Origin of the sequence: Pectobacterium artocarpous (genome assembly GCF_046159765.1) — a bacterium.
Lineage (GTDB): Bacteria > Pseudomonadota > Gammaproteobacteria > Enterobacterales > Enterobacteriaceae > Pectobacterium.
This window is the reverse complement of the sequence record NZ_JBJXVK010000008.1, coordinates 115,344-166,904: the sequence shown is the minus strand read 5'-3', so window position 1 is coordinate 166,904 and position 51,561 is coordinate 115,344. Positions and strand designations below refer to the sequence as shown.

Genomic DNA, 51,561 nt, shown 5'->3' with positions numbered 1-51,561 from the left:
GCCTGAGCGACCACCTTTAATCGGATGGCAATTACACAGAATTATTTACAGGGTCCCGAAATGGGTTTACCCTCATAGCAACTATTTTATCCCTTATTCGCGATCGCCCTCAGGCATTTCAAGCACCATCAGCAGAAAAGCATATTCCAACGCGATGTCATCATAACGCTTGAAACGACCGGATTTTCCGCCGTGCCCGGCATCCATGTCGGTGTACAACAGCACCAGACGATCGTCCGTTTTGACTTCCCGCAATTTCGCCACCCATTTCGCAGGTTCCCAATACTGCACCTGAGAATCGTGTAACCCAGTCGTCACCAGCAAATGTGGATAACACTGTGCGATAACGCCGTCATAGGGGCTGTATTGTTTGATGTAGTCATAGTAGGTTTGCTCATTCGGATCGCCCCACTCGTCATATTCGCCAGTCGTTAATGGGATAGACTCATCCAGCATCGTCGTCAATACATCAACAAAAGGTACCTGAGCGACAACGCCTTTAAACAGTTCAGGCGCCATATTCACTACCGCGCCCATCAATAATCCTCCCGCACTGCCCCCCATTGCGAACATGTTTTTCCTGTCGCCATAACCTTTTTCTATCAATGCCTGCGACACATCGATGAAATCCGTGAAGGAGTGCATTTTATTGAGCAACCGACCATCGTCGTACCACTGTTGCCCCAGTTCACCTCCGCCACGAATGTGCGTTAAGGCGAAGACGAACCCTCTGTCCAGCAGGCTCAAACGGCTAACGCTAAAATCCGGATCCATGCTATGGCTATAAGCGCCGTAGCCGTAAACCAGTATCGGGTTCTTACCTGGGCTGAAATGATCGCGATGGTAAACAAGAGAAACGGGAACCTCGACGCCATCTCGAACCGTGATCCACAAACGTTCACTCCGGTAATTGTCCGAAGAGAAATCTTTCACTTCAGCTTGTTTAAGTAACCGCTGTTCGCCCGAATCCAGATTCAATTCATACTGCGTACCAGGGGTTGTCATTGATGAATAGCCATACCGCATCAATGCCGTGTCTGGCGTCGGGTTGTAAGACAGCCATGTCACATAGCTCGCGTCATTAAAGGCAATCGTTTTTTCTTCTTGAGTATGCCAGTGAATCTGGCGCAGGCTGGTCAAACCGCGTTCCCGTTCTTCGACCACCAGCCAGTCTCGAAACAGTTCAAACCCTTCCAGCACGCGATTTTCACGTGGTGCAATCAGCGTTTCCAGCGTTTGCTCATCAGGTTTGTCCGAACGGTAGAGGCCAAAATTTTTGCCTTCCCGATTAGAACGCAGATAAAACTGGCCCTGATAGTGATCGATACCATATTCATGATCTTTCCGGCGTGGAATGCATACCTGCGGAACGGCATCCGGTCGTGTCGCATCAAGCAATAACACTTCCGTCGTCGTCGTGCTACTGAGATAAATGATGATGTAGTGCTCTGATGTCGTTTTACTCAGGTTGACATAATAGGTGTCGTCTTTCTCTTCATACACCAGTTCATCCTGCGCCGGATCGCTCCCCAAACGATGACGATAGACCTGATATGGCAATAACGTTTGCTCATGCTTGCGCACGTAATACAGAACTGTCGAATCCGCAGACCATTCCGCCCCCACCGTAACATTTTCGATCACATCTGGTAGCCACTCACTGCTGCTCAGATCGCGAAAACGAAGTGTGTACTGCCGACGGGATAAAAAATCCTCCGACAATGCCAGCAGTGCATTATTCGGGCTAACTTCAAGCGCGCCGAGGCTATAAAATTCGTGCCCTTCCGCTCGTTGATTCCCGTCCAGAAGCGTTTCCCACACGTCTGTTGCCTGCTCGGGCTGGCGCAGATAGATAGCGTACTCTTTACCCGGCTCATAGCGACTTTGATAACGATAACCCTTTCTGACATACGGCACAGACATATCCGTTGACGGGATGCGCTTAGCCATTTCGTCATACAGCGACCGTTTGCGCGCCTCATGAGGCGCCATGATCGCTTCGCTATAGGCGTTTTCCTGCTCCAGATAGGCCAGTACTTGCGGATCGGCACGCTGGTCATCACGCAGCCAGTAATAATTGTCGATACGCGTATCACCATGGGTGCTCATCACATGGGGGCGTTTTTCAGCTTGCGGTGTCTTCATCGCGTCGGATCTCGTTGTCTTAACATAAAATTTTCACTCTGCACGAAGAGTGGCACGATTGCCCAGCAATGCCAAGTCATCGCCTTATCTCTTGGTGCGCTTTTGCGCACCGCCTTCCAATGCACGCCCTCTTTAATGCGCACGCAAACGTTTTCGTTTATACTGCGGCCATTTTTCACAACCCGATCAGGTATAAGGTTATGTTAACGATTGGAACCGCCTTGCGTGCGGATGCCACACGAGTGATGCTACTTGGCTCCGGTGAATTAGGCAAAGAAGTGGCGATTGAGTGTCAGCGCTTGGGAATCGAAGTGATTGCTGTTGATCGCTATGCCGATGCTCCCGCCATGCAGGTTGCGCACCGCAGCCACGTCATCAATATGTTGGATGGCGATGCATTAAAAGCGTTGGTTGAAGCCGAACGCCCTGATTATATCGTGCCGGAAATTGAAGCCATCGCAACCGACATGTTGGTAACGCTGGAAAAGCAGGGTCACCATGTTGTTCCTTGTGCCGAAGCGACGCGCCTGACGATGAATCGTGAAGGCATCCGTCGTCTGGCGGCTGAAACTCTCGGCGTTCCCACTTCCACCTACCGTTTTGCCGACAGCGAAGAGAACTTTCGTCAGGCAGTAGATGCGATTGGCTATCCTTGTATTGTTAAGCCGGTCATGAGTTCCTCTGGCAAAGGGCAAAGCCTGATTCGCTCCGCGGAGCAGTTAGATCAGGCGTGGAGCTACGCCCAACAGGGGGGACGTGCAGGCGGCGGACGTGTCATCGTGGAAGAACTGGTTAATTTTGATTTTGAGATCACCTTACTGACCATCCATGCGGTTGACGGTATTCATTTCTGTGCGCCAATCGGCCACAGACAGGAAGACGGCGACTATCGCGAATCCTGGCAGCCACAGCAGATGAGTGCGCTGGCGCAGGAACGCGCACAGAAGATGGCCAGCGATGTCGTGAAAGCGCTCGGCGGCTATGGCCTGTTCGGCGTTGAACTGTTCGTCTGCGGCGATGAGGTGATTTTCAGCGAAGTCTCCCCTCGCCCGCACGATACCGGCATGGTGACGATGATTTCTCAGGATCTGTCCGAGTTTGCACTGCACGTTCGCGCGTTTCTGGGGTTACCGATTGGCGCAGTTCGTCAATATGGCGCATCGGCTTCCGCTGTAATTTTACCGGAACTCGATAGCAATAATGTGCGCTATCAGGGGCTGGAAAGCGCGCTACTCCCTCATACGCAAATTCGCCTGTTTGGTAAGCCGGATATCGGCGGTAAACGTCGCATGGGCGTCGCATTAGCCAGCGCAGAAACCACGGACGATGCCGTGACAATCGCCAAGCGCGTCGCGGCAGGTGTAAAAGTTAGCGGCTGATACGTTCTGCTACTGACTGGGTCAAGTTAAACGCCACTGACGGGGTTCTGTCCCCCTGCACAAAAAACGCAAGAGCGTTTTTCAACGCCGCTTGCGACGGCCCACAGGGTGAAGGACAAGGATGCCCGTCGTAAAAAAGGCCACTCACTACGAGTGGCCTGTATCATTCAGTCACGAGCACACTTAGGCTTTTGCACCTGCAACGGCTTCACGCGCCAATTCGGTAATACGCGCGTAATCACCGCTTTCCAGCGCATCGTTCGGCACCAGCCATGAACCACCCACGCACAGCACGCTTTTCAGCGCCAGATAGTCGCGGTAGTTATTTGGCGTAATACCACCGGTCGGACAGAAACGGATCTGAGCAAACGGACCCGCGATCGCCTGGAGCGCTTTCACGCCGCCGTTAGCTTCCGCTGGGAAGAATTTGAACTCACGCAGGCCGTAATCCATACCCAACATCAGTTCAGATACCGTGCTGATACCTGGAATCAACGGGATGTTGCCTGCCGTCGCGGCTTTCAGCAACGGTTCGGTCAAGCCGGGGCTGATGGCGAACTGGGCACCCGCTTCCACGACCGCAGCCAGTTGCTCAGGGTTGGTCACCGTACCTGCACCCACGATGGCTTCTGGTACTTCTTTCGCAATCGCGCGGATCGCGTCGATGGCACAGTCGGTACGCAATGTCAGTTCCAGAACGCGAACGCCGCCCGAGACTAACGCTTTTGCCATCGGCACCGCGTGTTCCAGTTTGTTGACTACAATAACAGGAACAACGGGACCCGTTGTCAAAATCTGTTCCGCGCTCGTTTTCCAGTTTTTCATCAAAAGTTATCTCCAGTCATGCCCAAAGGCATCATTAATTATATAGCGCGCCCCTGCCACAGGGATCTGCGTCACCGCAGATGTCCGACCGCACCGTTAGCCATACATTAAAAACTGTAGGATGCCGAACATGCTCGGCATCTCAATTACTGACTTATTATCAAAGAATTACTCAAACTCATTCCAGGAACGGCCATCGCGGGTAATCATCGCCACGGATGCCACTGGCCCCCAGCTTCCAGCCTGATACGGTTTCGGCGCATCATTGTCCATCGCCCACGCCTCCATGATGGAATCCACCCATTTCCAGGCTTCTTCCACCTCATCACGACGGACGAACAGTGCCTGAATACCACGCATGGTTTCCAGCAGCAGACGCTCATAAGCATCGGCCAAATGCTGCTGATTAAAAGTTTCGGAGAAGCTTAGATCCAGTTTCACCGTTTGCAGGCGGTGTTTGTGCTCTAATCCCGGGATTTTATTCAGAATCTGGATTTCTACACCTTCATCAGGCTGCAAACGAATGATCAGCTTGTTCTGCGGCAACTGTTGGTAAGAATCGTGGAACAGATTCAGCGCAGGGTTCTTAAAGTACACGACGACTTCTGAACATTTGGTCGGCAGACGTTTACCGGTACGCAGGTAGAACGGCACGCCGGACCAGCGCCAGTCATCAATATCGACACGAATCGCGACAAAGGTTTCCGTGCTGCTGATTTTATTCGCGCCTTCTTCTTCCAGATAGCCCGGCACTTTATGTCCCTGAACAAAACCAGAAGTATATTGGCCACGTACGGTCGTTTCATGCACGTTGGAACGATCGATACGACGCAGTGAACGGAGCACTTTCACTTTTTCATCACGGATACGGTCGGTCGTCAGGTCAGATGGCGGTGACATCGCAATCATCGTCAGAATCTGCAACAGATGGTTTTGGATCATGTCGCGCATCTGGCCCGCTTTATCAAAATAGCCCCAGCGCCCTTCAATCCCGACTTCTTCAGCTACCGTAATCTGCACATGGTCGATCGTCCGGTTATCCCAGTTTGAGGAGAACAGCGAGTTGGCAAAACGCAGCGCCAGCAGATTCAGTACGGTTTCTTTACCCAGATAGTGGTCGATACGATAAACCTGACACTCGTTGAAGTATTCTGCGACCTGATCGTTAATAACGCGGGAAGACGTCAGATCGGTACCCAGAGGCTTTTCCATCACCACGCGCGCCGGCTCTTTATTCAGCCCTGCGGTTCCAAGCCCTTTGCAGATCGCTCCAAATGTGCTCGGCGGCATCGCAAAATAGTTGATAGTGGTACGGTTTTTCTGGTCAAGCATCTTGCCCAGCTTGTTGAACGCTTTCGTGTCTTCCACGTCAAGATTGCAGAAATCCAGCCGACTGCTTAGCGTTTCCCACAACTTATCGTCGATGGCTTCTTTCATAAAGGTGTCAAGTGCTTCGTGCACGACGCGGGTATACTCCGCTTTATCCCAATCTGCGCGGCCCACCCCGATAATTTTGGTGTCCGCATGGATGTGGCCTGCTTTTTCCAACTGGTACAGGGAAGGCAGCAATTTACGGCGCGCCAGATCGCCCTTGGCACCGAAAATAACCAGATCGCACGCTTGGGCTGTTGAAGTTACCGCCATGTTCATCTCCTCGTTGCAGGATACTGTAATTTTATTACAGCGATAATGTACTCTTTTTGACTACAGCCAGTAAACCCATCATAAAAATGCCAAATAATGGTCGCTACTAGCTGAAAACCACACATAAATCGGTCTGCACAGAGGCTGAAATCACTTAAGTATTCGCCCTAAAGCGAAATTTTTCGTCGTTTCTGACAGTCGATTACTTTTCTGAAAGTTAGACACATGTCATGTTCTGGCAAAAAAAGGATCCAACTTAGCATGTTGCCCTCTGCCAACCACTACAGGGTCGTAGTATATTTTCACGACTTGCATTTTTTCACGTAATACATGCCAGTTGTACCTTTAGTTGAAATTGGAAAAAACTTACATGGCCCTTGTCGTATGAATATGCTGGAAAAAATCCAGAGTCACCTAGAACTCTTGAGCAAATCGGAAAGAAAAGTTGCTGAAGTGATCCTGAGCACTCCGCAAACAGCCATTCACTCCAGCATCGCGACCTTAGCCAAAATGGCCGATGTTAGCGAACCAACGGTCAATCGTTTCTGTCGTCGCCTTGAAACGAAAGGTTTTCCCGATTTTAAACTACATCTGGCGCAAAGTCTGGCAAACGGTACTCCGTATGTGAACCGTAACGTTGAAGAAGATGACAGCGTTGATGCCTACACCAGTAAAATCTTTGAATCCGCAATGGCTGGCCTGGAACAGGTGAAATCCAGCCTGGATGTCACCGCCGTCAACCGCGCCGTGGATTTGCTGACACAGGCGAAAAAAATCTCTTTCTTCGGTCTGGGCGCTTCCGCTGCTGTCGCACACGATGCGATGAACAAATTTTTCCGCTTCAATATTCCCGTCGTTTATTTTGATGACATCGTTATGCAGCGCATGAGTTGCATGAACTCCAGCGACGGCGACGTGGTGGTATTGATCTCCCACACTGGCAGAACCAAAAGTCTGGTCGAAATGGCACAGGTGGCACGCGAGAACGACGCGACCGTTATCGCGATCACCTCTGACGGCACGCCGCTGGCGCGTGAAGCCTCGCTGGCGCTACGGCTTGATGTGCCTGAGGATACCGATGTCTATATGCCGATGGTGTCCCGCATCGCCCAGTTGACGTTGATTGACGTTTTGGCGACAGGGTTCACGCTACGCCGCGGAGAAAAGTTTCGTGATAACCTGAAACGGGTCAAAGAGGCCTTGCGCGAATCTCGCTTTGATAAAGACGAGCGACTGATTAATCCCTTCAGGTGATTGCTAAGTTTTACGTTGTGCGTTGTTTTTTAGTTATATCTATGAAAAATGAGCAGTATCATCTACCCGCTTCATCTTGAATGGCCACGGACGACGGGCATGGAAAGATGGCGGGAATTACCTGTACAGTATGATAATCAGACATCAACACGATGTTCGGATAACGCAGATGAAATAGTTTTGTTGTAAAGTGACATTTTGCACCGTTATTCGACGCTTAATCGCAACACTACAGCTTCACAAGTGAACGGAGTTATACATGTCCAGACGGCTCAGAAGAACCAAGATTGTCACCACCCTAGGGCCCGCTACCGACCGCGAGAATAATCTCGAAAAGATTATCAGTGCGGGTGCTAACGTAGTACGCATGAATTTTTCTCACGGCACACCAGAAGATCATCTATTACGTGCCAACAAAGTTCGTGAAATTGCGGCTAAATTAGGCCGCCATGTTGCCATTCTCGGCGATCTACAGGGTCCAAAGATTCGTGTTTCTACCTTCAAAGAAGGTAAAATTTTCCTGAATGTCGGCGACAAATTCCTGCTGGATGCCAACTTAGCGAAAGGCGAAGGCGATAAAGAAAAAGTGGGGATCGATTACAAAGGCTTGCCGAGCGACGTCGTACCTGGCGATATCCTGTTACTGGATGATGGCCGAGTACAGTTGAAAGTGCTTCAGGTTGAAGGTCTGAAAGTTTATACCGAAGTCACCGTTGGTGGCCCGCTGTCTAACAACAAAGGCATCAACAAACTCGGCGGCGGTCTGTCTGCTGAAGCACTGACGGAAAAAGATAAAGCCGATATTATTACTGCCGCAAAAATTGGCGTCGACTATCTGGCCGTCTCTTTCCCTCGTACCGGTGAAGATCTAAACTATGCACGCCGTCTCGCGCGCGATGCGGGCTGTCACGCCAAAATCGTATCAAAAGTTGAACGTGCTGAAGCCGTCTGCTCAGATGCCGCGATGGATGACATTATTCTGGCTTCCGACGTGGTGATGGTGGCGAGGGGCGATCTGGGCGTTGAAATCGGTGACCCAGAGCTGGTGGGCATTCAGAAAAAATTGATTCGTCGCGCCCGTCAGTTGAACCGTGCAGTCATTACCGCCACGCAGATGATGGAATCGATGATAACCAACCCGATGCCAACGCGTGCAGAGGTTATGGACGTCGCCAACGCCGTGCTAGATGGTACCGATGCGGTCATGCTGTCGGCAGAAACCGCCGCGGGGCAGTATCCGGCTGAAACCGTCGCCGCCATGGCAAGAGTCTGTCTAGGCGCGGAGAAAATCTCAAGCATCAACGTCTCCAAACACCGCCTTGACGTGCAATTTGATAACACGGAAGAATCTGTCGCGATGTCTGCAATGTATGCCGCCAACCACCTGAAAGGGGTGACGGCGTTGATCGCTATGACGGAATCGGGCCGCACCGCGTTGATGATGTCCCGTATCAGTTCTGGATTGCCGATTTTTGCCATGTCTCGCCATGAGCAAACGCTGAACCTGACCGCGTTATACCGTGGCGTTACCCCCGTGCATTTCGATAGCTATACGGACGGGGTGGCGGCCGCTAACGATGCGGTGATTCGTCTACGTGATAAAGGGTTCCTGATGTCTGGGGATCTGGTTATCGTCACACAGGGCGACATCATGGGTACCGTAGGCACCACCAACACGATCCGTATCCTGCGCGTGGAATAATCTTTACCATCACCGTCCGCTAGCAGGCAGACGGTTCTTTCCAGCAAAAAGCCGGACGATTTCTCGTCCGGCTTTTTTATCTCTCTTTGCATCCGTCATTCCACACGTAGTTACGCAACGTCGTAGCGCGATATACCTAATTGCGATATAAATCATCCCGACAATACGGTTCAATCTCGCCCGGTTTGCGGGTTTTCAACAGCTTCAGAATCCAGGTGTATTGCTCAGGATTCGGTCTGACCAAAATTTCCACTTCTTCATTCATGCGTCGTGCAATATAGGCGTCATCCGCCTCTGCCAAATCATCCATCGGCGGGCGAATAAACACATCCAGACAGCCGTCTTTCGCGTTATACACTGGGAATAGCGGTATGATATCAGCGCGGCATACTTTCATCAGTCGCCCGACAGCAGGCAGCGTTGCTTTATAGGTCGCAAAGAAATCAACGAATTCGCTATGCTCAGGGCCGTGATCCTGATCGGGAAGGTAATAGCCCCAGCATCCGGAACGCACTGAGCTGATAAACGGCTTAATACCGTCGTTACGAGCATGGATACGACCGCCAAAGCGACGGCGTAATCGATTCCACCAATAATCCACTAACGCGTTCTTCTGATTGTGGAACATAGCTGCCATACGCTGCCCGCGCGAAGTCAGCAGCATCGCCGGAATATCGACGCCCCAGCCGTGCGGAACCAGAAAGATCACGTTCTTATCTTGTTCTTTAATACGGTCCAGAATGTCTTCACCATGCCAGCGAACATATTTCTCGATTTTCTTCGGGTTGCGGATCCCTACTTCCACCATCATGATCATTGACTGAGGCGCTGTCGCAAACATGTCATCGATGATGGCTTCACGCTGCGCTTCCGTTAAATCCGGCATACAGTACAGCAGGTTAATGCGGGCACGGCGGCGGGCACCTTTTGATATTTTCCCGACAAAACGCCCCACCCCACCCAACACCGGATTTCTTAATCGTGCCGGAACATAGGCGGCGAGCGCCATTACACCAACACCTAACCAAACGCCCCAATAGCGCGGATGAAAAAAGGCGCGTTGAAACTGGGGAATAAATTCAGCGTTCGATTTTTTTTCTTTTTCCATGCCTAAACTCTTCAGATCAATCAGTAAAACATAATCATAATTGGCACTTAGCGTTTAGCAAACTCGCTAACAATGACGTAAAAACACGCCCGCTTAGCAACCAAAAATCAGGAGACCGTGTTCTATAACATGAACATGCTTTATAAATGAAAATGCCGGCAGCAAGCCACCGGCATAAAACACCGTCAGTATCATTAATCAAACTTAAGCTGCGGTACCACTTCTTTCACCTGCGCCAGATAATCACGACGCTCTTTGCCCGTCAGTCCTTCAGAACGTGGCAGTTTAGCCGTGAGCGGGTTGACCGCCTGCTGGTTGATCCAGAATTCATAATGCAGGTGTGGGCCAGTAGAACGCCCTGTGTTGCCAGACAACCCGATACGATCGCCACGTTTCACTTTCTGCCCAGGTTTAACCAGGATGCGATGCATGTGCATGTAACGCGTGGTGTACTGCCGACCATGACGAATAGCCACATAGTTCCCCGCTGCGCCGCTGCGCTTCGCAATCACCACTTCACCATCACCGACAGCCAGAACCGGTGAACCGACGGGCATGGCAAAATCGACACCTTTGTGCGGTGCGACACGCCCTGTCACCGGGTTCAAACGGCGTGGGTTAAAGTTGGAAGAGATACGGAATTGTTTCATGGTTGGGAAACGCATGAAGCCTCGCGTCAAACCTGAACCTTCGCGATCATAAAATTTACCGTCTTCCGCGCGAATAGCGTAATAATCTTTACCACCAGTATTTAAACGAACGCCGACCAGTTCACTCTGCTCACTTTTGCCATCAAGCATTTCACGGGATATTAGGGCAGAGAAGGTATCGTCCTTACGTAATTTACGAAAATCCAACTGCCATTGCAGTGCTTTGATGACTTCACGCACTTCTGTGCTGGTTAAACCGGCATTTTTAGCACTACTGACAAAACTGCCACTTACCCGGCCATTCAAAACACTGTTGCGCCACTCGCCTTTCAGCGTTTCAATACGTTCTTTGAAATCGGCACCAACACGCTCATAAATACGTGTTTCACGACGGGACATCTGCCAGGTCAAACTTTTCAAGTCACCGTTTTCACCCAGAACCCATGAAATTTGCTGACCGATTTTCAGATTACGCAAATCTTTATTCTGCTCTGCAAGCTGAGTGACATCCGCAATATCAATGCCGTACTGCGTCAAAATGCTACTTAAGGTATCGCCAGTTGAAACCACGTACTCGTGTACGCCACCTTCATCGGCGACCTTGTCATCTAGCTCATCTTGTGGAATGTCATCATCTGGCGAGGGTTGGTCTATCGGTTCACTGGCCTCTGGCGTCAGCGTACGCAGTTGGCTGGTTTCCAGCTCGATATCTTTAACGATGACGGGCGCATCATCGACCTGGGGGTAAACAAAAGGCCGCCAAACAGCAACGGTCAATGTCACAACGGTAAGCGACCCCAGCATGACGCGGTGGGGCCGAGGTAAGCTGTTATACGCCAGAGCGATAGTTCGGACTATCTGCTGCACTTATTCGTATCCTCATGATTTTTCCTCCAGACAGCTCACATACTGGTTTGATAGCTGCAACAAGAAATCGGCATAGCTATCTCTACCCAGTGCAATATTGCTTCCCAATGGATCGAGCACACCCGAGCGCACGTCGGTTCCCTTGGCAACAGCATTAATAACGGCTGGCCTGAATTGTGGTTCAGCAAAAACGCATACAGCTTTATGCTCAACCAACTGTGTTCGTATTTGATGTAAACGCTGTGCTCCGGGTTGTATTTCGGGGTTAATCGTGAAGTAACCCAAGGGACTTAATCCGTAGTGTTTCTCAAAATAGCCATAGGCATCATGGAACACGAAATAGCCTTTCCCCTGCACAGGCGCTAGCATCTTAACAATTTTTTCATCTGCTTGCGCGATTTTATCCGTGAAATAAAGCAGATTCGCGTCTAGTTTGTCCTTATTCTGAGGCATAAGTTCCAATAATTTTGCATGAATGGCAATTGCCGCCTGTTTCGTCATCTCCGGCGACAGCCAAATGTGCATATTGAACTCGCTATGATGGTGACCATCGTCTCCATCATCAGGGGCGGCATGGCTGTGACCGTGGCCTTTTTCATGGTCATCATGCACCTGTTCATGCTCATTCTCATGATCGTGCCCGGCCTCTTTTTCCAGCTCGGATTTAATGGCTGGCAACGCGGAAAGTGCAATCTGCTTTGCTGGTGGAATTTTCGCTAACGGCTTTCCGAGGAAGGCTTCCATTTCTGGCCCAACCCAAATCACCAGATCGGCAGACTGTAAACGCTGGACATCAGACGGACGCAAGGCATAATCGTGGGGAGATGCGCCATCAGGCAACAGAACCTCAGTTGGCGTTACGCCATCAGCAATCGCTGACGCAATGAATCCCAACGGACGAATTGAAGTAATGACCGCAGCGGATGCCGCACTGATTGACATCCCGCTGGTGAGTAGCGCGCTGGCAACAAACACTCTTTTTAACCATTTTTTTGCTGAATAGATTGCTGCATGAAAATCGCTCCTATCGATTTTTATCGTGCTTCTTGTTATATTATAACGTTACATGAGTTATGCAAAACCGAATTATATGTCCACATTGGTATCACTTAATAATATTTCCGTTACATTTGGCAGCCGAAAGGTTTTATCAGATATTTCGCTGACCTTGCAGGCAGGCCGAATTCTAACGCTACTGGGGCCGAATGGCGCAGGGAAATCGACGCTGGTACGCGTAGTTCTGGGGCTACTCTCCCCCACCTTCGGCTCACTGGTACGGGATCCCGCACTACGTATCGGCTACGTTCCACAGAAGCTGCATCTGGATACCACGCTGCCGTTGACCGTCAGCCGCTTCATGCAACTGCGCCCCGGCGTGAAAAAGCAGGATATTTTACCTGCCCTTAAGCGCGTTCAGGCAGCACACCTGCTGGAACAACCGATGCAGAAACTTTCCGGCGGCGAAACCCAACGCGTGCTGTTAGCCCGTGCATTGCTCAATCAGCCCCAGCTTCTGGTTCTGGATGAACCAACCCAAGGTGTCGACGTCAATGGGCAACTAGCGCTGTACGATCTCATCAACCAACTACGGCAGGAATTCCACTGCGGTGTGCTGATGGTCTCGCACGATCTGCATTTGGTGATGGCGAAAACCGATGAAGTCTTGTGCCTTAATCAACATGTTTGCTGCTCCGGCACGCCTGAAGTTGTTTCCCTTCATCCTGAATTTTTAGCGATGTTTGGCCACCGCGGCGCAGAACAATTGGCGATTTATCGCCATCACCATAATCATCGTCACGATCTACAGGGACGTATCATTCTGAAAAGACAAGGTGGAAACGACGCATGATCGAACTGCTGTTTCCCGGTTGGCTGGCGGGAATATTGCTGGCTATTGCGGCAGGCCCGCTTGGTTCGTTCGTCGTCTGGCGGCGAATGTCTTACTTCGGCGATACGCTGGCACACGCATCCTTACTCGGCGTTGCTTTCGGCCTGCTGCTGAACATTAACCTGTTTACTGCCGTCATCGCCGTGACACTCATTCTGGCTTTGGGGCTTGTCTGGCTGGAACGACGTCCCTATCTGGCCGTCGATACCTTACTCGGCATCATGGCACACAGTGCCCTGTCCCTGGGATTGGTTGTTGTTAGCCTGATGAATAACGTGCGCGTGGATCTGATGGCTTACCTGTTTGGTGATTTGCTTTCCGTCACGACAGAGGATCTGTGGGTCATCGCTGCGGGTGTGATTATCGTTATTGCCATTATCTGCTGGCAATGGCGCGCACTGCTTTCTATGACGATTAGTCCGGAACTGGCGCACGTCGACGGCGTGAAGCTACAGCGCACCAAGCTGCTCCTGATGCTAACCACTGCATTAACGATTGGTATTGCCATGAAATTTGTTGGGGCACTGATCATTACGTCACTGCTGATTATTCCCGCTGCCAGCGCCAGACGCTTCGCGCGGACACCGGAACAAATGGCAAGTATCGCGATTATTGTTGGCATGATTGCCGTGACGGCTGGCCTGGCCTTCTCAGCCGGTTACAATACGCCGGCCGGGCCATCAGTGGTGCTGTGTGCATCGCTGCTGTTTATTATCAGCCTGCTGAAGCGACAACCCATCTAGCAGCAGTACAAGATTAAAAAAAGCCCTTCTGAATGCCACTTCCAGAAGGGCTTTTCTTTGTTGGGTGCAATGTGGGAAGCCTGATTCTAGCCACATAAACTCAGGGAGACCTCATGGTCTCCCTGAATGTGAAAAATGTGGAAAACGTGCGCGAATGACGCTACTCCTCGCGCGTTAATCCAAAGTGCCGATAGGCATGCTGCGTCGCCATCCGACCACGCGGCGTACGCTGAATAAATCCTTGCTGAATCAGAAAAGGTTCCAGAACGTCTTCAATCGTTTCACGTTCTTCGCCAATCGCTGCCGCTAAGTTATCCAGTCCGACAGGGCCGCCCATGAATTTATCGATGATTGCCAACAGCAGCTTGCGATCCATGTAGTCAAAACCTTCGGTATCCACCGCCAGCATATCCAGCGCCTGCATCGCCACGGCTCCGGTAATTGCTCCTTCCGACTTCACCTCGGAAAAATCGCGTACCCGGCGTAATAAGCGGTTGGCAATACGCGGTGTACCACGCGAACGACGCGCGACCTCAAGCGCCCCGTCCGACGTCAGATCCAGCCCTAAACACTGTGCGCTGCGGCCGACGATATACTGTAGATCGGTGACGTTATAAAACTCCAGACGTTGCACAATACCGAAACGATCACGCAGCGGCGACGTTAACGAGCCAGCACGCGTCGTTGCGCCAATCAGCGTAAAAGGCGGCAAGTCGAGTTTGATCGACCGGGCAGCAGGCCCTTCGCCGATCATGATATCCAACTGGTAATCTTCCATCGCCGGGTACAGCACTTCTTCCACAACGGGCGACAAACGATGGATTTCATCAATGAACAGCACATCATGCGGTTCAAGGTTAGTCAGCAGCGCGGCGAGGTCACCGGCTTTTTCCAGCACTGGGCCCGACGTCGTGCGCATATTCACGCCCATCTCATTGGCGACAATATTCGCCAATGTCGTTTTCCCCAGACCAGGAGGGCCAAAAATGAGCAGATGATCCAGCGCATCCCCGCGTTTACGAGCCGCCTGAATAAAAATCTCCATCTGCACACGCACCTGCGGCTGCCCCACATATTCGGTCAGCAGTTTGGGTCTCATCGCACGGTCAAGAAACTCTTCTTCTGGGACGGCGTCAGCGGAAATCAAACGATCGGCTTCTATCATGAATACCTCACAGCGCCGCGCGCAGTGCATCCCTGATCAGGGTTTCACAGTCAGCGTCGGGACGCGCAATTTTGGCAATCATGCGGCTAGCTTCCTGTGGTTTATAACCCAGCGCAACCAGTGCGGCGGAGGCTTCCGCTTCAGGATCGCTGGTGCGGCTCTCTGCGTTCTCAGGCGACGCCAGCGGTATATCGCTGACTGGATTAAACAGATCGCCACTCAAGCCCTTGAAGCGATCTTTCATTTCAACAACCAGTCTTTCCGCCGTTTTCTTACCCACGCCAGGGAGTTTAACCAGCGCACCGATTTCTTCACGCTCAACCGCACTGACAAACTGTGTCGCAGACATGCCTGAGAGAATCGCCAGCGCCAGCTTCGGCCCAACGCCATTCACTTTGATCAGTTCGCGGAACAGCGCCCTCTCCTGCTTATCATTAAAACCAAACAGCAGTTGTGCATCTTCACGGACAACGAAATGGGTAAAGATAATCGCTTCCTGATTGAGAGCAGGGAGTTCGTAAAAGCACGTCATCGGCATATGGACTTCGTAACCCACGCCGTTAGCTTCTATCAGCACCTGCGGCGGCTGTTTTTCCAGGATAATGCCCCTGAGACGACCTATCACGTTGCGCTTCCTTTTACTTAGGGAATGAATGGCTTGAAGTATGATGAGTATATAACATAAAAAAGGCTGGATGAATATCCAGTCTCCTGTTTCAGCGCAGTCGTCCTGCCAGCGGATTCACTTTCGCCGCCGATGTACGCAGCAGGCTTTGGCTAAAGTGGCAGTGCGTAATGGCGATCGCCAGCGCATCGGCAGCATCCGCCTGTGGACTAGCCGACAGCTTCAGCAGTGAGCGAACCATATGCTGTACCTGCTTTTTATCCGCTGCGCCCGTTCCTACCACGGTTTGCTTGACCAAACGCGCAGCGTACTCGAACACTGGCAAATCCTGATTCACCCCCGCGACAATAGCCACACCGCGCGCCTGTCCCAGCTTTAAGGCTGAATCCGGATTTTTCGCCATGAAAACCTGCTCAATCGCCATACAGTCTGGGCGAAATTGCGTGATGATTTCACTGACGCCAGCGTAAATCAGCTTCAGCCGCGTAGGCATATCATCCACCACGGTGCGGATACAACCGCTGCCGAGATACGTCAGATGACGCCCATGCTGACGGATAATGCCATAGCCCGTCACGCGCGAACCGGGGTCGATGCCGACTATGATTGTCATGATGCTACGATTATCATCGCGTCGCTCCGCCGATTCGCCCGTGTGGGTAGCCGTTTCTACTCTGCATTACCGAGTTGCCATTACAGCAGTTCAGCCACCTCATCGGAGATCTCACCATTGTGGTAAACCTCCTGCACATCGTCGCAATCTTCCAGCATGTCGATCAGACGCATCAGCTTCGGTGCCGTTTCCGCATCCATATCCGCCTTGGTTGACGGAATCATGGAGACTTCCGCAGACTCCGCTTTCAGGCCTGCCGCATCCAGCGCATCTTTCACGTTACCGAATGTTTCCCACGGCGTGAAGACATCAATTGCACCGTCATCGTACGTCACGACATCGTCCGCACCCGCTTCCAACGCTGCATCCATTACCGCATCTTCATCCAGACCTGGCGCGTAAGAAATAACGCCTTTCTTGGTGAAAAGGTACGAAACAGAACCATCCGTCCCCAGGTTGCCACCGGTTTTCGTAAACGCATGGCGCACTTCGGAAACCGTGCGGTTACGGTTATCACTCAGGCACTCCACCATGACTGCGGTGCCGCCCGGACCGTAACCTTCATAAATGATGGTTTCCATGTTGGCATCTTCGTCACCGCCGACGCCACGGGCAATCGCGCGGTTCAGGGTATCGCGCGTCATGTTATTGGACAGGGCTTTATCGATCGCGGCGCGCAGACGTGGGTTAGAACCCGGATCGCCACCGCCCAGCCGGGCGGCGGTAACCAGTTCGCGGATAATCTTGGTAAAGATTTTACCGCGCTTGGCGTCCTGTGCTGCTTTACGATGCTTTGTGTTCGCCCACTTACTATGACCTGCCATAAAAATCTCCGAAAAAAGCCTGTTCAGGCCGGATAAATAACAAATTCCTCAATCGCCTGCCGGTTACTCCAGGACTTGGTCAGCTGTGCCGCATGGGGTACATCCAACCACTGGTAAGCAAGGTGCTCAGATAATTGCACCTCGCGCTCAGCAGGTAACGCCAGACAAAACCAGTGTTCGGTATTGTGCGTTACTCCCGGCGCATAGCGACGTCTCAAATGAGCAAATAGCTCAAACTCAATACAGCGCTGACAGTCAAAGAGTGATAACGCTTCTGCGGATATATCAATGTTAACTTCTTCTTTGACTTCACGCTGTGCAGCATACGGCGCACTTTCCCCTTCTTCTATGCTACCGGTTACCGACTGCCAGAATTCAGGATCGTCACGCCGCTGCAACATCAGCACTCGCCCGGTGTCACGAGCATAAATCACCACCAGAACCGAAACGGGCCGCTTATATACCATCTTATTCGTTCTCGGATTTTCCATCCTGAGCCGCTTTCCCTTTTACGACAACCGCAATAGCAAGCTCTTCCAGCGAGGCCGGGTTGGCGAAACTTGGCGCTTCCGTCATCAGACAGGCTGCTGCCGTTGTTTTCGGGAAAGCGATAACATCACGAATGTTATCGGTGCCCGTCAGCAGCATCACCAAACGGTCAAGGCCAAACGCCAGACCTGCATGCGGCGGCGTACCATATTTCAGCGCGTCCAGCAGGAAGCCAAATTTTTCACGCTGTTCTTGTTCGGTAATGCCCAGAATGCTGAACACAGTTTGTTGCATATCACCGTTGTGAATACGCACAGAACCACCGCCCACTTCATAACCGTTAATCACCATGTCATAGGCGTTGGCAATCGCCGAAACCGGGTTGGCTGCCAGATCAGAAGGCTGCATGTCACGCGGTGCGGTAAACGGATGGTGCATCGCAGCCAGCCCGCCTTCGCCATCTTCCTCAAACATCGGGAAATCGACGACCCAGAGCGGTTCCCAGCTGTTGTCTTTCGTCAGGCTCAAATCGCGGCCCAGCTTGAGACGCAGCGCGCCCAGCGCATCGGTCACCACTTTCGCGCTGTCTGCGCCAAAGAACAGGATGTCGCCATCTTGCGCCGCGGTACGATCCAACAACGCAGACAGGATGTCTTCATTCAGGAATTTCGCGACAGGGCTTTGAACGCCTTCCAGCCCCTTGGCGCACTCGTTGACCTTAATGTAAGCCAGACCTTTCGCACCATAGATTTCGATAAACTTGCCGTATTCATCAATCTGCTTACGACTCAGTTGCGCGCCGCCGGGAACGCGGATAGCGGCAACGCGACCTTTGGCATCGTTTGCCGGGCCGGAGAACACTTTAAAGTCGATATCTTTAACCAGATCGGCAACGTCAACCAGTTCCAGCGGGTTACGCAAATCCGGTTTGTCAGAACCAAAACGGCGCATCGCTTCTGCGAACGTCATGATCGGGAAATCACCCAGATCGACGCCTTTTGCGTCCAGCCACAGTTCACGCACCAGTTTCTCCATCACTTCACGCACCTGCGATGCGGTCATGAAAGAGGTTTCCACATCGATCTGGGTAAATTCTGGCTGTCTGTCCGCACGCAGGTCTTCGTCACGGAAGCATTTGACGATTTGATAGTAGCGATCAAAACCGGACATCATCAGCAACTGTTTGAACAACTGTGGTGACTGCGGCAGCGCATAAAATTTGCCTTTATGTACACGGCTCGGCACCAGATAGTCGCGCGCACCTTCCGGCGTCGCTTTCGTCAGCATTGGCGTTTCGATATCCAGGAAACCGTGGTCGTCCATAAAGCGGCGAACAAAGCTGGTGATACGCGCACGCATTTTCAGGCGCTGCGCCATTTCAGGGCGACGCAAATCCAGATAGCGGTATTTGAGACGGGCTTCTTCGGTGTTGGTTTGATTGGAATCCAGCGGCAGCGCTTCGGAGCGGTTAATGATGGTCAGTGCACTGGCAAAAATCTCAACATCACCCGTCGCCATATCTTTGTTGATCTGGCTTTCTGGACGGGCGCGTACCACACCGGTAAGTTGGATGCAGAACTCATTACGCAACTCGGATGCCAGTTTAAATGCGTCCTGACGATCCGGATCAAAAAACACCTGAACCAGTCCTTCGCGGTCACGCATATCAATAAAAATCAAACCACCCAGATCGCGGCGGCGGTTAACCCAACCGCACAATGTCACTTCCTGGCCCACATGGGACGAATTCAACTGCCCGCAATAATTAGTACGCATCACGATGTCCTTTTACTCATCCGCCAGCTCACACGTTTTCACACTGGATTACTTTTCACGGTAGATCACAGCACAAAAACAGTGGCATTTTCGCTGCGCGGCATGGTTTTTCTGGATTACTGTCCGGTGAAAAAAGGCGACTATTATAAAGGATATTCGCCCGAACGATAAGCATGAAGGTAACGCTCTGCGACGCCGCCGCCTACTCTTTTTACGAAATTCCCTTTCCGGTTAACGGAATGTTCACTAATCAGCATAGAGTTGTTGCAAAAGTGAGCGGCAGAAGAAGTCCTAACCATCGGAATACGACGGGTTAAAAATCGTCACAGCACGCCTTCATCAGTGACGAATCCTTTGGGGCGTCATCAGTCCATGGTGTACGGCTCCCAGATGATATTTATGGAACCCACCCTCTATTTATTTTAATAAACCTGCTAGAGTTAATAAGTAACTTATTATTTTATAAAAATTTTAATAAAAAGCGCATCTCCATTACTGGCTAATGCGTATGGTTTACATGGAGAACACCTATGTATTCATTTGTTGCCCGCCAACCTATTTTAAATCAACACCTCCAAACCGTTGCCTACGAACTCCTTTTTCGCATGGACGTCACCAATAAATTTCCTGATGTCAGCCCTGAATATGCGACCGCACAGCTTATTTCCGATCAGTTCTTAACGAATCCATTGACAAAATCTGTGATTAAACAACCTTACTATATTAACTTTCCCCATCAGATGTTGGTCAATGGACAGGCCGAAGTCTTACCACCGGAAAAGGTCGTGATTGAAATCCTTGAAAATGCAACCCCCAACAACGACCTCTTTGCTGCGATAAAAAAGCTAAAAAGAAAGGGCTTCAGAATTGCACTTGATGATTTTTCGATGGATTCAGAGTGGGATCGTTTTTTACCTTATATTGATGTCATCAAGTTCGATTTAACCTTGTCAACGTTTAAGGATATTGAAAATTTCATCAAACGAACGGCACAGCACAAGTTAATTTATCTGGCTGAAAAAGTAGAGACGCATGAGCAATACCTGCAAAGCAAAAAACTCGGGATTTCTCTTTTTCAGGGGTATTTCTTCAGCCACCCTGAAATGATCAAATCGAAGAAATTGGTCAATAACTCCAGTAATACCATCAGGTTGCTAAGAGAAGTCAATAAACCTGAAATCAACTATGCCACGATAGAAAAACTGGTGCGAGCCGATCTGTCACTTTATTATAAGTTGATGCGCCACATCACCAATATCAAATACAACACCCGTTTTGGCATCACCGTGACCTCAATGTCGTTCCGTTCTATGGCCATGTTGCTTGGGCAACGGGAACTCAAACGTTTTGTCTCGTTAATCAGCATTACCAACAGTAATGAAAATAAGCCCAGCGAGCTTTATCGTACCAGCTTAATTCGCGCCAGATTTTTCGAATTATTATATGCCTCTTTTAACGTAAAGGAGGACACTACTGAGGCATTCTTATGCGGGTTGTTGTCGCTGCTTGATGCCGTATTAGATTCACCAATGCCTTTACTGCTCTCGCAAATCGCGCTATCGGAAAAAATTAACCAGAGTTTATTGAATCATACCGGTGAACTCGCGCTTTATCTGGTGCTAATTTCTAAATATGAACAGCAAGAGTGGGAAGAACTTGAACAACTTTTAACACAGTTGGGTCTCGATGAAGAAAACGTTTTTACCATGATCATGGAGGCAACACAGTGGGCAGATGAGATTTTATAAACGGTATCTCTTGGTTCACTCGCACAGCACTGACAATTGCGCGATAATCAGCGCCATCCTATTGAGGTTTAATGACGTTATGGTGCGATGATGTACATCGGATTACCGCAATGGCAGCACCCGGCATGGAGTCGGTTAGGGCTCAACGATCTGGCCGACTACAGCCGCTATTTTACCTGCGTTGAAGGTAACACTACCTTTTATGCGTTGCCTTCACGTGAGGTTGTCGGACGCTGGCGCGATATGACGCATGATGACTTCCGCTTTTATTTCAAGTTTCCCTCAACGATCAGCCATAAAGCCGCCTTGCAGAACTGCGACAGCAATATCGGCCTTTTTTATCAATGCATTGAACCAATTTCACACCGTATCGGCCAGCTCTGGCTACAGCTCCCTGCGGCCTTCAGCCCAGCCCAGTTACCCGTTCTGTGGCGTTTTCTTGATGCCTTACCGCAGGGGTTTGGCTACGGCGTGGAAGTACGTCACCCGCTGTTTTTTGCCAAAGGTGATGAGGAGCGTGCGCTGAATCAGGGGCTACAGCAGCGCGGCATTAACCGCGTGATTCTTGACAGCCGTCCGGTTCACCACGCCGCGCCAAACAGTGCAGCCATGCGCGAAGCCCAGCGTAAGAAACCTCGCGTACCGGTACATGCCGTGCTCACCGCCACACAACCGCTTATCCGCTTTATCGGTAGTGAAACGCCGGAAGAAAACCTTCGCTGGTTCGAATCATGGCGTAACAAACTGCCGCAGTGGAACGAAGCCAATCCCTTCTTCTTTATTCATACGCCGGATATTGGTGATGCCCCGCCGCTGGCGCAGCAACTTTGGCCGTTACTCGCCGAGATCGACCCAACCTTGCCGCCCCAGCCGGATTGGCCACAGCAGGCGACGCTCTTTTGAGCCACACACTACTGGCAGGTGTTAGCCCATTTGGTTATAAACCATTTCGCAACGTAGCACATTTCCGCTAAAAAAATCGGCCTTTACAGGCGACAGTGGCGTTAGGTAAAGCTATTATTCTGCAAGCCGTTTTCGGTTAGGTTACGGAGTAAAACATGGTAAGTGCGCTCTACATCGTGCTTGGCGCAATCTTGTTGATAAAGCTGTCTATTGATGTTGTGAAACTCAGAATGCAGTATCGCGTGGCCTATGGCGACGGCGGATTTTATGAATTGCAAACCGCCATCCGAGTACATGGCAATGCGGTGGAATATATTCCGATTGCGGCGATTTTGCTGGTGCTGATGGAAATGAACGGCGCCCTTATCATCATGATCCATTTTTGCGGCATTTTATTGATTACCGGGCGTTTAGTTCACTACTACGGCCTTCGGCACCGTGAATTTCGCTGGCGGCGTTCAGGGATGGCGGCAACCTATGCCTCGCTCATCCTGATGATTGCAGCAAACCTCTATTACCTCCCTTGGGATCTGGTTTTCACGCTGTATTGATAGTGCGAAACAAGAACGCCATCTGTCCTTCCGGCCGCGCGGACATTTATACGCTGGGAATTAAAAGTCGCGTCTACCCCCTATGAAAGATGAAGACCATATACCCTAACTAATTCGAGTTTCAGGACAAAAACAGCAAGGCGTTTTTGAACAGGCTTGCGCTGCCCCCAAAGGGCTGAGGCCATAAGGCCAAATAATGCGGCAAGCGAAGGACAAATTCGTCGGGAACGAATTTGACCAGCCAACGGCTGGCCTTCGGTGAGAGACAGGATGTCTCTCATTTCATCCCGATGAGCTTACGCAAGTAAGTGATTCGGGTGACTGACAAATCTGCCAGAGGCAGGTTTGAACGCTGCTTGCAGCGGCCCCAACGGGCGAGGCACACGCAAGTGTGTCGAGTAGTGCAGCAGCCAACGTACATGCAACTTGAAGTATGACGGGTATTGCGTATTCTGCTAGAATACGCGCCTATTTATTACTCTCAGTACAACTTTCCGCTATGCCAAACCGCGATATGCTTTTTTCTGTGCCAATTGCCAATTTAGGCGACTGGACATTCGACGAACGCGTTGCTGACGTATTTCCCGATATGATCCAACGTTCTGTTCCCGGCTATTCCAACATCATCTCGATGATTGGCATGCTGGCAGAACGCTTCGTCCGCCCGGATAGTCACATCTATGACCTTGGATGCTCGTTGGGGGCTGCGACGCTGTCCATGCGACGCAATATTCCTGTTCCAGGTTGCAAAATTATCGCGGTCGACAATTCTCCGGCCATGGTGAAACGCTGCCGCAGTCATATCGACGCTTTTCGTTCCGATACACCTGTCGAGATTATAGAAGCCGATATCCTGAACATTGATATCGAAAATGCGTCTATGGTGGTGCTGAACTTTACGCTTCAGTTCCTGGAACCTTCCCAGCGCCAGGTGCTCATTGAACGTATTTATCAGGGATTAAATCCCGGCGGCGTACTCGTCCTCTCTGAAAAATTCAATTTTGCAGACAAAAACGTGGGCGAATTGCTGTTCAACATGCACCTCGATTTCAAACGGGCAAATGGCTACAGCGAGTTAGAAATTAGTCAGAAGCGCAGCATGCTGGAAAACGTCATGCTAACCGATTCGGTAGAAACCCATAAGGCTCGGCTGGCAAGCGCTGGTTTTGAGCATAGCGAGATTTGGTTTCAATGTTTTAATTTTGGTTCGTTATTAGCCGTGAAAGCAGAGGAAAAGGTGTGATCGATTTCGGCAACTTTTATCAGCAAATCGCAAAAGGCCCGCTCAGCCACTGGCTTAATACGCTGCCTTCACAGCTCAGCAGTTGGCAGCAGGAGTCCTTACACGGTAAGTTCAAACTCTGGTTTAACTCGCTGGAACATCTCCCGTCACTGACGCCAACCTCTCTGGATTTGAACGACAGCGTCACCGCGTGCATGGAGCCCGATATTTCCGAGGGCCAGCGTGAAGGTATTGAAAAACTGCTGCGTAATCTGATGCCCTGGCGTAAAGGCCCCTTTTCGCTTTACGGCGTCGATATCAACACGGAATGGCACTCTGATTGGAAATGGCAGCGCGTTCTGCCACACATCAGCCCACTGAAGAATCGCCTGATTCTGGATGTAGGCTGCGGCAGCGGCTATCACCTGTGGCGGATGGTTGGTGAAGGCGCCACGATGGCGGTCGGCATCGATCCTATGCAGTTGTTTTTATGTCAATTTGAAGCCGTACGTAAGCTGCTCGGTGACGATCAGCGGGCGCACGTTCTGCCACTCGGCATTGAGCAACTCCCCGAACTTGCCGCTTTTGACACCGTGTTCTCTATGGGCGTACTGTATCACCGCCGTTCCCCACTCGATCACCTGTGGCAATTGAAGAATCAGCTAGTGGCAGGCGGTGAGCTAGTGCTGGAAACGCTGGTCATTGAAGGTGATGAAAATCAGGTGCTGGTGCCGGGAGAACGCTACGCGCAAATGCGCAATGTGTATTTCATTCCTTCCGCCTCGGCCTTGACCACATGGCTTGAGAAATGCGGATTTGTTGATGTCCGCGTCGTCGATATCTGCGCCACGACAACGCAGGAACAGCGTCGGACAGACTGGATGATCACGGAGTCGCTGGCTGAATTTCTCGATCCTGAAGATCCGACAAAAACGGTGGAAGGCTACCCTGCACCGATACGGGCCGTACTGATTGCACGTAAACCCGGAATCTACCAGCCCTAGATTACTGCGTTCGATAAAAAAAGCCCCAGCAACACACCGGGGCTTGGTACTTGCCATGCAACCTGATAGGTTGCAGCGCGGCAAAATTGAAGAATGACGATGTTGTGCTTATCACAATGCGGCTTACCGCATTACCTATATCGCTACACCGTGAAGCTTCTGACGTTATGACACGTACTGCATTTCACGATCCGGGCTGACCGCCCGTTTCATTGCTGCCACCACATCGCCATCCACGCAATACTGGCTAAATTCGTCTAATTCCGTATCAGAACACATCGACACGCCGATTTTACGGTAGCGCATAGGGGATGGCGTCCACTGACCGGCAGAACTGTGTAGTTCCCGAATACCGGCCTGCTGAAATTTATGCAAGTTAGTCAGCCGCACGCCGGAACCCGCCATAATAATGGGACCTCGACTGGCCTGCGTTAGTTCACGTAATAACCGCAGCCCATTCTCCGCCGTCTGCTGCTGCCCAGAGGTCAATATGCGCGATACGCCAAGCTCGGTGAGCTGCTCCAGCGCAATGTAAGGATTCAGGCACATATCGAACGCGCGATGGAAGGTCACCGCCATGCCCTGCGCCACCTCCATAATTTCGCGCATTTTGGGCAAATCAATGTGCCCTTCCTCATTCAGCACGCCGACAACGACGCCGGGAAACCCCATCTCACGAATCTGCTCAATGTCGTATTTGATGGTAGCCAATTCCGTCGCACTGTAGCAAAAATCTCCACCTCTCGGGCGCACAATCGGGTGAACAGGAACCGCGACCTTTTCACGGGCACTACGCAGCGCACCATAAGATGGGGTTAATCCGCCTTCCCGTTGCCCTGCACAGAGTTCAATCCTGTCAGCCCCAGACTGCGCTGCGGTTATGGCACAATCAACGCTATAACAGCATACTTCCAGTTTCGTCATCGCTGCTCCTCCATGTAAACTCTCAGACCACTTTTCTTAATTATCGAAAAATCGGCGAATCATCAGACTGAGTAAAGTAATAACTATGGCATTGACATTCATATCGTGAGGAGACAGGAGTCACAATGAACGCGATACCCTGCCGAAATAAACATGACATCAACCACAGTTTTATTAATCTGTTCTATACCCGTCCTACTTCAAATTGCAGGTGCATTGGCTACGCTCACTCACCCGAATCACTTACCTGAGTAAGCTCATCGGGATGAAATGAGAGACATCCTGTCTCTCACCGAAGGCCAGCCGTTGGCTGGTCAAATTCGTTCCCGACGAATGTGTCCTTCTCTTGCCGCGTTACGATGCTCATCGCTGAGCATCGCTCTAAAGGGCTAACGCTTCGCGTTATTCAAAACGTTGACGTTTTGTCCTGAAACTCGAATTATTTAGGGTATGTAGTAAAAGAAATTGGCATGAATAATGTAGTATGCCGTTTTACCTTTCAGCCGATGTTTTCTTCCTGATTGTTCTACAGAGGCACGCCTCGCTATTTTCAACGTGAAGACATTTCGCTCGCAATAACATCGCGGATATCAAATGGATGAAATTTTATTGTCACTTTCCCGTTGGTTACCGCCAGCGTTGGATTAGGTATTCGTTCTTTTTCGCCTTGCGGAGAACTGAATTTCAGCCTGATACCCGGCGTACGCAGCGCGTCATCAGACAAGCAGGCCAAGGCACGCTGATGCAGCGTTTCCGCATCACCAGGCAGCACCAGTTCCACATGCTCCCATCCTTCATGCGGATAATGTTTTTTCCCCGGCCACGGTAGCTCAATACACGTCATTTCCCAGGGGCCAACCGAGATAGCCTTATCCAGTATAAACAAGCAGATTGGACGACCATTGATCTGATTTTCAGACAGCAGATGGCCAGCCTTTAGCAGCGCCGCTTTCCAGGATTCAGCCGTTGTATTCTGATGACAACGCAAAGAAATATGGTCAGCATGAAATGCGCCTAAATCCAGTTGTAGCACATCGGCCAATTCCTGTAACGCGTACTCAAAACGCGCTAAATCCGTCATCAAATCATTAGGTAACATATCGGGTAACAACTCCTCGCAACATATCATGTTATCAATAACCATTCGCGCGGTGAGAATATCACACCCGTGACATATTCTAATTAAATTCTACTTTTCTCCCTGTACATTTATTTACACCTTCGTTACGTGGAACACATTAAATGCAAAGAAAAATCAACCTCACTATTTGATTAATAAACGGAAATATTTTTTTCTGATATTAATCTGCGATACCTCTCGCAACCTACTCTGGGAGAAATCTTAAATAAGAATTACCCCATTGAACGCCTAAAAGAAAACGTATATAAGTTATGATAACAAATAATATCACAGAGATATCATCATGGTTTTACTCATTATCTCCATCGCGCTTATTGTTATTGCGGCATACGCTATTTTTCGTCATTTTAAAACCAGAGACTCACATAAAATTGGTGTAAATGATCGTTCAAGAAAACGTTAAGCTCGTAATTTTTATTTATTTTTATTCTACCTAAAACCAGATTCTCTTTATTTTTCGTGCTCTCCTTATCTCTTTTTCTCCTCTCGTCATTCCCTTTTCCTACCTCACCTCTCGGGCATTTTTTCGCCTGAACATCCCGTTGCATCTCCCCATCTGCTGACGAAGAAAGGCAAATATGGTATAAGCAAGGCTTAATTTTTTATTTAAGGTAAACCGGTGAATATTCAGGCTCTTCTCTCCGAAAAAGTCAGCCAGGCGTTAACCGCCACGGGCGCGCCAGCAGACAGCGAAGCTCAGATTCGTCAGTCGGCAAAAGCACAGTTTGGTGATTATCAGGCCAATGGCGTCATGGCCGTGGCCAAAAAACTGGGCATGCCGCCGCGACAATTGGCCGAAAAAGTCGTCCAGCTTTTGGCGCTGGAGGGTATTGCGGAAAAAACAGAAATTGCAGGCCCGGGATTTATTAATATTTTTCTTGATAAGCAGTGGGTTATGCGCCAGGTTGAAAACGCCCTGAATGCACCAAAACTGGGTTTAACGCCAGTTGAACCACAAACGATCGTGATTGACTACTCTGCCCCCAACGTTGCGAAAGAAATGCACGTCGGCCACTTGCGCTCCACCATCATTGGTGACGCCGCAGCCCGTACGCTGGTGTTTCTGGGCCACAACGTTATTCGTGCCAACCACGTCGGTGACTGGGGTACGCAGTTTGGCATGCTGATTGCTTACCTTGAAAAAATGCAAAACGAAAACGCTAGCGAGATGGATCTGTCCGATCTTGAAGCATTCTATCGTGAAGCAAAGAAACACTACGACGACGATGCCGATTTCGCTGAACGCGCACGCGGCTACGTGGTGAAATTGCAGGGTGGCGATGAATATTGCCGCCAGATGTGGCGCAAGCTCGTCGACATCACCATGACGCAGAACCAGATAAACTATGAACGCCTCAATGTCACCCTGACCAAGCAGGACGTGATGGGGGAAAGCCTGTATAACAGCATGCTGCCGGCTATCGTTGCCGATCTGAAGGCAAAAGGTCTGGCAGTAGAAAGTGAAGGCGCAACGGTGGTTTTCCTTGATGAATATAAAAACAAGGAAGGTGAACCGATGGGCGTTATCATCCAGAAAAAGGATGGCGGATACCTCTACACCACCACAGATATCGCCTGCGCCAAATACCGTTATGAAACCCTGAACGCCGATCGCGTGCTTTACTACATTGACTCCCGCCAGCATCAGCATCTGATGCAGGCCTGGACCATCGTGCGTAAAGCGGGCTATGTGCCTGATTCCGTCAGTCTGGAACACCATATGTTCGGCATGATGCTGGGCAAAGACGGTAAGCCATTCAAAACGCGTGCAGGCGGGACGATTAAACTGTCCGAGCTATTAGATGAAGCCTACGATCGTGCCCTGAAGCTCATCGCAGAGAAAAATCCACAAATGGAAAGCGATGAGTTAACTGCGCTGGCGAAAGTGGTTTCCATTGGCGCGATCAAATACGCCGATCTGTCGAAGAGCCGCACCACGGATTATGTTTTCGATTGGGACAACATGCTGGCGTTTGAGGGCAACACAGCGCCTTACATGCAATACGCCTACACTCGCGTCGCATCTATTTTCAAACGTGCGGGAATACAGGAAGACAGCCTAACGCAGCCGATTACGCTGAGCGATGAGCGTGAATTTTCCCTTGCCACGCGTCTGCTGCAATTTGAAGAAACCATCACTACTGTCGCCCGTGAAGGCACGCCACATGTGATGTGTAACTACCTGTACGATCTGGCAGGTCTGTTCTCCGGTTTCTACGAGCACTGCCCGATTCTCAATGCCGACAGTGACGACGTCCGTCAGAGCCGTCTGAGACTGGCGCTGTTGACGGCGAAAACGCTAAAGCAAGGTCTGGATACGCTGGGTATTGAAACCGTCGAGAAGATGTAATTCTCCATCGACTGAAAACGTAGGCATTAAAAACACAAACGCCATTGGTGCTGCCACCAATGGCGTTTTACATTACAGGCAAAGACAGTCGCGCGGTGATAATGGATAGATCGTCAAGACGCGGTGAATACATCCCTGTACGCTCGGATTGCGCAGATATGAATCTCATCTCTGAGATTCACCCTTTCAGGCCGTCGAAAGCGACGTTCAAAAACGTTCCTGACGTTTTTGTCCCTAGCGCAAACACTTTACTCTTCTATCCAATTACCACCCTTGTATCCAATAACGTTGTTACACGCTACGTCGGGCGAAATCCCGAGGGCGGAATCCCAACAGCGCCAGCGTAGCAAAATAAGAACCGGCTCCCGCGACCACGACCAGCAGCAAACGCAAGATTCGCATCGTCATATTGCCGTCATCCCACGCGGGCATCCACCACAACATCCCCAGCAAAACCAGCGACATCACGATAACTGCCGCCAGCAAACGCACCAGAAAACGTATCCAACCCGGCTGTGGCTGAAAAATATCCTGCTTACGCAGTTGCCAGTACAGCAGCCCTGCATTCAGGCAGGATGCCAAACCGATGGACAAGGCCAGACCAGCATGTTGCAGCGGGCCGATAAAAATCAGGTTCATCACCTGCGTCAGAATCAACGTGACTATCGCGATTTTGACCGGCGTCTTAATATCCTGTCGGGAATAAAAACCGGGCACGAGCACCTTGACGACAATCAATCCCATCAGCCCAACCGAGTAGGCAATCAGCGCCCGCTGGGTCATCAACGCATCAAAGGCGCTAAATTTGCCGTACTGGAACAGCGACACGGTTAAAGGTTTAGCCAAAATACCTAATGCGACCGCACTCGGCAGCGCCAGCAGGAAACACAGACGAAGGCCCCAATCCATCAGATGGGAATATTCCTCTTGGTTTCCACTGGCAAAACTCTTCGCCAGCGACGGGAGTAAGATCGTTCCCAGCGCTACCCCCAGAACACCGGAAGGAAACTCCATCAGGCGATCGGCGTAATACATCCATGACACCGCGCCTTCACTGAGAAAGGACGCGAAAATGGTGTTGATGATCAGTGAAATCTGACTGACAGAGACACCCAGAACCGCAGGTCCCATCAGCTTCATCACGCGCCAGACGCTCGGTTCCCGCCATTTCAGACGTGGCAATACCAACATGCCAATCTTTTTCAGATGCGGTAGCTGGTAGCCAAGTTGCAATAAACCGCCAACCAACACCGCCCAGGCAAGCGCCATCACCGGCGGGTTAAAATACGGAGCGGCAAACAGCGAGAAGCCAATCATGCTGACGTTAAGCAGCGTTGGTGCAAATGCCGGCACCGAGAAACGGTTCCATGTGTTCAGCACCGAACCGACCATAGAGGTCAGCGAGATCAGCAGGATATAGGGAAACGTGACTCTTAACAGGTCCGAGGTCAGCGTAAAGCGCTCTGGTGTTGCGGCAAAACCGGGAGCGGTTACCATAATGACCCAAGGCGCAGCCACCATTCCGGCTACGGTAACCAACGCCAAAATCAGCGTCAACATACCGGAAACATAAGCAAGGAACGTTCGTGTGGCCTCGTCACCCTGCTGGCTTTTATATTCGGCAAGAATAGGCACAAAAGCCTGTGAAAATGCACCTTCCGCGAAAATCCGCCGGAGCAGGTTGGGCAGTTTAAATGCCACAAAGAAGGCATCCGTCGCCATACCCGCACCAAAAATACGCGCGACGATCGCATCGCGCACGAACCCTAAAATGCGCGATAGCATGGTCATGGAGCTGACGGCTGCCAATGATTTAAGTAAATTCATTCGATTATGTTCTGAACGGTTCAGGACCGATTGTTAACCCGTTGAGGTCATCCTGATTGCGAGGTGCGACTAGTCTACGCATTGCGCGGGTAATAGCTACCGTACATTGTCATAACTGCTGAACTTTTCAGCTTTTTCCCAGCAATTTTTCAATCATGCGCTGGGACAGTAACGCCTGGTTACCCGATGTTGCTGCTGGTTTCCGTTGTTCAATCGCCGCCATGAAATGCTGCACCGCACCAACAAAGCCACGTTGCTCCAGAGTGGTTTGCCAGGATGGTACGGCCGAATGGAACATCATGCCATCGTGCTCTTCACGCCATTCACGCATCTCATCCACCTGATATAATCCTCCTTTGGTGATCGCCTGAACCCATTCGCGCGGGCTACCCGCCTGTCGATGCATACTGGTTGTTATCCGGCAATTCCCGCTCTGGAAATAATGCTCAGCATAGAGCAGTTGACCATCTGCATTCGTATGCAGAACACCATCAATCAGTCGGGCATCACCGCCCACCAGCCATAGCGCGGTATCAACCACATGCAGATAATCATCCAACAGCGTAAAACGTACATCCTGAGGCCCTACGCTATCAATACGGTGTTTATCCATACGCAGGGATGCAGGGTGATCCAACCGTTGTTTCAGTTGTTGATAATACGGCGCAAACCGGCGATTAAAGCCAACCATGAGGATTTTTTGTCGTTGCTCCGCCAGTTCCACTAGCGCTTCTGCCTGTTCCAGCGTCTCTGCCAGCGGTTTGTCCACATAAACATCAACGCCAGCCTGGAGCAACTGACTCACGACGGCGAAATGGCTAGCGGTGCTACTGTGAACGAAAACCGCATCGCACTGTGCCGCCAGTTCATCCAGCGCGGAGAAACTCGCCATGCGATAATGCTGACAAATCCGCTGCGCCTTTTGCTGGTCGGGAGAAAAGGCGCCGACCAGTTCCCAGCGCTCGGCCTGACTAAGAATCGGCAAATACGCCTTCTGCGCGATAGATCCCAGCCCAACAACGCCGATACGAGGAAGCCGGGGCGACACCGTCTGGTTTACGACGTGTTCCTCCGGTGGAGACGAGGGCTTCATAGCTGGAGTTCTCCCTGATACCAATTCATTATGCTAATAGCACGGCAAGCTGACGTTTGAGTTCAGCCACCTCTTTTTCCAACGCCTCGACCCGCTCAACCAACGGATGCGGAACGTCGTTCACGCTTTCCACGTCAGGAAGCCCTACATCACTGTCTTCGCCGCTGAAAAGGTGTCGATAGCGACTTTCACGCTTACCCGCTTCCCGTGCTAGCCGGACGACAAACGGCCCATCGTCGCGCTGTTGCAGTTGCTCAAGAGTGGATTCAGCCTCGCTGACATCTGAAAATTCATACAGCCGGGTCGCGCGCGTACGCAGCTCGCCCGGCGTCTGTGGACCACGCAGGAGCAACGTCGTCACCAGTGCCACTTCCGCTGCTGACAGCTTCAGGTCGCCAAACTCAGAATTGCAAAAACGATGTTCATACTTCACGACACGATTGCCAAACCCGCTGAGCGTGCGCAGGAAATGCTTCTTCACGAGTAAATCCAGCGTTTGCTGCACCTCGCTTTCACTCAGTTCCATCACGGGGTCACGGTTGGTTTTCTGATTACAGGCCGTGGTGATGCCGTTTAACGACATCGGATATTGATCCGGCGTGGTGATCTGCTTTTCTAACATGCAGCCAATCACGCGGGCTTCTCGAGCATCCAATTGGTATTTCATCATTTTTCCTTAACGCGGGGACTTCCACTCGGTGTTGGTTAGCGCGGTTAATACATGGTCCTGCCATTTGCCGTCAATGAGCAGATAATCCTTCGCATAGCCTTCACGTTCAAACCCCAAACGCGTGAGTAAATTCCCGCTACGCTGGTTATGCGGCATATAATTCGCCATGATGCGGTGCATATGTTGCTGACGCTGCATATAACGTATTGCCGGTTGCAGCGCTTCGTACATCAGCCCCTGCCTCTGCCATTTTTGGCCGAGAGAATAGCCCAGATAGCAGGCGTGAAACGATCCCCGCAAGACGTTGCTGAAATTCGCCACGCCGTACACTTCGTTTTCATTCGGATCCAACAGGAGGAAATAATAGGCGCTGCCCTGCTTATGCATATCGTTAATCACGCTCAGCCGCGCCTGCCAGCCTGATGGATAGCAATGGCTGGCGTCTCTCACGGGTTCCCACGGCTTAAGGAAATCACGGTTTTCAGAATAGTATTCAGCCAGACGCCATGCATCACGTTCATGGGCCAGACGCACCACCAGCCTGTCGGTTGTCAATTGCACTCTTGCTGGCATTGAACGATAGCCAAACATTTTTCCCCCTGCCTCTCCATGTTATCGATAAGTAAAATTCATCGCCGCTAAAAAAATAATTATTCTGCATAAGCAGAAAATATCGGTATTTCCGATAATCCTTACTATAACCACATAAATTCAGAGACGTAAAATCCTCGTCGCCGAGTTATTGCGCAGTTGAATCAGGAAAGCCATTTTTTCTCGCCGAAATGCTACTCGGATAACGTTAAATCGATAAAAAAATATTATCCAACAATAGGCTATACCAATGTCGAATTAGAGTACAAAATAGTCACGTCTGTTATTTTCCTCCTTTCTTCGTTGTGGTGAAACATGCCTCTGATGTCGCAAGCTCGGAGCTTGGGTAAATATTTTTTATTACTCGATAATATGCTGGTGGTTTTGGGATTCTTTGTTGTCTTTCCCCTTATTTCCATTCGTTTTGTCGACGATCTCGGCTGGGCGGCATTATTAGTCGGTATCGCGTTGGGATTGCGCCAGTTTATTCAGCAAGGGCTCGGTATTTTCGGCGGGGCCATTGCTGACCGCTTTGGCGCCAAGCCGATGATTATTACCGGGATGCTGTTACGCGCTTCCGGTTTTGTGTTCATGGCGATTGCCGACGAACCCTGGCTGCTCTGGCTGTCTTGTGCGCTATCCGGCCTCGGCGGCACGCTCTTCGATCCGCCGCGTACCGCACTGGTCATCAAACTGGTGCGTCCGCAGGAACGCGGCCGTTTCTACTCTCTGTTAATGATGCAGGACAGCGCTGGTGCCGTTATCGGCGCTCTTATCGGCAGTTGGTTGCTCCAGTACGATTTTGAGATTGTCTGCTGGGCGGGTTCGATCATCTTCGTGCTCGCGGCTGTGCTCAATGCCTGGCTGCTGCCAGCCTACCGTATTTCGACGGTCAAAACGCCGATACTGGAAGGCCTGACGCGTGTTATCCGCGACCGTCGTTTCCTGATGTATGTGTTAACCCTGACGGGCTATTACATGTTAGCCGTACAGGTTCTGTTGATGTTGCCCATTATGGTCAATGAAATCGCTGGGACGCCGTCCGCGGTGAAGTGGATGTACGCGATTGAAGCAACGCTGTCGCTGACGCTGCTGTACCCTATCGCTCGCTGGAGCGAGAAGCGTTTTCGGCTGGAACAACGCCTGATGGCGGGGCTTTTCATCATGTCCGTCAGCATGTTCCCCATCGGGATGACAACGGAGCTGCAAACCCTGCTGCTGCTGATCAGCCTGTTTTACATTGGTTCGATTATCGCCGAACCTGCGCGTGAAACATTGAGCGCCTCGCTGGCGGATGCCAGAGCCAGAGGCAGCTATATGGGGTTCAGTCGCCTTGGGCTGGCGCTCGGCGGTGCGATTGGCTACAGCGGCGGCGGTTGGTTGTTCGATACCGGACATGCGTTGAACCAGCCGGAACTGCCGTGGTTCATGCTCGGCACCATCGGCTTCCTGACGTTAGCCGCGCTGTATTGGCAGTTCAATCAACGCCGCATCGAACCTGCGATGCTCGGCGGTCATTAGTCTGAATTTTACCGACGGGTTTGATCTCGTCGGTAAAGCCCTCCTATACTTTCCTAATACATTCAAACAATTGTTTCATCGCGAGCCTTCTCGTACTCTCGGTTTACCTTGTTTGATGATAGGTTACACATGTAGCCGCACCACGGACTTTGTCTAAAACCTGTGATTTAGGAGACAACGTATGAAGCTATACATTTACGATCACTGTCCCTACTGCGTTAAAGCACGCATGATCTTCGGCCTGAAGAATCTCCCTGTCGAACTGCAAATACTGGCAAATGACGACGCTGCAACGCCAGAGCGACTAATCGGCCAGAAAATGGTGCCCATTCTGCAAAAAGACGATGGCAGCCACATGCCTGAAAGCATGGACATTGTTCATTTCATCGATAATTATGACCGCAAGCTGCTGCTAACTGGCTCCACCAATCCCGCCATCGCCGCCTGGCTGCGTAAAGTCACAGAGTATACGCCGCGCCTGATTATTCCCCGCTTTGCTCAGGCGGCCTTTGAAGAATTTGCCTCCGCTTCTGCCCGGCAATACTTTATTAATAAGAAGGAAGCCCAGCTAGGCAATTTTACTGACCATCTGAGCCATTCTCAGGGGCTGATTAAAAAGTTGAACAAGGATTTACAGGATCTGGATCCGCTGATTGTCCAGCCCAATGCCTGTAACGGCGAGCTATCGACGGATGATATCGACCTCTTCCCGCTGCTCCGCTCGCTGTCTATCGTGGCAGGAGTCACGCCTCCTTCACGCGTTGCAGACTATCGGGATAACATGGCGAAACAGACTCAGGTAACGCTGCTCAGCAGCCTAGCAATCTAGCCCTTCGATTTTACTCCGCCGCTTCGTCCTGAAGCGGCGTTTCTCTGCTGTTTCAGTGCTATCCTATTGTTTACCCTGTGCATCAGGCGCACGCTGCCGATGCATAATCGTGTTGATTGCTAGCACCAATAGATTGCCCGTATGAACACACGCGACCTATGAATTCATGCGCGCGTCAATAGTATTAAGAGGCCAGAATAATGAAAAAATCAGGATGGATGGCAGCGGCCGCAGTGCTGCTGGCTTTTACACTCAGCGGCTGTAATAAACTCACGCAATACACGCTCAGTGAACAGGAAGTGAATGAGTACCTGCAAAAGCACAATGATTACCAGAAACAGCTGGGCGTGCCTGGCGTGGTGGATGCGCATATCGTTTTAACTGAGCTCTCCAGCCAGATTGGTCGCGCAGAACCAGGGAAAGTCACACTAGCGGGCAATGCAAAGGTCGATATTTCATCCCTGTTGGGCAATCAGGCTGCCGATATGACGCTGACGCTGAAAGCACAGCCGGTGTTTGATAAAACGCAGGGCGCAATTTACCTGAAAGACATGGAGCTGGTTGATTACACGGTACAGCCGGAAAAAATGCAGACGATAATGAAAACGCTAAGCCCTTACCTCAATCAATCACTGAAAAGCTATTTTGACCAAAAACCGGCTTACGTGTTGAATGCGGATAAGAGCACGACGGAATCGCTGGCGAAGAAGATGGCGAAAGGCATCGAAATCAAACCGGGCCAGATCGTTATCCTGTTTACTGACTAATGCCTATCGCCGATAGCACACATCGTGTCTGCTATCGGCGTACTAAGCTTCATACTGCGAGGTTTCATGCCAGCGTATTATTCTGCTGCTTCCGACTCGCCGTCTTCTTCATCGCTTTCACCCAATTCATCTCGCATGGCCTCCAGCGCTTCACGGCACACAATTGCCAGCGTACGATAAAATGCGGTGGTGGCGTGGCTTTCCACTTTCCCGAGAAAACGATCGCTCCACGGCAAGAGATATTCATCAAACAGCGTAATCTGCGCCGTCGTTTCGTCTTCTTGTGCCTGATCTTCCAGCCATGATGCCGCAAGCAGCAAGCTACCGAAATGACCAACCGCGCCGTCATTCAACGGCATACCGCGCTGTTGTAGAAAAGTACGAATTTCCGCATCATCCGCATCGCTTTCATAGGAGGAACGCAGTGGCGACACCGAGCCGTTCTCACTATCAAACAGCGCCTGATAATCCGCCGCCATTGCGGGTAAATCCAATCCCTTTTGCAAACGGGCCAACAAGGCATCCTGCTCCAGCGGCCAGTGCTGCGCCAATTTCCCCTCTTTAATCAGCGTGAACAGCGGCGTCAGCAAAGGATCTTGTGGCTGGCGATAAAACAGCGTGCCCAATAGGCGGCACACAATAGAAAACTCGTTCATTGATAATCCTATTTATTTTTAAGTGGCACTGCCTTTTAAGTGACGATGCCTTTAAGTGACATTGTTTTTAAGTGACAACGTCACAAATCAGCAAGCTCAGCGATAGCAGGCATTCCCCGCTGTTCTAGGAAATCCAACACGCGCCGAGGACTTACATTCAATATCCGATCCTGCGGGAAATTCACTTCCTGCAAAATACGTTCGCAGTGGGTAAAGTCTCCCAGAGAAAACGCAATATGGGAATCAGAACCTAAAGAAAGTAACCCACCAGCATCACGAACGGCTTCCGCAATCGCCCGACAGTTTGGTTCACTGCCTTTGCGCGAATGCATAAAAGAGGAGTTATTCAGTTCCAGCGCCACATTGTATTTCGCCGCCGCTTCCGCAATCGCGCGGATATCGACAGGAAATTTCGGGTTGCCTGGATGGCTAATGATATGCGCGTCGCCGCGTGCCATGGTCGCGATCATCGCCGTAGTGTGCATGTCTTTATTTTGTGGTGGAAAAACCGGCTCATGAAAGCCCGCGATAATCACATCCACCTGATCCAACATAGGCCCGGTACAGTCGATATCGCCTTCAATATTTTTAATATTCGCTTCGATACCACGTAGGATACCGACACCATCAACCAAACGCGGCCAAACGCGCATATTCATGAAGTGCCAGTAATGCGGCGCATCCGCCATATCCGGGCCATGATCAGTAATGGCAAACAAGCGGATATTCTTTTGCTGTGCTTCAGTGATGTAATCATGCAAGGTGCTGTAAGCGTGCGTGCTGGCAACGGTGTGCATATGTAAATCGACGGGATACATAGGTTCTCCTGAGTCAACGTTTGCAAATTAGCATACCATTTTCGTGGGTATTCCACAGCCAGTGAGCGAAATTACAACTCATGATTAACACAAATGAAACATCCATTTTTTACGTAACAACGGGGAATGAATGAAGGCGAGCGTAAAAACGGTGAGCAAAGCAACAAATTGCCTTAACTTTAGCTGATTGCGCGTATTGAAGGCAGAAGTTTGTTGACGCTGTTCGGCAATTTACCTACATTAGGCGCCGTCCGCTGGTGTGCAACACGGCGAGACCCCGGTGAGGTGTCCGAGAGGCTGAAGGAGCACGCCTGGAAAGTGTGTATACGTGAAAACGTATCAAGGGTTCGAATCCCTTCCTCACCGCCATATAAAAGAAAACGCCCCTGACTTACGTCAGGGGCGTTTTCTTTTATGATGCTGGAACGGATAAGAGGCCTTGACAAGGTTCAGCCGGATACCTGAAACCCGCCAGTTTATGACAACTATCTTGCCTCCCAGTGCCAGATAGCTACCTGCGAATTCATCAACACGGAACTGTTCAACGGTGCGAGACAGTTCCTGTGCTTGCTCATTCAGCGATCTCGTGGCGGCCAGCGCTTCTTCAACCAGTGCCGCATTCTGCTCAGTGCTTTGATCCATCTGCGATATCGCGAGATTGCCTGCTCAATCCCGGAACGCTATTCAGCGCTTGCCACACTGATTTCACCCATCATGGACGTCACGCGATGCACGCTTTCAACAACCTCATTCATCATATCACCGATTTGCTTCACGAAATCCGTGCCCTCGCCCACCTTGGCAATAGAGTCATCAATCAGGCCTTTAATTTCCCGAGCGGCAGATGCCGAACGCTGTGCCAGCGTGCGGACATCGATCGCGACCACAGCCTTATTCACCGGTGCGTGCCGCTTCTACCGCCGCATTCAACGCGTTACGCCAGAATGTTTGCTGGATATCGTCAAAGACGAAAAATCGTGGTGAAAACGGTCGAAATCACAATTAATAGGTAAATAACGTTACAGAAATGACAACGCCCTAGATCGTTATCTGAGACCTTATCGGTTTGTCGATCGTGTGTATCTATCGCGTTCGTTGATGGCTCTACATCAATGAGCAGAGAAAAAGAATCAGGGTATTTGCCCCCTAAAAAACAAAAGCCTCCGCAAAAGCGGAGGCGTTCCCTCTAATGACAAGGCGCGCTAAGCGGTAACAGCCCTGTCTTCCATGGCTTTTCGCCAGCCTCCCAACCAGTAGGACCGGGCATTAATAGATTGATAAGGACAAAGTTCCTTTGGTCTACCGACAATACCAGCTTGATAACCACGTGAATGAGCCCGTTCCAGGCGATCGCGTTTCTGTCTCTTCATGCCTTATTTCCCTCATGATTTATCTGGTGGAAAAAAAACAATGATTACTTTATAAGCAACCACAGACTATCAATACCGATTCTCTCACCAAAGGTCAAGGCGCAAAATTCACGCCAGTGTCATATTTGTGATCCAAAATAGGAATTTTCCCTACTCAACAATGAAAAATCGTAACCCTTTGAAAAAAATAAAAAACCTCTAAAAACATAATGCAATCACAGCATTACATCTTTAGAGGCCTGATTTTCTAGAAACGCCGTTATTGCAAACCATGATCGGATCATACCGAGCATGGATGACACTTAGTTAAGCGTACCTGTCTGTTGGGCAATCGACTGAGAAACCTGCAGCCAACCTTGCGCCAGCGTTCTCACCAGCGCGTCATAACCGTCTTCTTTCTGTGGCAACACTAGGCTAAAGGGGCGTTTAAGCATTTTTCCCTGATAGGTCAGCATCCACTCACCACGCACGATCACATTGCCATCATAACGACCATGAAACCCCGTCACCTCAACGTTTAGCACCGCCTGATCGCTTCCCTGAGGCTGCGTGGTCACCACCCAACCGGGCAGCTTCTGCCCTAGGTTAGTCACCAACGCGTGCTGTAGTTGCTGATCCAATGGGCTGGCCCACAGATTGTTGCTGGCAATGACATACTGCACATCGTTAGTCTGGTAGACCAATCCTGTATTGACGAGATAGTCCGCCACACTAACATGTTCAACCCAAAGCGGATGCCCCTGGACCACGACACCCTGCGTCGCAGTGGTATCTGCTATTGTCGGTAGCTGATAATAGGTTTTCTGCGTATTGCTACTGCTGCACGCACTCAGTACCAGCACCAGAGCCAGTGTCCATGCTTTCATCATTATTTTGCCCTCTTCGGCTGAGGATCCTGACTACCCGAGGCCTCAAACACCAACGCGTTGCTTTTCTCGTTCAGGGTGCGCAGCACAGGCTGTAGCTCCCGCAATACCTGATCCAACCGCTGCATATCCGCCACCATCTTGTTATACGCCGGGGAACCAGGCTGGAAGCCTTTCATGCTGCGGTTCAGTTCAAGCAGCGTTTTTTGCATATCTTCCGGCAGATCCTGCATCGCTTTGCTGGACGTCAGCTTGTTAAGCGTCGCCAGCGTTTTTTGCATTTCACGTAGCGTTGCCTGACTTTCTGCCAGCGTCTTCGTGGCTTCATTAACCATCGGGGTCAGCGGCAGGTTATTGACCTTATCCAGCATCGCCATCAGCTTCTGCTGAATCTGCGACAGGCCGCCGTCAATCGTCGGCAGGACCGGGTAGCCATCTAAAACGAGCTGTTGTTTATCTATTTTCTCTTTTGGATAAAAGTCGAGATCGATATATAGCGCTCCCGTCAGGAGGTTAGCCGATTTCATCGAAGCGTGTAGCCCTAGCGATTGTGCCTGCTTCAGATGCTGTTCAAAGTCGAACGAACCGCCAATCTTCTTCTCAAAGCGATCGGGCTCAATACGAATCAGTACCGGAATGCGATAATCATCATCCAGTTCCTGCTTCATATTACGCGGGAAAAACGGCGCTTCAGCAACCGTGCCCAGACGAATACCGCGGAATTCAACCGGAGCCCCGGCCTGTAGACCACGGATCGACTCACTGAAGAACAGCAGATACTCTTTATATTCGGTGTATAGCGAGTCCTGAATGCTACGCTGGCTATCAAAGAGTCGATACTGCGCCATGGTCTGGGCCGCATCCCCCAATTCCCACCCCGACGGCACATCAAAGCTAACGCCCCCGCTGAACAGCGTGGTCAGCGAGCCCATTTCGACACGCATTCCCTGTGCCGACATATCAAACGCGACGCCGCTGTCTTTCCAGAAACGGACATTGGTCGTGACCAGACCGTCATACGGTGCAGAAATAAACAGCTGATAGCGCATCTTACGCGCTTTCGGATCGAACTCGCTGGTTTCCACCGATCCCACCCGATAGCCGCGGAACAGGACCGGATCGCCCGCATTCAATTGCCCGGATTGCTCACTGTCCAGTATCACCCTGATGCCTTTCGCATCCGGTGACGCCAGCGGCGGCGCATCCAACAGGGTAAATTCGCGTTTATTCTCCTTATTGGCACCGGGTTGTAGCTCGATGTAAGCGCCGGATAACAGCGTCCCCAGACCGGAAACCCCTTCCCGACCAATTTGCGGCTTCACTACCCAGAAAGCAGAGTCCTGCTTTAGCAGTTTCTCCATGCCGTCATGCAGACGCGCTTTGATCTCCACCCGATGAAGATCGTCACTGAGCACCACACTCTCTACCACCCCAACGTCAACGCTACGACTCTTGATGGCGGTTTTGCCCGCTTCAATGCCTTCGGCGTTGCTGGTAATCAACGTAATTTGCGGCCCCTGATGGCTGAAATGGTAAAACAGTATCCAGACACCGATCAGCACCGTGACAATCGGCACAATCCAGACCGGCGACCAGCGTTTAATCGTTTCTACATCCGCAACGGCATGATTATCTTTCGCCAACGGCAGGCTCCTTATGAAGAACATCATTGCGACGATCCCACAACAGGCGGGGATCAAACATCATCGCGGCAAACATGGTCAAAATGACCACGGCCGCGAACAGCACCGCGCCAACGGCGGGATAAATACTCATCAGTCGACCAATGCGCACCATCGCAGACAGGACGGCAATCACGAACACATCAATCATCGACCAGCGTCCGACAAACTCAACCATCTCATAGATGATATGCATCCGTTCGCTGTCCTCCGTGTTTTTGGTTTTGCCGTTGGCCTGCCAGCAAAGCCAGCCTAACGCCAGCATTTTTAGCGATGGCACCATAACGCTGGCGACAAAAATCACCATCGCAACGGGGTAAGATCCCATTCCCCACAGCAGGATGACACCCGACATGATCGTCGATCCCATACGATCGCCGAAAGCTTCGGTCACCATGATCGGCATCAGATTAGAAGGGATATATAGCATCACAGAAGTAATGAGCAAAGCCAGCGTCCATTGCAGGCTGTGTTTCTTTCGCGCATGTCCACGTGAGTGACAGCGCGGACAGATTAACTGGTTAGCAGGCAGAATCGCGGTGCAACATGAGCACGAACGCAGTCCTTGTGATAACCCGCCTTCCCCCAAAACCGGAGGAGCAGGCAATGCCGGGGGCGGAACGATGTCATTCCATAGCCAGCAGCGATCGAGGCTTTGGAAAGCCAGCAGTTGCAAGACACAAAACAGGACAAAAGGCATAAAGCTGGTGCCGATACCGATATCGCCATAGGCCATCAGTTTGACAAAGCTAACCAGCACGCCAGCCAGAAAAATTTCCGCCATTCCCCAGCTTTTAAGGTGGAACAGCATCTTGCCCATGCTTTTTTTCAACGCCAGCGGTAGCGAGACATGCAGGCAAAGCAGAATGAGGGTCACCATACTTAAGGCCGGAACCAGTTGCACAAAAAGCATAAATAGCGTCGCGACGCTGGCATAGTTTTCCGCCATCATCACTTTAGGTATTTGTATCAGGGTAATTTCGCTGGTGATTCCCGCCACGCGCATAGAAACAAAGGGAAAGAGGTTTGCCAGTAATAGCATGAATAGCGCGCTCACCGCATAGCCAACCAGCCGTTTACGCGGTTCCGTCTGTCGGCTGGTTAATGCGGTTTTACAACGCGGACAGGTCGCCTTCTGGCCGTGCAAAAGCTCAGGTAGCTCCACCAGCAGGTCACACTGCGGACAAAGCATATAATCATGGTGATGATGTTCGTGTTCAGGACTGTGCCTATGAGCGGTCTCATGTTGAAGGCCGTGCCTGGGTTGAAGATTACAGCCATGCCGATCATGATGGGAACACACGCGTCCTCTCCTTCAATACTCGTCAGCTTCTGACTGAAAGCATCGCCATCAATGCCATAAGTCCACAGGTAAAGTACATTGTGCGATGATAATGGGTAGATCGTAAAGACGCTGTAAATACGTCCCTGTACGCTCGGATTGCGCAGATGTGAATATCATCTCTGAGATTCACCCTTTCAGGGCCGTCGCTAGCGACGTTCAAAAACGTTCCTGACGTTTTGTCCATCGCGCAAACGCTTTACTCTTCCATCCCATTATCACCGTTCTCGTTGGTAAATAAGCTTGCCAGGAATCTGAATGAATTAGCCGTTTTTCTGTGCTTCCAGCTCTTCCCAGCGTTCAAAGCTGTCTTCCAGTTCGCTTTCCGCCTTTGCCAACGCGGTCAGCACCTGTTGCGTCTCTTCATGCGGACGGCTAAAGAAACCCGCATCATTCATCTGCGCCTGTAGCGACACAATATCCTGCTCAAGCTGCTCAAGGCGCTGCGGCAACTGCTCTAATTCGCGCTGCTGGTTATAACTTAATTTTCCCGTACTTCGTTTAGCGGACGGTGCGGTACTCGGTGCCGTCGCGGACGCAGTTGCCGTTGGGACCGCCGTTGTTCGCAGTGGCGTTGTCGTTGCCCGCTGCATTTGCGCATCGTAATAACCACCGACGAAGCGGGAAATCTTGCCTTCTCCTTCAAAAATCCAGCATTCAGTCACCGAATTATCGACGAACTGACGGTCGTGGCTAACCAGCAGAACGGTTCCCTGATAGCTTTCGATTAATTCTTCCAGCAGTTCCAGTGTTTCCACGTCCAGATCGTTGGTTGGTTCATCGAGAATTAACAGGTTGCTGGGCTTAAGGAACAAACGCGCCAGCAGCAGGCGGTTGCGTTCCCCACCCGACAGCGCTTTTACCGGCGTCATGGCGCGTTTGGGATGGAACAGAAAGTCCTGCAAATAGCCTAACACATGGCGTGAACGGCCATTGACCATCACTTCCTGCTTCCCTTCCGCCAGATTGTCCATCACCGTACGTTCTGGATCGAGTTCCGCACGGTGTTGATCGAAATAGGCCACTTCCAGTTTCGTACCACAGTGTACACGGCCACTGACCGATTTCAGATCACCCAGCATCAATTTTAGCAGCGTCGTTTTACCGCAGCCATTCGGCCCCACCAATGCAATTTTGTCTCCGCGTTGTACCTGAGCAGAAAAATTGCGCGTCAGAACTTTCTTTTCACCTGAGGAACCCTGATCAACATGATAGTTCACGTCTTCCAGTTCAAATACAATCTTGCCGGAGCGAGCAGCCTCTTCAACTTGCATTTTCGCCGAGCCCATCACCTCGCGACGCTGTGCTCGTTCCTGACGCATGGCCTTCAGCGCACGGACACGGCCTTCGTTACGGGTTCGACGCGCTTTGATGCCCTGACGGATCCACACCTCTTCCTGCGCCAGTTTGCGATCGAACTCCGCATTTTGCAGATCTTCCACCCGCAGCGCTTCTTCTTTTCCTTCCAGATATTTATCATAGTTACCCGGCCAGGAAACCAGCTTGCCGCGATCGAGATCGACAATGCGGGTCGCCATATTGCGAATAAACGAACGGTCATGGGAGATAAAGATAATGCTGCCCTGAAACGTTTTCAGGAAGGTTTCCAACCAATCAATCGTTTCAATATCCAGATGGTTAGTAGGTTCATCTAACAGCAGTACACGCGGCGAACTCACCAGCGCTCTGCCAAGTGCGGCTTTACGCAGCCAGCCGCCGGAAAGTGACGCCAACGGCGCATCAGCGGACAGACCAAGCTGTTCCAGCACTTCGTGAATTCGGCTTTCCAGTTGCCACAGGCCCTGATGCTCCAGAACGTCCTGCAACTTCGCCAACTGATTCAGATTTTTTTCGCTCGGATCACTTTCTACCAAACGCAGCATGGCGTGATAATTTTTCAGGTAATCCGCCTGTGCCGCGACACCTTCGGCGACAAAATCAAAGACGCTGCCCGCGACATTGCGCGGAGGATCCTGCTGCAAGCGCGCGACAATCAGATCCTGTTCATAAGTGACACGACCGTCATCGAGCGGAATCTCTTTGGCCAAAATTTTCAGCAGGGTCGATTTACCCGCGCCGTTGCGTCCTACCAGACAAACGCGTTCATTCTCTTCGATATGGAGTTCGGTGTTATCCAACAGCGGTGCATCGCTGAACGACAGCCACGCACCTGAAACACTGATTAAAGACATCGGTTACTTTTCCTCACCGGCATGCGTCAGCAGCCAGCAGTTATGAATCTGACGATTACGCGCAAAATCCTGCGATTGAGTCTGTGCGGTAATTTCTTTCGCGTTCAGCCCCAGCGCGGCCAGACCCGCGCTATCCATCTGGAAGCCGCGCTTGTTATTCGAGAACATGATAGTGCCGCCACGACGCAGCAGACGTTTGAGATCCTTCATCAGCACCAGATGATCGCGTTGGACATCAAACGATTCTTCCATGCGTTTTGAGTTAGAGAAGGTCGGCGGGTCGATGAAGATCACATCGAACTGTTCATTCGCATTATGCATCCATGACAGGCAATCCGCCTGAATCAGGCGATGCTGACGTCCGGTCAGACCATTCACTCGCAGGTTTTTCTCCGCCCATTCCAGATAGGTACGTGACATATCGACGGTGGTCGTTGAACGTGCGCAGCCTAATCCGGCGTGTACACTCGCCGTGCCGGTGTAGGAAAACAGATTGAGAAAATCTTTGCCGCGGCTCATCTCACCCAGCATTTTGCGCGCGATACGGTGATCGAGGAACAAACCGGTATCAAGGTAGTCGGTCAGGTTGACCCACAGCTTGGCGCCAAACTCTTCCATCAGGAGGAAGTCGCCTTTCTGCGCCAGCTTTTCATACTGGTTTTTGCCTTTCTGACGTTCACGCGTTTTCAGCACCAGACGGTTCGACGGCAATTCCAGCACGCTCAGCGTCGCGTTAATGACATCAAACAGGCGCTGACGGGCTTTTTGCGCATCAACGGTTTTCGGTGGCGCATACTCTTGTACAACGACCCAACTGCCGTAGCGGTCGACCGCTACATTATATTCAGGCAGATCGGCATCATAGAGACGATAGCATTCAATGCCCTGCTGCTTCGCCCATTTCTCCAGCTTGCGCAGGTTCTTACGCAGGCGGTTGGCAAAATCTTCCGCGATTTGCCCTACGGATTCACTTTGCGTTTCTGCCAGTTGATAATTTTTCTGTATGCAGTCCAACGGGCCATTTTTCGCCTTGAATTGGCGTTCAGCACGCAGTTGCAGACAGCTCAGCAGCTCCGGCGACGCACTGAACAGCGAGAGTTGCCAGCCGCCAAAATCGCTTTTCATCTTACGGCCCAGCATATTATGTAGGGCAATCAGCGCGGGTTCACTTTCCAGGCGCTCACCGTAAGGCGGGTTGCTGATGACCGTACCTTTCGGACCGTCCGGAAACGGGTTCTGGAGTTGTGCCGCATCTTTTACACCGAAAGAAATCAGTTCAGCCACGCCTGCACGACGTGCATTGGCCTTGGCGATGTCAATCACCCGACGGTCATTATCCGATCCGAAGAAACGTGAGGTCGTCGTCTGTAAACCTTGTCGGGCGCGCTGCTGTGCTTCCGCGATTACCTCGCGCCACAGTTCGGCGTCGTGTTTTAACCAGGCGTTAAATCCCCAGTGCGTACGGTGTAAACCGGGTGCGCGATCGGCGGCCATCATCGCCGCTTCGATCAGCAACGTCCCGGAACCACACATTGGATCGACCAGCGGCGTGCCGTTTTGCCAACCAGAACGTAATACAATCGCCGCCGCCAGATTTTCTTTCAGCGGTGCCAGCCCCGCCAGATCGCGGTAACCACGTTGATGCAACCCTTCGCCGCTTAAATCCAGCGAGACACTCGCCGTATCACGCTGCAAAAAGACGTTAATACGAATATCCGGCTGCTGCTTTGCCACATCGGGTCGCTGCCCGGTTTTGCGAGTAAAGCTATCCACAATCGCATCTTTGACTTTTAACGCGCCGTACTGGCTGTTGCGGATATCTTCATTGGTGCCGGTAAAATGGACGGCAAAGGTTTTACCGATGTTGAAGAGCGTTGACCAGTCAATCGCCTGCACGCCCAGATACAAATCCAGATCGCTGTGCACTTTGAATTCATTCAACGGTAGCAGAATGCGCGACGCCAGACGGCTCCACAGTAGGCTCTGGTACATCAGGCGGTTATCACCCTCAAAATGGACACCCCCCTGCACCACTGTACAGGACTGCGCACCCAATGATTCGAGTTCGCTTTTTAATAACTCTTCCAGTCCCCGCGCCGTGCTGGCAAACAAAGCATTCATGTCGTCACTATCACCAAAATATGTAAAAACGAACTATACCCTAAATAATTCACGTTGCGTGAAGGCGACAACCGCATGAATCCCCAGGAGCTTACATAAGTAAGTGACTGGGGTGAGTAAGGGCGGTCAACGCACAAGCAGCTTGAAGTATGACGGGTATAGAAAAAGAAATTGAGGCGCATTATAGCTAATCCGAGACGCTTGTCATAAAGTTGCCGTTTTACTTTGGCGAGGAACAGGTCAGTGATTGGCGTAACGCGGCTTTATATTCATCCGGTAAAATCAATGCGAGGGCTACAACTGTCTCACGCGATGGCATCTGTCAGCGGTTTGGCGAACGATCGTGCCTTCATGGTTACCGAACTTGATGGAACCTTTATTACCGCGCGCCAGTACCCACAAATGGTGTTGTTTACGCCTGCGATGCTGCCGGACGGGCTGTTTATTGCCGCGCCGGATGGCCAAACCGCCACCATACGTTTTGCCGACTTCACCACAGCACCGCAGCCGACAGAGGTTTGGGGAACGCACTTTACAGCGTTCGTCGCGCCCGATGTCATTAATACCTGGTTAAGCCACTATTTTCAGCGCGCCGTCCAACTGCGCTGGGTGGGCAATGAACCGTCGCGAAGGGTTAAGCATTATCCAGAAGTGCCTTTGTCATTTGCCGACGGCTATCCGTTTCTGCTAATTAATGACGCCTCATTTCAGGCGTTACGCCGGCGTTGCCCTGCTGGCATTAAAATCGAGCAATTTCGTCCCAATCTGGTGGTGACAGGCGCGGAAGCCTTTGCCGAAGATAGCTGGAAGACCATTCGTATTGGCGAGGTTATTTTTGACGTCGTCAAACCCTGTAGCCGCTGTATTTTCACCACCGTCAGCATCGAACGCGGCCGTAAACATCCGTCAGCAGAACCGCTGGCCACGCTGCAATCGTTCCGTACTGCCGAAAACGGCGACGTTGATTTTGGACAAAATCTGGTCGCCAGAAATACAGGTATCATTCGCGTAGGCGACACGCTGGAAATCTTAGCCACCAAACCGCCACGTCCTTACGGTTCCGGTCAGGTGGTCGAAAGCCTTGCGGTTCCCGAAAAAAGCGAACAGGTCGTCACCCTTCACTATCAGGGAAAAACGTTACAAGGGAACAATCAGCAGATTTTACTGGAGCAGTTGGAGCAACAGGGCATTCGAATCCCCTACTCTTGTCGGGCAGGACTGTGCGGTTGCTGTAAATTGACGTTAGTCAGCGGAGAGGTTTCCGCACTGAAGCAAAGCGCTATCAAAGGAAACGGCGAAATTCTTAGCTGTAGCTGTATTCCGCAGAGTGACCTTCATTTGCAATAGAAAAGCATCTGTACTGCAATAACCAAAGAAAAGCCAACGCACGTGCAGCTTGAAGTATGACGGGGATATGACGGGGTTTAGACGACCTTGGCATACTCAAATGCCGACGTCCCTTCACCCAATGTGGTTTCCCACTCAGCGCTATTCTGCACAGCGGCAGGCATTAACCTGTCGTGCATGATTTTTATGGCATCACCCAGCCCCATGGTCTTTCCATTTAATGACAACTGCTCTTGCGCCAGTAGGCAGAGACAGGCTTTATCTCCTGCTTCCGCCACCAGAAAACAGGCCGTTTCATGGGTTTCAGTGAGCTGCACCTGCACAATATCCCCCGCCTGCGGCGAATGGGTTACGGCATCCGGCTGTTGGATGAAGTGCCAGCTTTTCGGCATTAACGGCTTGAGGAATCGGGTCGCCACCAACGCGTTCAACACTAATTCGCCTTGGAGGTCACGGTGCAGCGCCGCTTTCTGGCATTTGTCGTTATAAGTAAAAAATAACGCGGCGTCGTCAACGCAGAAGGCACATTCATTGAAAGCATCCGGCGTTAACATTTTAGATGGAAAACGAGAACGGAATAACATGCCGTTAGCCAGATCCAACATCAGGCGATCGTGTTCGGTATCAAAATACCAGCGCCAGTTATCGTCAGGTTTTAACTTCATATTATTTACCCTTCGTCTTCACAGTAGAAATATCAGAAATGGCTGATTGTGTTTTCTTACACTTCATTAATCATTCATCATCATAAACGTTGCGGTAGAAAATCAAACATCGGTTGATAGATTATTTACGCAAACGAATAAAATATAGACTAGCTGGGGGGATAAATAAACCCCCAGTTTAAAATGAAAGGAATTTCGGATTAAATATGTGTAACGATATCTTTAATCAGACGAGGACCATGAAAAATAAAGCCCGAATATATCTGCACCAGCGACGCACCAGCCGTCATTTTTTCGCGGGCGGCGACCAAAGAATCAATTCCGCCAACGCCAATAATCGGTAAACGTCCCGCTAATTCCTGTGACAAACGGCGGATAATTTCCGTGCTGCTTGTCTGCAATGGACGCCCACTTAATCCCCCTGCCTGTCCGCAGTGATTTAATCCCTGAATCAGTTTTCTATCAAGCGTTGTATTCGTCGCAATCACACCGTCGATGTTATGACGAACCAGACTATCGGCAATTTGGATCAATTCTTCTTCGGAAAGATCCGGTGCGATCTTTACCGCCACAGGAACATACTTCTGATGTTTCTCTTTTAATTCCGACTGCTTGTTCTTTATCGCCAGCAAAAGATCGTCCAGAGCTTCACCATATTGCAGGCTTCGTAATCCCGGCGTATTGGGTGACGAAATATTGATCGCGATATAGCCAGCGTGGGCATAAACCTTATCCATGCAGATCAAATAATCGTCTTTACCTTGCTCAACTGGCGTATCTTTATTCTTGCCGATGTTGATCCCTAATACACCGCCAAAGCGCGTTTGCTTTACATTCTCAACCAGATAATCCACGCCTTTATTATTGAAACCCATCCGGTTGATCAACCCTTCCGCTTCCACTACGCGGAATAATCTTGGCTTATCATTACCGGATTGTGGGCGCGGCGTTACCGTCCCTACTTCAATAAAACCAAACCCCATTGCGCCTAATGCATCAATACATTCGCCGTCTTTATCTAATCCCGCCGCCAGACCGAGTGGGTTTTTAAAAGATAACCCCATACAGGTAACTGGTTTAGTCGGAACGGATTGACGGACGAGAAATTCAAAAGGCGTGTTGGTAATACGGCGTAATTGTTGGAAGGTCAGCTCATGCGCACGCTCTGGATCGAGCTGAAACAGGGCTTTTTTGATAACGGGATAGAACATATTGTCTCCTGAGATCCCTATCGCAAAGGTATCTTGCTTACGCTGAAAGTAAGCAATCGTGGATTACGGTTTAACTCACGGTCGGAGATGGTAGTGCCATCTTTGCGGAAAGTAAAACGTTTGCGGGACGTGGAAATCGTGATGCAGGAATAATCGCCACACGCGGCAGGATACCGCGTGTGGCTGTGCTCATCGTGTGACAGAACTTAGTCTTGCAATGCCTTACTGATCTTCTCGAACAGATCGCCAGACAGATTTTCCAGCGTCTTCAGTTGCTCCAGCGCCTGACGCATTTGCGCCTGACGTTTAGCATCATAGCGCTTCAGGCGGATCAACGGCTCGATCATGCGGGCCGCGACTTGCGAGTTGCGGGTGTTCAGATCGCTCAGAATCTCCGTCAGGAAGCGATAGCCGCTACCGTCTTCGGCATGGAAAGCCGACGGATTAGCGGCC

Annotated in this window: 44 protein-coding genes, 1 tRNA gene and 1 pseudogene (1 of these 46 cut by a window edge); 16 read left to right on the top strand and 30 right to left on the bottom strand. The window is 50.9% G+C overall.

The annotated features are described in order from the left end of the window. Window positions 1-93 precede the first annotated feature (93 nt). Window positions 94-2,145 (bottom strand): S9 family peptidase, encoded by a 2,052-nt coding sequence (locus ACKQAD_RS07550; protein WP_409159574.1) that lies wholly within the window; start codon window positions 2,143-2,145, stop codon window positions 94-96. A 200-nt stretch (window positions 2,146-2,345) separates the two neighbouring features. On the opposite strand from ACKQAD_RS07550, the gene purT reads away from it, so the two are divergent. Further along, window positions 2,346-3,524, top strand: a complete 1,179-nt coding sequence (purT, locus tag ACKQAD_RS07545; RefSeq protein ID WP_409159573.1) for a formate-dependent phosphoribosylglycinamide formyltransferase — start codon at window positions 2,346-2,348, stop codon at window positions 3,522-3,524. A gap of 183 nt (window positions 3,525-3,707) precedes the next feature. Here purT and ACKQAD_RS07540 read toward each other — a convergent pair whose 3' ends face one another. Next, entirely contained in the window at window positions 3,708-4,349 is a 642-nt protein-coding gene (locus ACKQAD_RS07540; protein WP_409159572.1) for a bifunctional 4-hydroxy-2-oxoglutarate aldolase/2-dehydro-3-deoxy-phosphogluconate aldolase, read from the bottom strand. A 168-nt stretch (window positions 4,350-4,517) separates the two neighbouring features. Next, window positions 4,518-5,993, bottom strand: coding sequence for a glucose-6-phosphate dehydrogenase (gene zwf / locus ACKQAD_RS07535; RefSeq protein ID WP_409159571.1), 1,476 nt, complete (start codon window positions 5,991-5,993; stop codon window positions 4,518-4,520). A 384-nt stretch (window positions 5,994-6,377) separates the two neighbouring features. Here zwf and ACKQAD_RS07530 point away from each other — a divergent pair, with 384 nt between their 5' ends. Both ACKQAD_RS07530 and pyk read left to right on the top strand, forming a co-directional pair. Continuing rightward, the gene (locus ACKQAD_RS07530; protein WP_409159570.1) at window positions 6,378-7,247 is read left to right on the top strand and encodes a MurR/RpiR family transcriptional regulator; all 870 of its coding nucleotides are present in this window, start codon (window positions 6,378-6,380) and stop codon (window positions 7,245-7,247) included. Window positions 7,248-7,506: 259 nt separating this feature from the next. Beyond that, a complete protein-coding gene (gene pyk, locus ACKQAD_RS07525; protein ID WP_409159569.1) occupies window positions 7,507-8,949 on the top strand; it encodes a pyruvate kinase in 1,443 nt (480 codons plus the stop codon). Window positions 8,950-9,085: 136 nt separating this feature from the next. Here the strand turns inward: pyk and lpxM are convergent, their stop codons facing one another. The 3 genes from lpxM to znuA form a co-directional block, all read right to left on the bottom strand. Then, entirely contained in the window at window positions 9,086-10,057 is a 972-nt protein-coding gene (gene lpxM, locus ACKQAD_RS07520) for a lauroyl-Kdo(2)-lipid IV(A) myristoyltransferase (RefSeq protein ID WP_409159568.1), read from the bottom strand. 194 nt (window positions 10,058-10,251) lie between these two features. Further along, entirely contained in the window at window positions 10,252-11,574 is a 1,323-nt protein-coding gene (mepM, locus tag ACKQAD_RS07515; RefSeq protein ID WP_409159567.1) for a murein DD-endopeptidase MepM, read from the bottom strand. A 12-nt stretch (window positions 11,575-11,586) separates the two neighbouring features. After that, a complete protein-coding gene (gene znuA / locus ACKQAD_RS07510; protein ID WP_409159587.1) occupies window positions 11,587-12,579 on the bottom strand; it encodes a zinc ABC transporter substrate-binding protein ZnuA in 993 nt (330 codons plus the stop codon). Between the two features lie 85 nt (window positions 12,580-12,664). Here znuA and znuC point away from each other — a divergent pair, with 85 nt between their 5' ends. Continuing rightward, the gene (gene znuC / locus ACKQAD_RS07505) at window positions 12,665-13,423 is read left to right on the top strand and encodes a zinc ABC transporter ATP-binding protein ZnuC (protein ID WP_409159566.1); all 759 of its coding nucleotides are present in this window, start codon (window positions 12,665-12,667) and stop codon (window positions 13,421-13,423) included. Beyond that, the gene (gene znuB, locus ACKQAD_RS07500) at window positions 13,420-14,205 is read left to right on the top strand and encodes a zinc ABC transporter permease subunit ZnuB (protein ID WP_409159565.1); all 786 of its coding nucleotides are present in this window, start codon (window positions 13,420-13,422) and stop codon (window positions 14,203-14,205) included. The genes znuC and znuB overlap by 4 nt, the downstream gene beginning before the upstream one ends. A 160-nt stretch (window positions 14,206-14,365) precedes the next feature. Here the strand turns inward: znuB and ruvB are convergent, their stop codons facing one another. From ruvB to aspS, 6 genes are all read right to left on the bottom strand, one after another. After that, window positions 14,366-15,370: a Holliday junction branch migration DNA helicase RuvB gene (ruvB, locus tag ACKQAD_RS07495; RefSeq protein ID WP_409159564.1), complete on the bottom strand. Its 1,005-nt coding sequence runs from the start codon at window positions 15,368-15,370 to the stop codon at window positions 14,366-14,368. A gap of 7 nt (window positions 15,371-15,377) precedes the next feature. Next, window positions 15,378-15,995, bottom strand: coding sequence for a Holliday junction branch migration protein RuvA (gene ruvA, locus ACKQAD_RS07490; protein ID WP_409159563.1), 618 nt, complete (start codon window positions 15,993-15,995; stop codon window positions 15,378-15,380). A 91-nt stretch (window positions 15,996-16,086) separates the two neighbouring features. Further along, entirely contained in the window at window positions 16,087-16,608 is a 522-nt protein-coding gene (ruvC, locus tag ACKQAD_RS07485) for a crossover junction endodeoxyribonuclease RuvC (protein WP_409159562.1), read from the bottom strand. 80 nt (window positions 16,609-16,688) lie between these two features. Then, the gene (locus ACKQAD_RS07480; protein WP_015840062.1) at window positions 16,689-17,432 is read right to left on the bottom strand and encodes a YebC/PmpR family DNA-binding transcriptional regulator; all 744 of its coding nucleotides are present in this window, start codon (window positions 17,430-17,432) and stop codon (window positions 16,689-16,691) included. Between the two features lie 23 nt (window positions 17,433-17,455). Continuing rightward, on the bottom strand, window positions 17,456-17,899 hold the full coding sequence (gene nudB / locus ACKQAD_RS07475) for a dihydroneopterin triphosphate diphosphatase (RefSeq protein ID WP_010275904.1): 444 nt from the start codon (window positions 17,897-17,899) through the stop codon (window positions 17,456-17,458). A gap of 1 nt (window position 17,900) precedes the next feature. Continuing rightward, the gene (aspS, locus tag ACKQAD_RS07470; protein WP_409159561.1) at window positions 17,901-19,697 is read right to left on the bottom strand and encodes an aspartate--tRNA ligase; all 1,797 of its coding nucleotides are present in this window, start codon (window positions 19,695-19,697) and stop codon (window positions 17,901-17,903) included. Window positions 19,698-20,227: 530 nt separating this feature from the next. On the opposite strand from aspS, the gene ACKQAD_RS07465 reads away from it, so the two are divergent. From ACKQAD_RS07465 to cmoB, 5 genes are all read left to right on the top strand, one after another. After that, on the top strand, window positions 20,228-21,445 hold the full coding sequence (locus ACKQAD_RS07465) for an EAL and HDOD domain-containing protein (RefSeq protein WP_409159560.1): 1,218 nt from the start codon (window positions 20,228-20,230) through the stop codon (window positions 21,443-21,445). A gap of 90 nt (window positions 21,446-21,535) precedes the next feature. Beyond that, window positions 21,536-22,348, top strand: a complete 813-nt coding sequence (locus ACKQAD_RS07460; protein WP_409159586.1) for a DUF72 domain-containing protein — start codon at window positions 21,536-21,538, stop codon at window positions 22,346-22,348. Window positions 22,349-22,503: 155 nt separating this feature from the next. Continuing rightward, window positions 22,504-22,899, top strand: coding sequence for an MAPEG family protein (locus ACKQAD_RS07455; protein ID WP_014915147.1), 396 nt, complete (start codon window positions 22,504-22,506; stop codon window positions 22,897-22,899). A 499-nt stretch (window positions 22,900-23,398) separates the two neighbouring features. Next, window positions 23,399-24,142, top strand: coding sequence for a carboxy-S-adenosyl-L-methionine synthase CmoA (gene cmoA / locus ACKQAD_RS07450; protein ID WP_409159585.1), 744 nt, complete (start codon window positions 23,399-23,401; stop codon window positions 24,140-24,142). Beyond that, window positions 24,139-25,125, top strand: coding sequence for a tRNA 5-methoxyuridine(34)/uridine 5-oxyacetic acid(34) synthase CmoB (gene cmoB, locus ACKQAD_RS07445; RefSeq protein WP_409159559.1), 987 nt, complete (start codon window positions 24,139-24,141; stop codon window positions 25,123-25,125). The genes cmoA and cmoB overlap by 4 nt, the downstream gene beginning before the upstream one ends. Window positions 25,126-25,290: 165 nt before the next feature. Here cmoB and cutC read toward each other — a convergent pair whose 3' ends face one another. Both cutC and ACKQAD_RS07435 read right to left on the bottom strand, forming a co-directional pair. Then, a complete protein-coding gene (cutC, locus tag ACKQAD_RS07440; RefSeq protein WP_409159558.1) occupies window positions 25,291-26,049 on the bottom strand; it encodes a copper homeostasis protein CutC in 759 nt (252 codons plus the stop codon). Window positions 26,050-26,599: 550 nt separating this feature from the next. Next, window positions 26,600-27,148, bottom strand: coding sequence for a VOC family protein (locus tag ACKQAD_RS07435; RefSeq protein ID WP_409159557.1), 549 nt, complete (start codon window positions 27,146-27,148; stop codon window positions 26,600-26,602). Between the two features lie 661 nt (window positions 27,149-27,809). Here ACKQAD_RS07435 and argS point away from each other — a divergent pair. Further along, window positions 27,810-29,540: an arginine--tRNA ligase gene (gene argS, locus ACKQAD_RS07430; protein ID WP_409159556.1), complete on the top strand. Its 1,731-nt coding sequence runs from the start codon at window positions 27,810-27,812 to the stop codon at window positions 29,538-29,540. Window positions 29,541-29,831: 291 nt separating this feature from the next. Here argS and murJ read toward each other — a convergent pair whose 3' ends face one another. From murJ to rimJ, 4 genes are all read right to left on the bottom strand, one after another. After that, window positions 29,832-31,367, bottom strand: coding sequence for a murein biosynthesis integral membrane protein MurJ (gene murJ / locus ACKQAD_RS07425; RefSeq protein ID WP_409159555.1), 1,536 nt, complete (start codon window positions 31,365-31,367; stop codon window positions 29,832-29,834). Window positions 31,368-31,494: 127 nt separating this feature from the next. After that, a complete protein-coding gene (locus ACKQAD_RS07420) occupies window positions 31,495-32,460 on the bottom strand; it encodes a Gfo/Idh/MocA family protein (RefSeq protein ID WP_409159554.1) in 966 nt (321 codons plus the stop codon). Between the two features lie 28 nt (window positions 32,461-32,488). Next, window positions 32,489-33,127, bottom strand: a complete 639-nt coding sequence (locus tag ACKQAD_RS07415) for a YceH family protein (protein ID WP_409159584.1) — start codon at window positions 33,125-33,127, stop codon at window positions 32,489-32,491. 9 nt (window positions 33,128-33,136) lie between these two features. Further along, complete coding sequence (rimJ, locus tag ACKQAD_RS07410; RefSeq protein ID WP_409159553.1) at window positions 33,137-33,721, bottom strand: ribosomal protein S5-alanine N-acetyltransferase; 585 nt, start codon at window positions 33,719-33,721, stop codon at window positions 33,137-33,139. Between the two features lie 315 nt (window positions 33,722-34,036). Here rimJ and mdtH point away from each other — a divergent pair, with 315 nt between their 5' ends. From mdtH to ACKQAD_RS07395, 3 genes are all read left to right on the top strand, one after another. Beyond that, entirely contained in the window at window positions 34,037-35,242 is a 1,206-nt protein-coding gene (gene mdtH, locus ACKQAD_RS07405) for a multidrug efflux MFS transporter MdtH (RefSeq protein ID WP_409159552.1), read from the top strand. 181 nt (window positions 35,243-35,423) lie between these two features. Beyond that, on the top strand, window positions 35,424-36,071 hold the full coding sequence (grxB, locus tag ACKQAD_RS07400; protein WP_409159551.1) for a glutaredoxin 2: 648 nt from the start codon (window positions 35,424-35,426) through the stop codon (window positions 36,069-36,071). Window positions 36,072-36,271: 200 nt separating this feature from the next. Beyond that, window positions 36,272-36,838 carry a lipoprotein gene (locus tag ACKQAD_RS07395; RefSeq protein WP_409159550.1) on the top strand — a complete coding sequence of 189 codons (567 nt, stop codon included), beginning with the start codon at window positions 36,272-36,274 and terminating at the stop codon, window positions 36,836-36,838. 77 nt (window positions 36,839-36,915) lie between these two features. Here the strand turns inward: ACKQAD_RS07395 and ACKQAD_RS07390 are convergent, their stop codons facing one another. Both ACKQAD_RS07390 and ACKQAD_RS07385 read right to left on the bottom strand, forming a co-directional pair. Continuing rightward, the gene (locus tag ACKQAD_RS07390; protein ID WP_409159549.1) at window positions 36,916-37,494 is read right to left on the bottom strand and encodes a TorD/DmsD family molecular chaperone; all 579 of its coding nucleotides are present in this window, start codon (window positions 37,492-37,494) and stop codon (window positions 36,916-36,918) included. Between the two features lie 80 nt (window positions 37,495-37,574). Then, window positions 37,575-38,312, bottom strand: coding sequence for a phosphatase (locus ACKQAD_RS07385; RefSeq protein ID WP_409159548.1), 738 nt, complete (start codon window positions 38,310-38,312; stop codon window positions 37,575-37,577). A 279-nt stretch (window positions 38,313-38,591) separates the two neighbouring features. Here ACKQAD_RS07385 and ACKQAD_RS07380 point away from each other — a divergent pair. Continuing rightward, window positions 38,592-38,681, top strand: a tRNA-Ser gene (locus ACKQAD_RS07380). A 27-nt stretch (window positions 38,682-38,708) separates the two neighbouring features. Here ACKQAD_RS07380 and ACKQAD_RS07375 read toward each other — a convergent pair. The 7 genes and pseudogenes from ACKQAD_RS07375 to rlmKL all read right to left on the bottom strand — a co-directional run. Further along, window positions 38,709-39,245: pseudogene (locus tag ACKQAD_RS07375) on the bottom strand (methyl-accepting chemotaxis protein); the annotation flags it as partial. Window positions 39,246-39,514: 269 nt separating this feature from the next. Further along, window positions 39,515-39,682: a ribosome modulation factor gene (rmf, locus tag ACKQAD_RS07370; RefSeq protein WP_409159547.1), complete on the bottom strand. Its 168-nt coding sequence runs from the start codon at window positions 39,680-39,682 to the stop codon at window positions 39,515-39,517. A gap of 302 nt (window positions 39,683-39,984) precedes the next feature. Further along, entirely contained in the window at window positions 39,985-40,551 is a 567-nt protein-coding gene (gene pqiC, locus ACKQAD_RS07365) for a membrane integrity-associated transporter subunit PqiC (RefSeq protein ID WP_409159546.1), read from the bottom strand. Continuing rightward, window positions 40,551-42,218 carry an intermembrane transport protein PqiB gene (pqiB, locus tag ACKQAD_RS07360; RefSeq protein ID WP_409159545.1) on the bottom strand — a complete coding sequence of 556 codons (1,668 nt, stop codon included), beginning with the start codon at window positions 42,216-42,218 and terminating at the stop codon, window positions 40,551-40,553. Before pqiB ends, pqiC begins: the two co-directional genes overlap by 1 nt. Then, complete coding sequence (gene pqiA / locus ACKQAD_RS07355) at window positions 42,178-43,533, bottom strand: membrane integrity-associated transporter subunit PqiA (protein WP_409159544.1); 1,356 nt, start codon at window positions 43,531-43,533, stop codon at window positions 42,178-42,180. The genes pqiB and pqiA overlap by 41 nt, the downstream gene beginning before the upstream one ends. A gap of 302 nt (window positions 43,534-43,835) precedes the next feature. Next, the gene (locus ACKQAD_RS07350) at window positions 43,836-45,764 is read right to left on the bottom strand and encodes an ABC transporter ATP-binding protein (RefSeq protein ID WP_409159543.1); all 1,929 of its coding nucleotides are present in this window, start codon (window positions 45,762-45,764) and stop codon (window positions 43,836-43,838) included. A gap of 3 nt (window positions 45,765-45,767) precedes the next feature. Continuing rightward, complete coding sequence (rlmKL, locus tag ACKQAD_RS07345; RefSeq protein WP_409159542.1) at window positions 45,768-47,885, bottom strand: bifunctional 23S rRNA (guanine(2069)-N(7))-methyltransferase RlmK/23S rRNA (guanine(2445)-N(2))-methyltransferase RlmL; 2,118 nt, start codon at window positions 47,883-47,885, stop codon at window positions 45,768-45,770. 243 nt (window positions 47,886-48,128) lie between these two features. Here rlmKL and ACKQAD_RS07340 point away from each other — a divergent pair, with 243 nt between their 5' ends. Next, window positions 48,129-49,232: a YcbX family protein gene (locus tag ACKQAD_RS07340; protein ID WP_409159541.1), complete on the top strand. Its 1,104-nt coding sequence runs from the start codon at window positions 48,129-48,131 to the stop codon at window positions 49,230-49,232. Window positions 49,233-49,309: 77 nt separating this feature from the next. On the opposite strand, the gene ACKQAD_RS07335 is transcribed toward ACKQAD_RS07340, so the two are convergent. From ACKQAD_RS07335 to pepN, 3 genes are all read right to left on the bottom strand, one after another. Then, entirely contained in the window at window positions 49,310-49,897 is a 588-nt protein-coding gene (locus tag ACKQAD_RS07335) for a cell division protein ZapC (RefSeq protein WP_409159540.1), read from the bottom strand. Between the two features lie 200 nt (window positions 49,898-50,097). Beyond that, entirely contained in the window at window positions 50,098-51,108 is a 1,011-nt protein-coding gene (gene pyrD / locus ACKQAD_RS07330; protein ID WP_409159539.1) for a quinone-dependent dihydroorotate dehydrogenase, read from the bottom strand. A 206-nt stretch (window positions 51,109-51,314) separates the two neighbouring features. Further along, window positions 51,315-51,561, bottom strand: the final stretch of a protein-coding gene (gene pepN, locus ACKQAD_RS07325; RefSeq protein ID WP_409159538.1) for an aminopeptidase N. It continues 2,369 nt past the right edge of the window; only the last 247 of its 2,616 coding nucleotides appear in the window; the start codon falls outside the window, past its right edge; the stop codon is at window positions 51,315-51,317.

What these genes read in the sequence shown, in the direction of transcription:
- ACKQAD_RS07550 (WP_409159574.1), bottom strand. Translation starts at nt 2,145, where the DNA reads ATGAAGACACCGCAAGCTGAAAAACGCCCCCATGTGATGAGCACCCAT.
- purT (WP_409159573.1), top strand. Translation starts at nt 2,346, where the DNA reads ATGTTAACGATTGGAACCGCCTTGCGTGCGGATGCCACACGAGTGATG.
- ACKQAD_RS07540 (WP_409159572.1), bottom strand. Translation starts at nt 4,349, where the DNA reads ATGAAAAACTGGAAAACGAGCGCGGAACAGATTTTGACAACGGGTCCC.
- zwf (WP_409159571.1), bottom strand. Translation starts at nt 5,993, where the DNA reads ATGGCGGTAACTTCAACAGCCCAAGCGTGCGATCTGGTTATTTTCGGT.
- ACKQAD_RS07530 (WP_409159570.1), top strand. Translation starts at nt 6,378, where the DNA reads ATGAATATGCTGGAAAAAATCCAGAGTCACCTAGAACTCTTGAGCAAA.
- pyk (WP_409159569.1), top strand. Translation starts at nt 7,507, where the DNA reads ATGTCCAGACGGCTCAGAAGAACCAAGATTGTCACCACCCTAGGGCCC.
- lpxM (WP_409159568.1), bottom strand. Translation starts at nt 10,057, where the DNA reads ATGGAAAAAGAAAAAAAATCGAACGCTGAATTTATTCCCCAGTTTCAA.
- znuC (WP_409159566.1), top strand. Translation starts at nt 12,665, where the DNA reads ATGTCCACATTGGTATCACTTAATAATATTTCCGTTACATTTGGCAGC.
- znuB (WP_409159565.1), top strand. Translation starts at nt 13,420, where the DNA reads ATGATCGAACTGCTGTTTCCCGGTTGGCTGGCGGGAATATTGCTGGCT.
- ruvB (WP_409159564.1), bottom strand. Translation starts at nt 15,370, where the DNA reads ATGATAGAAGCCGATCGTTTGATTTCCGCTGACGCCGTCCCAGAAGAA.
- ruvC (WP_409159562.1), bottom strand. Translation starts at nt 16,608, where the DNA reads ATGACAATCATAGTCGGCATCGACCCCGGTTCGCGCGTGACGGGCTAT.
- ACKQAD_RS07480 (WP_015840062.1), bottom strand. Translation starts at nt 17,432, where the DNA reads ATGGCAGGTCATAGTAAGTGGGCGAACACAAAGCATCGTAAAGCAGCA.
- nudB (WP_010275904.1), bottom strand. Translation starts at nt 17,899, where the DNA reads ATGGTATATAAGCGGCCCGTTTCGGTTCTGGTGGTGATTTATGCTCGT.
- aspS (WP_409159561.1), bottom strand. Translation starts at nt 19,697, where the DNA reads ATGCGTACTAATTATTGCGGGCAGTTGAATTCGTCCCATGTGGGCCAG.
- ACKQAD_RS07465 (WP_409159560.1), top strand. Translation starts at nt 20,228, where the DNA reads ATGTATTCATTTGTTGCCCGCCAACCTATTTTAAATCAACACCTCCAA.
- ACKQAD_RS07460 (WP_409159586.1), top strand. Translation starts at nt 21,536, where the DNA reads ATGTACATCGGATTACCGCAATGGCAGCACCCGGCATGGAGTCGGTTA.
- ACKQAD_RS07455 (WP_014915147.1), top strand. Translation starts at nt 22,504, where the DNA reads ATGGTAAGTGCGCTCTACATCGTGCTTGGCGCAATCTTGTTGATAAAG.
- cmoA (WP_409159585.1), top strand. Translation starts at nt 23,399, where the DNA reads ATGCCAAACCGCGATATGCTTTTTTCTGTGCCAATTGCCAATTTAGGC.
- cutC (WP_409159558.1), bottom strand. Translation starts at nt 26,049, where the DNA reads ATGACGAAACTGGAAGTATGCTGTTATAGCGTTGATTGTGCCATAACC.
- ACKQAD_RS07435 (WP_409159557.1), bottom strand. Translation starts at nt 27,148, where the DNA reads ATGTTACCTAATGATTTGATGACGGATTTAGCGCGTTTTGAGTACGCG.
- murJ (WP_409159555.1), bottom strand. Translation starts at nt 31,367, where the DNA reads ATGAATTTACTTAAATCATTGGCAGCCGTCAGCTCCATGACCATGCTA.
- ACKQAD_RS07420 (WP_409159554.1), bottom strand. Translation starts at nt 32,460, where the DNA reads ATGAAGCCCTCGTCTCCACCGGAGGAACACGTCGTAAACCAGACGGTG.
- ACKQAD_RS07415 (WP_409159584.1), bottom strand. Translation starts at nt 33,127, where the DNA reads ATGAAATACCAATTGGATGCTCGAGAAGCCCGCGTGATTGGCTGCATG.
- rimJ (WP_409159553.1), bottom strand. Translation starts at nt 33,721, where the DNA reads ATGTTTGGCTATCGTTCAATGCCAGCAAGAGTGCAATTGACAACCGAC.
- mdtH (WP_409159552.1), top strand. Translation starts at nt 34,037, where the DNA reads ATGCCTCTGATGTCGCAAGCTCGGAGCTTGGGTAAATATTTTTTATTA.
- grxB (WP_409159551.1), top strand. Translation starts at nt 35,424, where the DNA reads ATGAAGCTATACATTTACGATCACTGTCCCTACTGCGTTAAAGCACGC.
- ACKQAD_RS07395 (WP_409159550.1), top strand. Translation starts at nt 36,272, where the DNA reads ATGAAAAAATCAGGATGGATGGCAGCGGCCGCAGTGCTGCTGGCTTTT.
- ACKQAD_RS07390 (WP_409159549.1), bottom strand. Translation starts at nt 37,494, where the DNA reads ATGAACGAGTTTTCTATTGTGTGCCGCCTATTGGGCACGCTGTTTTAT.
- ACKQAD_RS07385 (WP_409159548.1), bottom strand. Translation starts at nt 38,312, where the DNA reads ATGTATCCCGTCGATTTACATATGCACACCGTTGCCAGCACGCACGCT.
- rmf (WP_409159547.1), bottom strand. Translation starts at nt 39,682, where the DNA reads ATGAAGAGACAGAAACGCGATCGCCTGGAACGGGCTCATTCACGTGGT.
- pqiC (WP_409159546.1), bottom strand. Translation starts at nt 40,551, where the DNA reads ATGATGAAAGCATGGACACTGGCTCTGGTGCTGGTACTGAGTGCGTGC.
- pqiB (WP_409159545.1), bottom strand. Translation starts at nt 42,218, where the DNA reads ATGATGTTCTTCATAAGGAGCCTGCCGTTGGCGAAAGATAATCATGCC.
- ACKQAD_RS07350 (WP_409159543.1), bottom strand. Translation starts at nt 45,764, where the DNA reads ATGTCTTTAATCAGTGTTTCAGGTGCGTGGCTGTCGTTCAGCGATGCA.
- rlmKL (WP_409159542.1), bottom strand. Translation starts at nt 47,885, where the DNA reads ATGAATGCTTTGTTTGCCAGCACGGCGCGGGGACTGGAAGAGTTATTA.
- ACKQAD_RS07335 (WP_409159540.1), bottom strand. Translation starts at nt 49,897, where the DNA reads ATGAAGTTAAAACCTGACGATAACTGGCGCTGGTATTTTGATACCGAA.
- pyrD (WP_409159539.1), bottom strand. Translation starts at nt 51,108, where the DNA reads ATGTTCTATCCCGTTATCAAAAAAGCCCTGTTTCAGCTCGATCCAGAG.